Origin of the sequence: Saccharothrix sp. NPDC042600 (genome assembly GCF_040647305.1) — a bacterium.
Classification (GTDB): Bacteria; Actinomycetota; Actinomycetes; order Mycobacteriales; family Pseudonocardiaceae; genus Actinosynnema; species Actinosynnema mutabilis.
The window spans coordinates 1-57671 of record NZ_JBEZBW010000029.1; the positions used below are offsets into that span (position 1 = coordinate 1).

The window sequence follows — 57671 nt, forward strand, 5'->3', positions numbered from 1 at the left end:
CCCGCCCCCGCCAGGCTCCGCATCGTCCCGCCCGGCCTTACCGCCCAGCGCTCCGCTCGCCCCGCTCCCCGCGCCCCGCGCGCCCCGCGCCTCGCCGTGCCCGCCCCGCGCCTCGCGCCCTCCCGACCGCGTCCCGCGCCCTGGCGCGGCCCGAAATCGTCGGTACCCCGTGAGATGATCGACTCGGGGGCCGGAGGCCGCGGACACGCGTAACCGACATCACCCCACCCACCCCGCCACCCCCACTACTGCGGGTCGCCGAAGATTCGTCCGGCCGGAGTCGGAGAATGCAGGGGTGGCGGCACCAGGTGAGCAGCGGGCGGACGGGCGGGTACAGCTCGCCAGCCCGTTCGAGGTCGCCGAAGCGCTCGGCCTGCCCAAGCCCACCCCCGAGCAGGCCGCCGTCATCGCCGCCCCCACCGCCCCCGCCCTGGTCGTCGCGGGCGCGGGCGCCGGCAAGACCGAGACCATGGCCGCCCGCGTCGTCTACCTCGTCGCCAACGGCTTCGTCACCCCCGACCGCGTCCTCGGCCTCACCTTCACCCGCAAGGCCGCCCGCCAGCTCTCCGACCGCGTCCGCGCCCGCCTCCGCCGCCTCGGCGGCTCCCCCCTCCTCGACCGCCTCGACCCCAGCGGCGAGCGCCGGGCCGCCGTCCTCACCGCCGAACCGGTCATCCTCACCTACCACGCCTACGCCGGCCGCCTGGTCGGCGAGCACGGCCTGCGCCTGCCCGTCGAACCCGGCGTCCGCCTGCTCACCGAGACCGCCTCCTGGCAGCTCGCCCACCGGGTCGTCTCCACCTGGGCCGAGGACATCGACACCGACAAGGTCCCGCCCACCGTCACCGGCTACCTGCTCGCCCTCGCCGGCGAACTCGGCGAACACCTCGTCGAGCCGCAGGCCCTCCGCGCGCACGCCGAGAAGTTCACCGCGATCATCGAGAACGCCCCGAAGACCGCCCGCCAGCGCGACGGCCTGCCCGAGAAGCTCAAGGACGTCGTCAACGCCCAACGCCTGCGCGTCAACCTCCTCCCGCTCCTGGACGCCTACCAGGCCCGCAAGCGCCGGGAAGCCGCGATGGACTTCGCCGACCAGATGTCCCTCGCCGCCCGCCTCGCCGACCAGTACCCGGAGGTCGCGCAGGGCGAGCGCGAGCGCTACGGCGCGGTCCTCCTGGACGAGTACCAGGACACCGGTCACGCCCAGCGCGTCCTGCTGCGCGCCCTCTTCGGCCGGGACGAACCCATGGCCGTCACCTCCGTCGGCGACCCCGCGCAGGCGATCTACGGCTGGCGCGGCGCGTCCGCGGCGAACCTGCCCCGGTTCGTCCAGGACTTCCCGCCCGCCCGCAAGTACGGCCTGCTCACCAGCTTCCGCAACCCGCCGGAAGTCCTCGCCCTGGCCAACGCCGTCTCCGCGCCGCTGCGCGCCTCCGGCCTCGACGTGGACGAGCTGCGCGCCCGCCCCGGCGCGGGACCCGGGGACGTCCGCATCGCCCTGTTCGACACCGTCCGCGCCGAGCTGGACTGGATGGCCGACACGGTCGCCGCCCAGTGGGAGGCGCACCTGGACGAGAGCGACGAGCCGCCCACCGCCGCCGTCCTGGTCCGCCGCCGCGCCGACATGGCCCCGATCGCCGCCGCCCTGCGCGACCGCGGCCTGCCGGTCGAGGTCGTCGGCCTCGGCGGCCTGCTGGACGAACCCGAGGTCCGCGACCTGGTCAGCGCCCTGCGCGTGCTGGTCGACCCGCTCGCCGGCACGGCCGCCGCCCGCCTGCTCACCGGGTCGCGCTGGCGGGTCGCCGCCAAGGACCTCGCCGCGCTCTGGTCACGCGCCCGCGACCTCGCCGGGTCCCCCAGCCGCCAGTCCGTCGTGGACGACCCGCTCGCCGTCCTCGCCGACGCCCTGCCCGGTGAGCACGCCGAACAGGCCGGCCTCGCCGACGCGCTGGACGACCCCGGCGACCCCACCACCTACTCCGCCGAGGGCTACCGCCGCATCCGCAGGCTGGGCGCGGAGCTGTCGGCGCTGCGCCGCCGCCTGGACCAGCCGCTGCCCGAACTCGTCGCCGACGTCGAACGCACCCTCCTGCTCGACATCGAGGCGATGGCCCGGCCCGGCGGCGTCGGCCGCGCCCACCTCGACGCGTTCGCCGACGTCGTCTCGGACTTCGCGGCGGCCAGCCCGTCCGCGACGCTGCCCGCCCTGCTGGACTACCTCTACACCGCCGAGCACGCCGAGGACGGCCTGGAACCCGGCGAGGTCGAGGTCGCCGCGAACCGCGTGCAGGTGCTGACCATGCACTCCGCCAAGGGCCTGGAGTGGCACATCGTCGCCCTGCCGCACGTGGTCAAGGACGTCTTCCCCGGCCGCAAGAAGTCGTCGTGCTGGCTCAAGGCCGTCGCGGAGCTGCCCGCCGAGCTGCGCGGCGACGCCCAGGACCTGCCGACGCTGCGCATCCCGCCCGGCGCGAACCGCAAGGAGGTCGAGGAGGCGCTCGACCGGCACGCCGACGACTTCGAGGACCGCCGCCTGGTCGAGGAGCGCCGCCTGCTCTACGTGGCGCTGACCCGCGCCGAGCACAGCCTGCTGGTGTCCGGCCACTGGTGGGCCGAGACGGGCGACAAGCCCAAGGGGCCGTCGGCGTTCCTGGTCGAGCTGCGCGAGGCCGTGCTGGCCGCCGACCACCCGCCCGCCGACATCGCCCACTGGTCCCCGCCGCCCGCCGAGGACGAGCCGAACCCGCTCGCGTCCGAGGTCAAGAGCTCCCGCTGGCCCGCCGACCCGCTGGGCAAGCGCCGCGAAGCCGTGGCCGAGGGCGCGCGGATGGTGTTGGACGCCCTCGAACGGCACCTCGCCGAGCAGGCCCCCGAGCAGACCGAACTGCCGCTGGTCCTGGCGCCGGAAGAACCCCTGCCGCCCGAACCGGACGACTACGACCTCCCGCCCGAACCGGACGACTACGACGAACCACCCGAGCCCGAAGACCTCGACGAACCCGAGCTGCCCGACCCCGAAGCGGACGACCCCGAAGCGGACGACCCCGAAACGGACGACGCCGAAGCGGACGACCCAGAAGCGGACGACCCCGTAGCGGACGACACCGACCCGGAGGGTTGGGCGCGCGACGTGGACGTGCTGCTCGCCGAACGTGCCGCCGCCGCGGACCGGCGCGAACGGGTCGTGCTGCCCGACCACCTGTCGGTCAGCCAGCTGGTCGAACTGGCCGCCGACCCGGACCTGCTCGCCCGCCGCCTGCGCCGCCCGCTGCCGTTCCCACCCAACCCGATGGCCCGCCGCGGCACGGCCTTCCACACCTGGCTGGAACAGCGGTTCGGCGCGAGCCGCCTGCTCGACCTGGACGAGCTGCCCGGCGCGGCCGACGAGGGCGCCGCGCCCGACACCGAGCTGAAGCGCCTCCAGGAGGCGTTCCTGGCCAGCGCGTGGGCCGAGCGCACCCCGTACGACGTCGAGGTGCCGTTCGAGGCCGAGATCGACGGGCTGTCCGTGCGCGGCCGGATGGACGCCGTGTTCGCCGACCCCGACGGCGGCTGGACCGTCGTGGACTGGAAGACCGGCGCGGTGCCCGACGAGGAGCGCCTGCCCGCGCTGTCCGTGCAGCTCGCCGCCTACCGGCTGGCGTGGGCGGCGTTGAAGAAGACGCCGGTGGAGAAGGTGCGGGCCGCGTTCCACTACGTGCGGCACGACCACACCCTGCGCCCGGCGGACCTGCTCGACGCGGACGGCCTGCGCGACCTGATCCGCGAGGTGCCCGTCTAGCTGTTGACCCGAGCGTGCGCGGGCACTTCCTTGAGCACCCGGTCGTAGAGGACCTCCAGCAGCCACCGCCCGAACAGCGACGGCCCGAACTCGGTCGACCGGTCCTCCGGCGGCACCAGCAGCTCCGCCGCGCCCGCCTCGTCCACCGCGACGACGCCGATGCCGTAGTAGTCCAGCTCGATCAGCGGCCACGACTGCGACCCCTGCGGCGCGGGCAGCACCACCGAGCACGGCGCGAGGGTCATCAACGTCCCGCACGACTGCAGCGCGCGGTCCACCGTCGACTCACCCACCAGGACGCCGACCAGCTCCACCGCGGGCACCGGCAGCCGGTCGTGCGCGGCCGGCTCGAACCAGGACCGGAACCACGACGGGTCCGCCTGGGGCGGCCAGCCGTTCGCGGTGCGCCACTCGTGCACGTCGGCACGGACCCGCACGACCGCCGACACCTGGTGTCCCAGCACGGCGACGTCGGGTACGACGATGCCGCGCCAACCGAGTGCCGACGCGGCAGGGTGGAGGAGCGGTTGCACTCGGGCATCCTAGGGCTGGTTGCGGTTTCAATGACAGTCCTCGGGCGCTCAGGGTGTCGAACCCGACGCCGAGAGTGATCAGGACGCGTCGCGGCGCACCCGCAACGCCCAGAGGACGAGCGGGACCTGCAGCGGCAGCCGTCCGTACGCGATCGCCCGCGCCTTGGGCGACTTCGTCCGGTAGTCGTAAGCCATCTTCACGTTGGCCGGGAACACCGCGGCGAAGAAGCCCGCCGCGAGCAGCCCGCCCAGCCGCCGCGTGCGCGGGGCCGCGACCGCCGCCGCCAGCGCCACCTCCGCGACACCGGACGCGTAAGTCCAGGTCCGGGGCTTGCCGGGCAGCGAACGCGGCACGATCGCGTCGTAGGGCTTCGGCTTGGCGAAGTGCGTGACCCCCGCGGCGCCGAGGAGCGCGGCCAGGGCGAGGGCCGACCGCGAACGGGAACGAGTGGGTTCCATGCCGCCCACCCTGTCATGCCTCCCGCCCGCCGGCCCGCCCAGGGTTATCCTCCCGCACCGTGAGCGGTGATCCCGAAAATCCGGAACATCCCGAGCGCGCGGCGGTGGCCGCGCTCGCCGAGGACTTCCTCGCGGACCTGCGCGAGTGGGTCACGATCCCGTCGATCGGCGCGGACCCGGCGCACCACGGCGACGTGGGCAGATCCGCGCACTGGCTCGCCGACACCCTGCGCCGCGACGGCTGGCCCGACGTGCGCGTGTGGGACACCGGCCCGGCGCTGCCGGCCGTGTACGCCTGCCGGCCGGCCGCCGACCCGGACGCGCCGACGGTCCTGGTCTACGGCCACCACGACGTGCAGCCGGTGGACCCGGTCGAGCAGTGGGAGCACCCGCCGTTCGAGGCGACCGTGGTCGGCGAGGAGCTGTTCGGGCGCGGGGCCAGCGACGACAAGGGCCAGGTCGCGATGCACCTGCTCGGCGTCAAGGCGCACCTCGCGGCCCTCGGCGCGGACCACCCGTCGGTGACGCTGAAGCTGTTCGTCGAGGGCGAGGAGGAATCCGGCTCGCCCAACCTGCTGCGCCTGCTCGACGACCACCGCGCGGAACTTGAGTGCGACCTGATCGTGTTCAGCGACACCCCGATCTACGCGCGCGACGCGCCCACCATCTGCACCGGCCAACGCGGCGTGTACGGGGCGGAGGTCGTCATCACCGGCGGCGCGTCCGACGTGCACTCCGGCCGCGCCGGCGGCAGCGTGCCCAACCCGGCGACCGCCGCCGCCCGGCTCGTCGCCGCCCTGCACGACGACAAGGGCCGGGTGGCGCTGCGCGACTTCTACGCCGACGTCGTCGAACCCACCGACGCCGAACGCGCCGACTACGCCGCCCTGCCGTTCGACGAGGACGTGTGGCTCGCCAACTCCGGCGGCGCGCGGGCCCTGGCCGGCGAGGACGGCTGGTCCACCCTCGAACGGGTGTGGGTCCGCCCGACCGCCGAGGTCAACGGCATCCACAGCGGCTACGGCGGACCCGGCCTGAAGACGATCGTGCCCGCCGAGGCGCGGATCAAGCTGTCCTTCCGGCTCGTCCCGGACCAGGACCCGGAACGGGTCGCGGCGGCGCTGCGCGAGTTCGTCGCCGAGCACACCCCCGCCGGCCTGCACGCCCGGGTCCTGCCCGCCGGCGACGGCGCGCCGCCCTACGCCGTCGACGTCACCCACCCGGCGGTCGGCGCGCTGCGCGAAGCGGTCGAGGCCGCGTTCGACCAGCCCGTCCGGTACAGCCGGACCGGCGGCAGCGGCCCCGCGGCGCTGCTGCACCAGCGGATCGGCGTGCCGGTCGTGTACCTCGGGGCGACCTTGCCGGATGATCGGATCCACGCGCCCAACGAGCGCGTCGTCGTGCCCCAGTTGCTCCGGGGCGCGGAGGCCGCGGCCCGCCTGTGGCGGCTGCTCCCGGAGAGGCTGTCATGATCCGCCGGTTCCACGCGAGCCAGCCGCTGGCTGAACGACCCGGCCACTCGCTCGTCGGCGTGATCAGGATGCCCGACGTCGTCCAGAGCCCGGCGCGGGCGATCGTGAAGCGGGTGGTCGGGGCGATGACGGCCCTGCTCGCCGCCGTGCTCATCGTCTACCTCGACCGCGACGGCTACCGCGACGTCAACGAGGACGGCCTGTCCTTCCTCGACGCCTTCTACTACGCCACCGTGTCGCTCTCGACCACCGGCTACGGCGACATCACGCCCGCCAGCTCGTCCGCGCGCCTGGTGAACGTCCTGGTCATCACCCCGCTGCGGGTGCTGTTCCTGATCGTGCTGGTCGGCACGACCCTCGAAGTGCTCACGGAACGCTCGCGGCAGGCGCTGCGCATCCAGAAGTGGAGGACCAAGGTGCGCGACCACGTCGTCGTCATCGGCTACGGGACGAAGGGCCGCTCAGCGGTCAGCGCCCTGCTCGGTGACGGCATCGAGCCCGGGTCGATCGTCGTCGTCGACACGACCCAGGAGGCCTTGGACGCGGCGTCGGCCATCGGCCTGGTGACCGTCCACGGCACCGGCACCAGCAACGATGTGCTGCGCGTCGCCGGCGTCCCCCGCGCCCGGGCGGTGGTCGTGGCGGCGAATCGCGACGACACGGCCGTCCTGGTCACCCTGACCGCCCGCGAACTGGCTCCGAAGGCCCAGATCGTGGCGTCGGTGCGGGAACGCGAGAACGAGCACCTGCTGCGCCAGTCGGGCGCCGACTCGGTGGTGGTGTCCAGCGAGACGGCCGGCCGTCTCCTGGGCATGGCCACCGCGACCCCGTCCGTGGTGGACATGGTGGAGGACCTGCTCACCCCGGACGCGGGCCTCTCGATCGCCGAACGCGACGTGGAACCGTCCGAGATCGGCGGCTCCCCCCGCCACCTGCCGGACATAGTGCTGGGCGTGGTCCGCGCCGGCACCCTCTACCGCGTGGACGCCCCGGAAGCGGACGCGGTGGAAGCCGGCGACCGCCTCCTGTACGTCAAGAAGGTGACCCCACCGAAGGAAACGTGACCACGCCGCCCGGGGCCGCCCCCACCCCGTCGGCCCCGGGACCCCCACCACCCGCGAACGCGGCCCCGTCACCCACGAAGGCCGCCCCGCCACCCGCGAACGCAGCTCCGCCACCCGCGAAGGCCGCCCCGCCACCCAGCCACACGTCCCCGACAACTCCCCACTCCCCGTCACCCACGGCACTGTCGGTCCCCCGTGAGACGATCGACTCGGGGGCCGGAGGCCGCGGCAGCGGCGACCCACCCGGCTCGTGCAACCACCCCGACCAGCACGAACCACCCACCTCCACGGCCACCGCCCGCCGGAACTCCCGCGACGTGATGCCCGCGTACCCGTGCCGCACCACCGACCGGTGCACGTCGTCGCTCACCACGAGCACCAGCGGCGCGGCCGTCTCCCGCAGCGCCCGCTTCACCTCCGGCGCGTCGAGCAGCCGGAACGCCACGTCGAGCGTCTCGCCGAACGTCCCGTGCCGGTCGTGCGCGATCTCGCCCGCGTGCAGCACCGCCCGCAGCCGCACCGCGTCCTCCGGCCGCCGCCGGTTGTGCGCGTCGAGCAACCGCCGCACGGCCGGCACGACCCACCCCAGCAGCACCGTCTTCGGCGCGTGGTCGATCGGGTGCACCAGCACGAGCACGCCGTCACCCCGGTGGACCACCGCGTCGCAGTCCCGCTCGCCGATGCCGCACGCCCGCAGCGCGGTCGTGACGACCTGGAACACCTGTTCCCGCAGAAACGCTTTCCCACGATTGTTCCGCCCGGTGGAACCCTCGACGTCGAAGGCCAGCACCGTGCGGTACACCGGGTGCCGCAGCGGCAAATCAGTCACGCCGGGAACGGTCCACCTCCCGCCGTCCCGGGGACAAGACCCCGTTTTCCCGGGAATCCGGGAATGCCCCTCCCGGGAACGGCTCAGCTTTCCGGCCCGAATCCCGCGTCCCGGGCGATCGCGACCGCCTCGGCCCGGTCCCGCGCCCCGAGTTTGACCCGGATGTCGCTGATGCGGTTGTCCACGGTCTTCGGCTGGAGCCCCAGTTCGCGCGCTATCTGCCGGTTGGACAGCCCGTCGGCGAGCAGCGCCGCCATCTCCTGCTCGCGGTTGGTCAGCCGGTACCTGCGCGCCCCGTTCGGCGCCTGCGGCACCCGCCGCACGAGTGTGTCCAACATGGACGCCTCGATGACCGCCTTGCCCGCGACCGCGAGCCGCACGTGCTGCACCAGGTCCGAAGATTCGTCACTTTTCCGCAGGTAGCTGCGGGCGCCGGCGCGCAACGCGGCCAGCACCGGCTCGTCGTCCTCGTCCATCGTGAGCACGACGACCACGGCGTCCGGCCACTGGTCGCGGATCTCCCGGATCACCTCGGCCCCGCACGAGGTCACCGCGTCACCCTCCCGGCGCGGCATCCGCAGGTCCATCACGATCGCCGCCGGTTTGTGCTCCAACGCCTTTCGCACCGCGTCTTCGCCGTTCCGGCATTCGTCGACGACGCTGAATCCGGACATGGCGAGCAGTGCGCGCAGACCCATTAGCGACGTGGGGTGGTCATCGACGATCAAAACCGGAAGCGCCTCTTCGGCCACGATGCACTCCTAGCCCGCCGATCAGGTGTCGGTACCGCCAGCGTACTCCCGGGCCGTTCGGCGACCGGACCGGCGGGCCGACCCGAATCATTCGCGATCAATGCGGTTGCACCGGGAGCCGGGCCACGATTCGGGTACCCGGAGAAGCCGGTTCGACGGTGAATGTGCCGCCGATTTCCGTGCAGCGCTCGCGCATCGTGGCCAGCCCGCCGGACAGCGCCTGGTCGGGCCGGACGCCCCGCCCGTCGTCGGTGACCACCAGTTCCAGCTCCGGCGTCCGGGAGATCCGGATCCGGCACGACGACGCGTGCGCGTGCCGCGCGACGTTGTTCAACGCCTCGCTGACGATCCAGTAGACGGTCAGCTCGACCCGGTCGGGCAGCCCGTCCACGCCGGGGTCCGCGACCACCTCGACGTCGAACTCGCGGGTGAACCGCTCGGCCTGCCGCCGCACCGCCTCGACGAGCCCGTGGTCGAGGTCGCGCGGCCGGGCGCTGCGCACCACCGCCCGCACCTCCGACTGCAGCGCGTCCAGCCGGTCGAGCACCTGCGAGAGCCGGCCGCTCAACGGCGAACCGCGGTCCACCTCCTGCAACGCCGCTTTCACCAGCAGCCGGATGCCGAACACGCTCGGCCCGATCGCGTCGTGCAGGTCCCGGATGATCCGCTTCAGGTCCTCCTTGCGCTCCTGCTCGAAGTGCTCGTCGGCCTGTCTGAGCTGTCGCGCGAGGCGGGCGGACTCGGCGGCCGGCGCGGCCTGGCGGGCGACGTCGGCGAGCAGCTTGGTGTCCAGCCGGCTCAACCGCTCCTCCGGCGACCGGGCCTCGGCGACCAGCTCCCCGACCCGCCGCCCGCTCACCACCATCGGCAACCGGACCCGCGCCCGCCCCCGCGCCCGCCCGTGCCGCGCCACGACCTCGAAGTCGTCCCCGGTCTCCAGGTGGACCGCGACGTAGGGCAGCTTCAACGCCTCCGCCACCGACCGCGCGACGGTCTGGAACACGGCGTCGGGGTGCAGCGGGTGCTCCAGCCGCCGGCCCAGGTCCGACAGCACCCGGTACGGGTCGGCGCGGTTGCCGTAGAGCAGCCGGTTCAGCCCGCGCAGCAGGGCCCGGTGCAGCGGCGCGACCGCGAGGACGACGGCGACCGTGCCCACGACGTGCGCCGTGCCCGGCATGACCACCGCGGCGGCGGCCAGCACGGTGAGCACGTACCCGCCGATCAGCGACGACGCCAGCAGCCCGTACAGGAAGGTCCGGTGGATGACCAGGTCGATGTCGTACAGGCCGTAGCGCAGGATCGCGACCACCGCGGCGGCCGGGAACGCCGCCGCCATCGCGAGCCACGCCCCGTCCAGCGACGCCACCACCTCCAACACGAACGCCACGACCGCGACGACCCCGCCGACGATCGCGGCGCACAACAGCCGCCGTTCCGCGCCGGTGGCTCTCAGCGCCCGCACGACGAGCGACACGAGCCCGCCCACCAGCCCCACGACGAAGCAGAGGAACCCGACGACCGCCACGACCAACGGCACCCCGCGCCGCGCGGCCCCGTGCACCGCGTCCTGCCAGAAGGAGGCCGGAGCCGACCACGAGGCCCACCCGAACCCGACCGCCGGCAACACCACACCGGCGAACGCGAGCACGAGCGCCGGCCACCACCACCGCGACAGCGGACGCCCGTCGGGGAACAGCAGCAACACCACGGAAAGCAGCGAATAGCCGGGCCACCAGGACCAAGTCCCGACCCAGGCGGCGAACCAGACCCCGGGCCACGCCTCGGCCCCCACCGCCGCCGCGCACGACACACCGGTGGCGAGCATCGTCCATCCGACGGCGTTGCCCCGGGCGTGGGCGACCACCCGGACCCCGACCAACGTGAACACGACCGCGACGAACCAGTTCCGCGGGTGCGACGCGACGCCGTCCACCGCGACAGCCCGGACGACGGCGCCCACCACGAGCACCGCCGCCACCGCCGCGAGCAGCCGGGACACCGCGATCGCCGGATCAGGCCACGACCGACGCGCCGCCGCCGCACCACCGGAATACACTGCCGCCCCCTCTAGGGAAGTAACGGGTGTTTTCTCATTCCCCGTGGATCCAGTGCCAGAAGTTGTGGCAGGGCGACCCTTCATCGGCGACACCGGGCTCACCGCCGCCGTGTGCGCGAACCCGCAATTCGGCGTTCATCTCGGCCAGCGAGGGCAACCCGAGCGCCCCGTCGCCGTAGCGGTCGTGGAACCACTGGATGCCGAGCCAGACCCGGTCGAGGTCGACGGGGGAGCTGACGTGCGGCCCGTGGAAGTAGGGGTTGCGCGGACTGGCGCTGGCGGCGTACACCTCGAACGCGGGGTACCAAAGCCGCAGGTCACCGAGTCGCGGGTGCCAGTGCTCGGTGGTCTCGTGCGGGGCGCGTTCCGGAGTGCGGCGGTCGCGCGGGCGGGGTTGGTGCTGTCCTCGGTCTTCGGTGGGGGCGGACATCATCACATCCTCGGTGAACTCGGGGTGCCCGGTGGTGCAGCATTCCGGTCCCGACTTCCCGGAAACCAGAGGCCGACTTCCCGAAAAACCGGGAACAGGACACCCATTCCAGTGAAAGCGAGCCCAAGCCGCTCCGCACAATTGCGGCCCCTGGCGCTCACACCCCAAGAATCACCAAGACCGACGCCACCGACAAGGTCATATGACCCAAACCCAACAAGCCAAGCCCGTCAATCAGCCAACGGCAACCGCAACAAGAACACCGCTCCCACAACGCCACCGCCAGCCGAACTGACGTCATCCGCCGGCGTCGTGTCACCAGCCGCGCTCGCGTCACCCGCCGGCACCATGCCGCCGCCGGGGCTAGCGCCGCCGCCTTCCGCACTCACGCCGCCCGCCGCCCTCAGGCCGTCCGCCGGCGTCGCGCCACCCGCCGCACCCGCGCTGCCTACCTGTGTCTCGCTGCCCGGGCCCGCGCCCGCCGCACTGTCAGCGGCGAGCGCTCCACCGGGGCTTGCCGGCGCCGCACCGCTCACTGGGGTCGTGTCGTCCGGCGTTGCCGTGTTCGGAGCCGGGGTGGCGGGTGGCGCGCCGTCCAGCGTCGGCGTGGCTGGTGTCGGCGTGGCTGGTGTCGGCGTGGCTGGTGTCGGCGTCGGGGTGGCCGGCGTGGGCGCGGGCGGCGCGGGCGGCGTGGCCGGCGTGGGCGCGGGCGTGGTCGGCGTCGGGGTGGCTGGTGTGGGGGTGGTGGGCGTTGCGGTTGGCTGCTCCGTCGGGTCGGTGGGGTAGTGCGAGGTCGGGTGGGGTGGGATGGGGGTCGTCGGGGTTGTGCAGGAGAGTTCGCCGCCGTGGGCGCGTACGACGCCCCGGGCGATGGGCAGGCCCAGGCCCGAGCCGCCGGAGCGGCGGTCGCGGGCCTCGTCCAGGCGGACCAGGCGGTCGAAGATGCGTTCGCGGTCCTCCGGCGGCACGCCCGGGCCGTCGTCGGTGACCGTCAGCAGCGCGTAACTGCCGGCGGTCGAGACGTGCAGGCGCACGGTGCCCGACGGGCCCGTCGCCTGGCGGGCGTTGTCGGCCAGGTTCGCCAGCACCTGCGCCAACCGCTGCGGGTCGCCCCACACGTGGGCCGACGTGCCGGACGCGGCGATGTCGAAGTCCGGCGCGAGCAGCCTGGTGCGGCCCACCTCGGCCTCCGCCAGGGCGAGCAGGTCCACGCGCTCCCGGTGCAGCTCCAGGCCCGCCTCGATCCGCGCCAGCGCCAGCAGGTCGTCCACGAGCCGGCCGGCTCGGCGGGACTCCCGCACCAGCAACAGGTTCAGCCGCTCCCGGTCCTCGGCGCTGCCGGTCTGCATCATCGCCTCCGACACGGCCTGCACGCCCGCGATCGGCGTCCTCAGCTCGTGCGCGGCGTCCGCGACGAATCTCCTGGTCCGCTCCTCCGATCCCTCCAACGAGTCCAACATGTCGTCGAACGCGGCCGCCGTCCGGCCGAGTTCGTTGTCCGTCCGCGACGGGTTGAGCCGGTGCCCCCGGCCGCCGCTCGCGATCGACCGCGCCAGCGTGGTCATCGCGTCCAACGGGGCCAAGGCCCGCCGGACCACCCAGACCAGCGCCACCGCCGTCACCCCGAGCGCCGCGAACCCGACGAGCAGCAGCAACCGCCGCAGCCGGGCCTGCGCGTCGGTGATCACCGACGACTCGGCCCACAGGGTCAGCTTCGACCCGTCCGGCAGCTCCCGGCTGACCCTGTGCGCCACGTCCTCCGCGGGTGAGTGGCCGAACGCCGTGCCGTCCGGCATCACCACGTACGCCTGCACACCCCGGCCTTCCAGCCGGCTCACCAACTCCTGCCCGCGCATCCGCGGCTGCTTCGCGAACAGGACCTGCGCCGCGCGGTACTTGTCGGTCAACGCGGTCTGGACGTCCCGCCGGGACTGCGCGGCGAACGTTGCGTCCACCACCAGCACCAGGCCGACCAGCACGAGGCCCAGGACGGCGATCGCCGAGATGGTGACCCGGCGGCGCAGGGACACCGTCCGCAGGCTCACGTCTCGTCCGCCCTCAACACGTACCCCAGCCCCCGCACGGTGTGCAGCAGCCGCGGGCCGTGCTCCTCAAGCTTGCGGCGCAGCGCGCTCACGTGGACCTCGACCAGGTTCGGGTCGTAGTCCTCGTAGCCCCACACCGCCGTCAGGATCTGCGTCTTGCCGACCACCCGGCCCCGCTGGGCGGCCAGGTAGCGCAGCAACCGCAGTTCCGTCGCGGTCAGCTCCACCGGCACGTCGCCGCGCAGCACCACCGCCGAGTCCGCGTCCACCAGCAGGTCGCCGATCTGCACGGTCGACGGCGTCCGGCCCAGCCGCCGGAGCACCGCGCTGACCCGCGCGACCAGCTCCGCGAGCACGAACGGCTTCACCACGTAGTCGTCCGCACCGCGGTCCAGCCCGCGCAGCCGGTCCGCCACACCGTCGCGGGCCGTCAGCATGACCACGCCCGCCCCGCTGGTGCGCCGGATGACCTCCAGCAGCATGAACCCGTCCCGGCCCGGCAGCATCACGTCGAGCACCACCAGGTCCGGGCGGAACCGCGCCAGGTCGCCTTCCAGGTCCCGGCCGTCCGGACGGACCTGGACCTGGTAACCGGCCTCGCGCAGGGCCGAACTCACCGCGGCGCCGATGGCCTCGGCGTCTTCGATCACCAGCACCCTGGCTGCAGTCGACACCTCCTCATTCTGCGTGGTCGGCAACGGGGAACGGGTGGTGGACGTCGGGCACCGCCCACCTCTTCAGCCACCGCTCAGCTCCGCCGCGCCTCACGGCCCCCGCGCGCGACGGGAAGGACGTCTGGTCGGGCCGGGACGGGTCGGGCTCGGTCGGGGGACTGGATCGGGTTGGTTCTCCATGGATCCAGTTTCGAACTGGTGTTCGAATGCGTCAAGATCACTTTCGGGTGATCGTGGCCCGCTCGTCGCAGACCCGGGCCCCACGACAACCGGGCATCCCGTCTGCGACCATCCACGCTGTGGCGGTACGGCTGAGCCCAGTGCGCTGGGCGCTGGTCCTGCTGGTCCTGGGACTCGCGGGCATTGCGGCGGCGGTCGCGTTCTGGTGGCCGGCCGGCTCCGCCGCGACCGCGCACCGGACCTCCGCGACCGTCGTCACCCCGGCGCCCTGCGGCGGCGGCGACGCCTACGACCGCGTGGAGCTCAAGGTGGCCGACCAGACCCGCACCGCCCGCCTCGACGGCTGCGGCCACCAGCAGAACGAGGTCGTCGAGGTTGTGGTCCCCACCGACACCAGCGGCGACTTCACCGTGCAGGCGGCGACCAGCACCCCGGTCGGCATGCCGCTGGAAACCCGGCTGGCCGTCCTGCTCACCTGCCTCAGCGGCATGGCCGGCGGCCTCTACGCCCACCTCATCGGCGGACGGCACAGACCTCAGGCCACGGCCTCCGCCGAAGCCGTATAGGTGTTGCACGACGTCGTAGTGCCCGTGTCGAACCCGTAGGACGCCCACATGCCCTGGTTCTTGGGGCTCCCGTGCGCGTTCTTCTCCGCGGGCTCCTCCACGGCGTACTGGAAGTCGTCAGTGGCCTCTTGCGCCAAGTCCTCACCGATGGTCCCGGACACCGCCGTCAGGAACATCCCCGCGAAGCAGTTGGCCTGCAGCTCGATCCGGCGGGACATCTCCAGCCCGGCCGGCGTGTCCTCGCCGGCGTCGGCGATCTTGCTGTCCGCCGCCCGCAGCATCCCGCTCAACGCCTGCACGTGGTGCCCGTACTCGTGCGCCAGCGTCGCCAGGTGCATCCCAGGGCGCTCGCCACCGCCGTTGTCCCGCAGCCTGCTCGTAGGCATGTAGATGGTGCGGTTGCGACCGCAGTAATACGCCACGGCCTCGCTCTCAGCGGGCGCTGCGCCGCACGGACCCTCCTTGAGGTCCGGCGACGCGTCCAGCACGGGCGCCTCGAACGGCAGGTTCACCTGCGCCAACGCGGGCTTCCACGCCTCGTCCAAACACGCCACCCCGGCGGTGTAGTACGCCGACAGCTCAGCGTCGGACACCCCGAACTCGGGCAACGCGCAGCCCGTCGCCGTCAACTTCACGGGCGTGGTCAACAACGGGTGGTCGGCCAACCGGTGCACCGCGCGCGGACGTGGCGCCTCCGTCGTCGTAGGAGTCGACGGAGGCGTGTAAGGACCCGCGACCGCCCTACCGGGAATCTTGCGCGCGTTGTCCCACTGGGTCACCAGACCGAGACCGAGGACCGAAGACACGATCAACGCGAACACGCCGACGAGCACCATCGGGTTGTTTTTGGGCTCCTCAGGCGTGTGCACGGTCCTCCAGTCGGGTCAGCTCACATCCTCCGCGGTCGCGAGCCAAGTGTTGCACGCGCTCGTCTCGTTGTTTTTGAAGCCGTGGTTGACCCACGCGGCGTTCCGCTCCGGAGCGCCGTGGTCACGGTGCGGGTAGATCGGGTAGTCGCCCCGGTTGCCGGCGTCGCTCAGCGCCACGGAGATCACGTCGCCGGGCACCGCGCCGTGCGAGAGCGGGGCCAGCGTCATGCCGCCGAAGCAGGTCGCCTGGAGTTCCTTGCGCCGGTTGAGGTCGAGGCCCGCCGGGGTGTCCCAGCCGCCCTTGTCGTACTGCGCCTGGCCGGACGCGCGCAGGATGCCCGACAGCCACTGGACGTGGTGGCCGTACTCGTGCGCCAACTGCCCGAGGTACTTGCCCGGGTGGTTGGGGTTCGCCGCGCCCTGCTCGTTCGCGTAGTGGTTCGGCGTCCAATAGATGGTGCCTTCGCAGTACATAGCGGTCCGGTCAGGCCCCATGCCGCCGCACGGGTTGGTGATCTGCGAGGTCACCATGACCAGTTCCACCGGCTGGTACGGCAGGTTCGCCTTCTGGAAGGACGGCTTCCACATGGCCTCGATGCACGGCAGCGCCGCCCGTAGGAAGTTGTCCTGACCCGCCGGGGAGTAGTTCATGGCGGGCAGCGGACACCCGTCGATGTTGAACGCGCCCAGGCCCGCGCCGTGGATCGGGTTGTCGCCGAGCGCGATAACGGCTTTGGGGCCGGCCTTGGTGGTGCTTGTGGCCGTTGTCCGCGTTGTAGTGGTCGTTGTGGTGGTCGTTGTCGTCGTAGTGGTCGTCGGGTACGAGTACGTGTAGCTGGAGTAGCCCGAATACGCGGAGTCGTTCACACGTTTCGGTTTGGTGGTCGTGGCGATGATTCCGATGGCCGCGATACCCAGGACGACGACTCCGATGACCACGCCCGCCACAAGCGGTCCGTTGTTCTTCTTGCGCGGCAGCGGCGGATAAGGCTGACCGGGCGGCCCCCAACCCGGCTGCGGGCCCCAATTCGCGGGCGGCGGCTGCGGTGCGGCCATGGGCGGCGGCTGGGGCGGGCCCACCGGCGGCATTGCAGGCGGCGGGTACTGCTGCTGCTGGCCAGGGAACTGCTGACCGGGGAACTGCGGCTGGGGAGCGGGCTGCTGGGGAGCGGGCTGCTGGGCCGGCGGCCAAGGCTGCTGCATGGGCTGGTGCTGGCCGGGCTGCTGCTGACCGGGCTGCTGGGTCGGCCAGGGACGCGTGGGCTGGGGGTTCAGCGGAGCGGGCACGGGTGGTGGCCCAACCGGTCGTGGTGGCGGCCAGCCACCCGGCGGCGGTGGTTGCGTCATCGCTGGTGATCCCCCAAATCGCGGATGCCCGAATCAGCACAGAAGCATAGGGTGGCTCCGCTATTCTCCGCGGCCGTGTTGAAAAACTGGGGAGCGGCGATCTTGTGCGCCGCCGCGCTGTGCACGTTCGTCGGCACGGCGGCGGCGCAGCCGAGCAGTCCCGCGGGGCTGCCCGGCACGGTCGGCACCGACGTGCGCCTCAAGCTGGAGCGCGACGGCAGGTTGACCGTCACCGAGGTCGTCAGCGTCCCCGACGGCAAGAGCGCCAAACGCGTCGTGCCGCTGCGCATCGCGGTCGGAGACGACCGTGACCGCGTGTTCGACGTGACGGACGCCTCTGTAGAGGGCAACGGGTCGGCCACGGTCTCCGAAGGCGAACTGACCATCGCGCTGCAGTCCGGGACCTCCACCGTCAAGTACTCGGTCGTGGGCACCGTCGCGAAGATCGGCGACACGCTGGAATTGCGCTGGCAGCCCGCGAGCGGCTGGGACACCGCCCTGGACTCGGTGAAGGTCTCCGTCATCACGCCGGACGCCCCCAAATCGGTGAACTGCCTGGCCGGACCGCCCGGCACGGCCAAGCCGTGCACGTCCGCCGACCTCGGCGACGGCCGCGGCGTCCGCGCCACCGAAATCGGTCTTCCCGCAGGTGAGCGTATCGACGTGGCGGTCGGGCTGCAGGACGGTGCCGCGCCCGCCAACGCCCGCGTGGAGCAGACGTCGGGCCTGGCGGCGGCGTTCGCGCTGACCCCGGCGACGGCGATCGGCCTGGGCGGGCTGGTCGTGCTGCTGCTGGGCGGCCTGACCCTGCTGTGGTACCTCCGCGGCCGTGACGCCCGTGCGCTCGCCAGCGAGGTCGGACCGGTGAACGTGCTGGTCACCGACCCTTCGGGGCGGGTGGCGTTCGCATCGCCGGACGGCGTCCTGCCCGGTCAGGTCGGCACCGTGGTGGACGAGCACGTGGACGTCGTGGACGTGACCGCGACCGTCGTGGACCTCGCCGTGCGCAACTACGTGTGGATCGAGGAGGTCGGCGAGCGCGACTGGCGGTTCGTGCGCCGCAACGCCGCTGACTCCTCGCTGTCCGGTTACGAGCGAGCGGTGTACGAGGCGGTCCTGCCGGATGGTGTGGACTCCGTGCTGCTATCGGAGCTGCGTGGCCGGCGGATCGACCTGACGCGCGTGCGTGACGAGCTTTATGCGGACGTGGTGGCGCGTAACTGGTTCGTGCGGCGTCCGGACGCCGAGCGCAGCCTGTGGTGGTGGGCCGGGCTCGCCGTGGCGGCGCTGGGCGTCGTGGGCACTGTGGGGCTGGCGCTTGTCTCCGGACCCGCGCTGTTCGGCCTGGTGGTGGCCGTCGCGGGCGTCGGGCTCGCGTTGGGCGCGCGGTGGATGCCCGCGCGGACCAAGCGCGGTACGGCGTTGCTGGAGCACGTCCGCGGGTTGCGCGGGTACCTGCACACGGCTTCGCCCTCGGACATCCCCGAGCAGGACCGGGAGATGGTCTTCTCGCGGTCGTTGCCGTACGCGGTGGTGCTGGGCGAGACCGAGCGCTGGCTGACGACGTTCGCGGGCGGTCGGCCGGGGCTGTACTGGTTCGGGCAGGCCGACCAGTCGGCGGACCTCGGGCGGTTCGCGCAGCGGTTCCCGCACTTCGTCGGCGCGCTGGACGGGGTGCTGGCGCAGGCCGGGCACCTGCGCTCCCTGCGATGATCACCCGATCGTGATCTTGCGCTGAGTCGAACTCCTGTTCGACAATCGACACAGCCGGCCACTCGAACCGACGGGCATCGGGGCGGGTGGGCGGAGTGGTGTGGCGGGTGTCGGCCCAGTTCGCGCAGGGCTTGCGCCGGCCGGCGGTCCGGGCGGGCGACCTGCGGTCCTCGCGGGGGTGGAAACCCGTAGGCTGCGTCCATGGCGCTACCCGAACTGCACAGGTTCACGCTTCCCAACGGCCTGCGGGTGGTGCTCGCCCCAGACCCGAGCGCTCCGGTCGTCGGGGTGAGCGTGCACTACGACGTGGGATTCCGTTCGGAGCCCGAGGGCCGGACAGGGTTCGCGCACCTGTTCGAGCACCTGATGTTCCAGGGCAGCGAGAGCTTGGAGAAGCTCGCGCACTTCCGGCACGTGCAGTCCTCGGGCGGCACGTTCAACGGGTCCACGCACCCCGACTACACCGACTACTACCAGGTGCTGCCGTCCGCCGCGCTGGAGCGGGCGCTGTTCCTGGAGGCGGACCGCATGCGGGCGCCGAAGCTGACCGAGGAGAACCTGCGCAACCAGATCGACGTGGTGAAGGAGGAGATCCGGCTCAACGTGCTCAACCGGCCGTACGGCGGGTTCCCCTGGATCCTGCTGCCGCCGGTCCTGTTCCAGACGTTCCCCAACGCGCACAACGGCTACGGCGATTTCACGGACCTTGAAAACGCAACAGTGGATGATTGCGCCGCATTCTTCGACACCTATTACGCGCCGGGCAACGCGGTCCTGACCGTGGCGGGCGACTTCGCGCCCGAGGCGGCCCGCGCGCTGGTGGAGAAGCACTTCGGCGACGTGCCCGCACGGCCCGTGCCCGTGCGGCCGTCGTTCGCCGAGGCGCCGCCGAAGGGCGAGTTGCGGGCGGAGCACACGGACCAGCACGCCCCGATGCCGGCCATCGCGCTGGGCTACCGCATCCCGGACCCGGTGGCCGACGTCGAGGGGTACCTGACCTACCTGGTGCTCGCCGGCGTGCTCACCGACGGCGACGGCTCGCGGCTCCAGCAACGGCTGGTGCACCGGGACGCGATCGTGGTCGACGTCGGCGCCGGCTGCGGGCTGTTCGGCCCGCTGGAGGCGCGCGACCCGGACACGTTCAGCATCACCGCGATCCACGCGCCGGACGTCCCGTCCGAGCGGGTGATCGCGGCGGTGGACGAGGAGCTGTTGCGGGTGGCGGAGGAAGGACCTTCGGCGCAGGAACTGGCGAAGGTCACCGCGCGGTGGGTGTCCACCATGCACCGCGAGCACGACCGGTTGACCAGCCGCACCCTCGGCCTCGGCTCGGCGGAGCTGCTGTTCGGGCGGGCGGAGCTGCTGTACGAGCTGCCGGAGAAGCTGGCCGCCGTCACCACCGAGGACGTCGCCGCGGCGGCCAAGGCGCTGCGGGCGGACTCGCGGGCGGTCCTGCTGCTCAAGCCGGCGGGTCACGTGGAGAACGACGAGAACAACGGAGGTACCGAGTGAGCGCCCCGACGACGCACCGCAGCGCCGAGGAGATCGGCCGCACGGAGCGGGGGCCGCGTCCGCTGCCCGACCTGGGCGAGCAGCGGGCCGCCGCGGACCTGTCCTCGGTGGACGTCGAGCTGTCCAACGGGCTGCGGGTCATCGCGGTGCGCCGGTCGTCGGTGCCGCTGGTCGAGGTGCGGCTGCGCATCCCGTTCGCGGACCCGGCGGACTCCAGCGCCGGCTCCGCGCACGCCGCGCGGGCCGAGGTGCTGGCGAACACGATCCTGACCGGGACCGCGACGCGGAGCCGGGTGGACGTGGACACCGAGCTGGCGCTGGTCGGCGGCGAGCTGGACGCGGTGGTCGACCCGGAGCGGCTCGCGTTCTCCGGCAACTCGCTGGTGACCGGGCTCGACACGGTCCTCGACGTGCTGCGGGACGTGCTCACCGGCGCGACCTACCCGGCGGAGGAGGTCGAGCGGGAGCGGGCCCGGCTGGTGGAGCGCATCCGGCTCGCGCGGTCGCAGCCCAACGTGATCGCGCGGGAGGCGCTGCAGCGCCACCTGTACGGCGACCACCCGTTCGCCAAGGAGATGCCCGAGGCGGAAGAGGTCGCCGAGGTCGGGCGGGAGGACGTGCTCGCGCTGCACGCGCGGGCCGTGCTGCCGCGCGGGTCCGTGCTGGTGGTGGTCGGCGACGTCGAGCCGGACGCCGCCGTGCGGGCGGTCGAGGCCGCGCTGGGCTCGTGGGTGGGCGAGGGCAGCGCGGTGTCGCTGCGCCCGCTGCCGCCGGTCCAGGGCGGTGACGTGCTGTTCGTGCCGCGCGCGGGCGCGGTCCAGTCGCAGATCCGGCTCGCCGGGCGCGGCCTGGTGCGCACCGACCCGCGCTACCCGGCGCTGCAGATCGCGAACCTGGTCTACGGCGGGTTCTTCTCCTCGCGGCTGGTGGAGAACATCCGCGAGGACAAGGGCTACACCTACAGCGCCCGCTCGCACCCGGAGTTCACGCCGGGCGGGGCGACGCTGCTGGTGGACGCCGACACGGCGAGCGAGGTCACCGCGGCGGCGCTGCTGGAGACGCGGTACGAGCTGGGGCGGCTCGCGCTGGTCCCGCCGACGGAGTCCGAGGTGGACACGGCGCGGCGGTACGCCATCGGGTCGCTGCTGACCGCGACGTCGTCGCAGGGCGGGCTGGCGTCGTTCCTGGTCAACCTCGCCGGCCTCGGGCTGGACATCGAGTGGTTCACCGGGCACCCGGACCGGCTCGCGGCGGTCACCGTCGAGCAGGTCGCCGAGGTGGCGCTGGAGTTCTTCGCGCCCACCGCGTTCACCGGGGTCCTGGTGGGTGACGCCGAGCTGCTCGCGCCGCAGCTGCGCGCGCTGGGTGGTGTCACCCTGCCGTGAGCTTCGAGCTGGTGGAGCTGCCCGCCCTGTCGCGGTTCACCGTCGACCGGCGGGAACCGCTGCGCGGCGACACCGAGCGGATCGCCCAGCTGTGGCCGAAGGCCAGGGCCATCACCGTGGACACGCACGGGCGGACCCTGGTCGCGGACCACGGGACGCGGCTGGTCGACCGGCCCGCCACCGACTTCGGTGACGGGCCGCCCGACACCGCCGTCCTGCTCGGCGAGCAGGACGGCGTGGCCTGGTGGGCGGTGCCCACGGCGGACGAGACCGACGTGGCCGCGCCCGCCGGCCGGGCGTGGTTCGCGCCCGAGCTGACCGCCGAGCCGCAGTGGCTCGACCTGCGGGCGGTCGGCGCGTTGCTCGACGACACCGGCGCGGGCCTGTTCACCTCCGCGGTGGCCCTGTTCCACTGGCACCGGTCGGCGTCCTTCTGCGCGAAGTGCGGCGGGTCCACCGAGTCGGTGAAGTCGGGTTGGGCGCGGGTGTGCTCGCGGTGTGGCCGCGAGGAGTACCCGCGCACCGACGCGGCGGTGATCTGCCTGGTGCACGACGGCGCCGACCGGGTGCTGCTCGCGCGCGGCGAGGGCTGGCCGGCGGGCCGGTACTCCGTGCTGGCCGGGTTCGTCGAGGCCGGCGAGTCGCTGGAGGCGTGCGTGGCCCGGGAGATCGCCGAAGAGGTCGGCGTCGAGGTGACCGGCATCCGGTACCTCGGCAGCCAGCCGTGGCCGTTCCCGCGGTCGTTGATGGTCGGTTTTGAGGCGGTCGGCGACCCGGACGAGCCGCTGCGGCCGGCCGACGGGGAGATCGCGCAGGCGAAGTGGGTCACCCGGGCGGACGTGCGCCAGGCGCTGGCCGAGCCGGGCAGCGTGCCGGACCTGCTGTTGGCGCCGGGCGCGTCGATCGCGTACCGGATGATCCAGTCGTGGGCGGCGGCGGACTAGCCGTACCACCGGACCCGCGCTGAACAACCTCGACCGGAAGGCCCTCGGGGTGGTGTGGAGCGTTTCCACGCCACCGCCGAGAGGTCGCCGTGCGCCTCGCCGGGTCGTGTCGGGTCGGGTCGGGTCGATCGTGCCCGGCCCACGCGGCCCACGCGGCCCACGCGGCCCATGCGGCCCATGCGGCCCACGCGGCCGACCCGACCGATGCGGCCGTCGCGGGTCAGAGCAGGTCCGCCCACGGGACGGTGCGCACGACGTCGGCGTACCGGTGCCAAGTGATCTCGGGCAGTTCGGCGTGCAGGGCGGGCACGTCGATGTCCGTGCCCACCTCGGTGAAGTAGCGGAACATCGCGGCGAGGTCGGCCGAGTGCCGTTCCACCACCTCCAGCGGTGGGCGGTGGTGGCGGATCGGGGTGCCGATCGCCTCGGTGAGCGCCGCCGCCATGCCCGCCGGGCTCAGGGCCTCGCCGGCGAGGTCGAGGCGGCGGCCGGTGAAGCGGTCCGGTTGTTCCAGGGCGAGGACCGCGACGGCGGCGATGTCCGCGACGGCCACCAGGTGCAGTGGCTTGTCCGACGGCAGCGGCAGGCCGAGGATGCCGCGGCGCAGGCCGTCGAGGGTCCAGTCGCCGAACTTGTCGTCGATGAACGCGGCCGGGCCGAGGACGGTCCACGGGACGTGCCCGCGGGCGAGGTGCTCCTCGATGCGCCGCTTGCTGTCGAAGTGCGGGATGCCGGTGCCGCGGTCGGCGTTGGAGGCCGACGTGAACACGATGTGGTCGACCTCGTGGGCGGCGTCGACCAGGGCGATGCCCTGCCGGGTCTCGGTGTCGGTGTCGGTGCCGAACGGGGTGGTGACCGCGAAGACCGAGCCGACGCCGTGCAGGGCGGCCTTGAGCGACGACGGGTCGTCGTAGTCGCCGTGGGCGATCTCCGCGCCGGCCGCGCGGAGTCGTTGTGCGGCTGGGCTTCCCGGGTCGCGGGTGAGGGCGCGGACGGGGTGGCCGCGGTCGAGGAGGAGTCGGGCGACGGCGCCGCCCTGGGCGCCGGTCGCGCCGGTGACCACTGTCATTTCCATGCTCAAAGGTTGACACTGAAAATGTATCGGCGTCAAGCGAGTTGGTAGCATGGTCGGCGTGGACCGGTTCGAGCCGAGCGAGGCGCTGCTGGCGTGGCTGTACGTGCAGCAAGGGGTGGACGCCGTGCGCGTCGCGATGGGTGAGCGCGTGGAGGCGGCGGCCGGGTGTTCGCTGCTGGAGCACGAGGCGCTGTACCGGATCGACATGAACGGGCGGCTGCCGATGTCCGAGCTGTCCGACCTGCTCGCGGTGAGCCCGAGCGGGGTGACGCGCCTGGTGGAGCGGCTCGTCCGGCGCGGGTGGGTGGAGCGGTCGCAACAGCCCGAGAACCGGCGGGTGGTGTACGCGGCGCTGACCGACGAGGGCCGGCGGGTGCTCAAGGCGACCACCGCGCCCGCGTACCGGGCGGCCGTGGCGGAGGAGTTCGCGGGGACGCTCACCGAACGCGACCTCGCCGACCTGCGGCGGGTCGGGCGCAAGCTCCTGGAGGCGCACGGCAAGTGGGACGCCCAGCGGTTCGCCCCCTGACCGCGGGTCCACCCCCGCTCCGGGCCGTTCCGGGCGATCGCCATGACGAACCGTCGCCACTCGGCTTGGATGAGGGGGTGACGGTGCACCGCAAGCTGACCGTGCGCGACCTGCGCGCCGGGAACCGGGCGCGGGTGTTGCGCGCGCTGTACTTCGACCAGCCGCGCAGCCGGCAGGAACTCGCCGGGATCACCGGGTTGAGCCAGGCGTCGGTCAGCAACGTCGTCGGTGAGCTGATCGGCGACGGGGTCGTGGTGGAGGCCGGGCAGGTCGATTCGGACGGCGGTCGGCCCCGGGTGTTGTTGCGGGTCAACCCGTCCTTCGCGGCCGTGGTCGGGGTGGACGTCGGGGAGACGCACGTGCTGGTCGAGGTGTTCGACCTGACGTTGCGGCGGCTGGCGATGGCGACCTTCCCGATGGACCCCGGCGCGTACCCGGCGGACGAGGTCGCGCGCCAGGTGCTCGCCGGGCTGGCCACGTGCCTGGCGGAGGCCGGGGTGGACGACGTGCTCGGGGTCGGTGTGGGGCTCCCGGGGCTGGTCGAGCAGGGCGTCGTCTACACGCAGACGGTCGGGTGGCACGGGGTGCCGTTCGAGCGGATGCTGCGCGAGGGCACCGATCTGCCGCTCTACCTGGACAACGGGGCCAACACGCTCGGGCAGGCCGAGTCCTGGTTCGGCGCCGGCCGGGGGACGGACGACGTGGTCGTCGCGCTGATCGGGTCCGGGGTCGGCGCGAGCGTCATCGCCGGCGGGGTGCCCTACCGCGGGGTGTCCGGTGGCGCGGGGGAGTGGGGGCACACGACCGTCGCGCTGGACGGTCGGGCCTGCCGGTGCGGTGCGGCCGGGTGCCTGGAGGCCTACATCGGGGCGGCGGGGGTCGTGGAGCGGTACCGGTCGCTGGCCGAAGGGGTGCCCGCCGAGCAGGAGGAGGCGTTGCGGGCGTTGGTCGGCAGCGACTCGCCGGCGGCGCGGGAGGTGCTGGCGGAGACCGCGCGGTTCGCCGGGGTGGGGATCGCGAACCTGATCAACCTGTTCAACCCGTCGCTGGTGGTGCTCGGCGGGTGGGCCGGGTTGCTGCTCGGGGAGCGGTTGCTGGACGCGATCCGGGCCGAGGCCGCGACCCACGCGTTGCGGCGGCCGTTCGAGCAGGTGTCGATCACGTTGTGCGAGCTGGGTCCCGAGTCGGTGGCGCTCGGGGCGGCCACGCTGCCGGTCGCCGACCTGCTCGCGTCCGGCGGGGTGAAGCGGGTCGCCAGCCGGGTCGGCTGACACCGGGGAACGGCGCGGGCCGGCCGCTCCCGGGTGCGGCGTACACCGGCCATCTCGGGTGTCGCGGGTACCGGCTTGCGGGTGCGCGGGCACCGGCCGGCTTGCCGGTGTCGCGGGTACCGGCCGGTGCTCGGGGCGGGGGTTGTCCCGCTGCGGTCAGGGGTCGACGCGGTCCAGGGCCGCGCCGTCCCACGTGGTCTGGGTGCAGGCCACGCCGCGGCCGTTCTTGGGGCGCAGCACGTCGTAGATGTGCATCCGGGGGATCTTGTCGGACACGCCCCAGCCGCTGGGCCACGTGATGACCCAGTCCATGTCCAGGTCCACCAGCAGGCCCAGCATGCGCGCGATGGTCGGGTCGTCCAGCCGCTCGAACGCCTCGTCCAGCAGCACCAGCCGCAGGGGCGCGAAGTCGCCGGTCACCGCGTCGTAGAACGACGCCGCCGCCGCGAACAGGGTCACGTACGAGATCAGGCGCGTCTCACCCGACGACAGCTGCCGCAGCCGCCGCTCGCGGGGGCCGCCGTCGGGACCGGTGTCGGCCACGGTCACCGTGAACTGGTGCCACGTCCGGTAGTCCAGCGCGCGGGACAGGATCTCGGCGTAGCTGCCCGAGTGCGAGTCGCGCTCGGCCTCGATCCGCTCGGTGAACACCCGCCGGAGCACCGCGTCCTGCTCCGGGTCGCGGTCCGCGTAGGGCAGGCGGACCAGGGCCAGCGCGTCGCGCGTCTCCTCCTCCAGCGCCGCGGACGGCTTCCACGCCAGCTTCACGTGCACGCCCTGCGACGACCGCGCCCGCCCGAGCACCTCGTTCATCCGCCGGCACAGGTCCTCGGCCACGGCGATCTGCCCGCGCAGCCACTCGGCGAGGTCGCGGATGAGGTAGTCGGCGAAGATGTTCTGGTAGCGCTCGTCCAGGAACCCGCGCTGCTCGGCCAGCTTCGCGGTCACCTGCCGGGCCGCCACCGCGACCGGGCGCGCGCCCTCCTCGCCGGTCACGGTCACCGTCAGCAGGCCCTCGTGCTGCTCGGCCGCGATGTCGTGGCTGCCCGCCAGCGCCGTCTGCAACGCCTGGAGCTTGGTGATCACCGTCGCCTCGCCCGCGCCGCGCCGGTCGGACATGGTCAGCGCCGCCCGCACCGACTCGACGTCCTCCGGCACGTCGGGCAGCGCCGCCACCAGCACGCCGGGCGCGGCGATGGTGGCTTTGAACTGCTCGATCGCCCGCACCCGCGCGTCCTGCGCCGCCGCCAGCTGCTCGGCGGCGGTGTCGAGCTGGGCGGACAGCTTCGCCGCCTGCTCGCGGGCCGACGCCACCCGCTCCCGGACGCCCTTCAGCTCGTCGCGCATCTCCCGGCGCGAGCGCTCCAACGTGGACAGCTGGGTGGCGATCTCCTTGGCCTCGCCGCCGATCGCGTCGGTCAGCTCGGCCAACGTGCTCGCCTGGGTCGCGTAGTCCACGCACCGCGCCTCGGCGTCGGCCTCGGCGGCCACCCGGTCCTCGACGGCCGAGTGGTAGCGGTGGCCGGCGTCGGTGAGGTCGGCGAGGGTCGCGCGGCACTGGCGGCGCAGCACGTCGCCGAGCCGGTCGGCGGTGCGCTGGGCCTCGGCGGCGGCGTCCTGGGCCTGGCGCAGGCCCTCGGTGGTGGCGGGCAGGCCCGCGTCCCCGGCCTGGCGCACGACCTCCGCGTGCGCCGCTTCGCCGCGGACCTGGGCGGACTCCAGTTCGGCGCGCAGTTCCGCGGCGCGCTTGGCGGCGCGGTCGGCGGACTCCTGCGCGGCCTGGAGGCGACCGTGCTTGGCGACCAGGGTGCGGTCGGTGGGGAGGCGGTCCAGGTGCGCTTCCCACCGCTCGACCAGGCCGCGCGCGGCGGCCAGGTCGGCCTCGGCGGTGCCCAGGTCGGTCCGGAGGGCGGACAGCTCGTCCTCCAGTTCGGCGATCCGGCGGCGGCGGGCGGCTTCGCGGGCGCCGGCGCCGATGAACTCGGCCGCGTCCTTGTGCCACGAGCCGGTCAGCACGCCGGCGCTCCACCGGCCGTCGGCCGTCACGGCGAACGGGCCGTCGGCGGGGGACAGGGACACCGACGCCAGCAGGGACGCCACGACCTCCGCGGGCACCGGCGAGCTGGGCTCCACGGCCGGCACGAGCACCGACGCGAGCGACGGACCGGGCACCGGCTCGCGCGGCACGGCGACGAGGTCCCCACCCGACGCGGAGGCGTCGCCCGGGACGGTCCCGGAGGCGGTGACCCAGGCGTTGAGCAGGCCCGACGCCTCCAGGGCCGCCTCCAGACCGGCGCGGTCGGCCTCGGGCACCCCGGGGGCGAAGTCGACCAGGCGGTAGAACGGCGAGCCGGTCGACGGGTCGCGTTCGGCGACCGCGAACCGGTCCCGCTCGGGCACCCGGGCCGTGCCGGAGCGCAGGCCCGCGAGTTCGGCGTCCAGGGCGTCGATGGTGGCGTGCAGCTCGGCACGTCGCGCGGTGCCGGCGTGGGCGGTGTCGCGGGCCGCCGCGACCAGGGGCCCTACCCACTCGCGGGCGGCGGAGGTGACCTTGCGGGCCGCCGAGGGATCGACCGTCGTCGGCAGGGGCAGGTCGTCGGCGGGGCGGGCGGGCCCGGAGTCCTGCCAGGCCCGCACGTCCTCCAGCCAGGTCAGGGCGACCTCGGCCAGCTCCTGGGCCTCCTGGTTGCGCAGCGCCGCCGCCTCGGTCGCGGCCTGCTGGGCGTCGCGGGCGGTCTGGCGGAGGGTGTCCACCTTGCGCTGCCCGGCCTCCAGCTCCTCGGCCTGCCGGTGCAGGGCCAGGGCCAGGGCGCCGCGTTGGCGGGCCAGGGAGGCGATCTCGCCGGTGCGGTCGGCGGCGGACAGGTCGAGGTCGGCCACGGGCGGCGGCACGCGGCGTTCGATGGGCAGCGGCCCGGCCTCCGGGTCCGGCTTGGCCCGCACGGACTCGGTGCGCACCTCCGCCTCCGGCACCGGCGCCCGCGGCACGTCCAGGACCAGCGCCGGGTCCAGGCCGGCCACGCGCAGGTGGTGGCGCAGGGGCTCGACCAGCTCGTCGGCCGCGGACAGGTCGTCGGCCAGGCGGCGCAGCAAGCGGAGCACGCCGTCGACCGCGCCGTCCTCCTGCGACCGCTGCTTGCTCGCCATCTCCAGGGCGGCGATCGCCGAGGACCGCTTCTCCGCCACCAGCTTCTCGCGCGTCTGGAGGTCCTGGAGGTCGCGGAACGCGGGCAGCTCCTTCAGCGCCCCGATGGTCTCCTCGGCCTGCTGCTCACCGGACTCCAGCGCCTCCAGCGACGCCTCGGCGGCGGCCCGCTCGGCCAGGGTCTCGGTCAGCGATGCCGACAGCTTCGCCGACGCCCGCTCCAGCTTGCGCACCGACTCCTCGGCCGCGCCGAGCTTCTCCGCCGACGCCCGCAGCCCGCCGAACGCGTAGTCGGAGTACGTCTTGAGGAACGTCCCGAGCGCCGCGTCCGCCGACGACAGCCGCACGATGTTCTCCCGGATCGACTCCAGGTCGTCGAACGACGTCGCCAACTGCTCCACCATCGCCTGGTCCAGCGGCGGCAGGGCGTCGGACAGGATCTGCTCCAGCTGCCCCTCCAAGACCTTCAACCCGACGTCGGGGTTGCGCAGGGTCCGCTGGAGGTGCAGCAGGTCGCCGTACCGGGCGGCGGGCACGCCGTACACCGTCTCGGCGATCTTCGCCCGGAACGCTGCCTCCTCCAGCACGCAGTCCGCGCCGATCAGGTCCCGCAGCTGCGCCGGTCCCAGCGGCGTCCGCTCCGCGCCCACCAGGGTCAGGTCGTGCCCGACCCGGCGGGCCGTGACGAACCGCCACGAGTCCGTGATCGCCTGGGAGGTCTTGGACGCCTTCACGCCCAACCCGCAGGTCAGGTATTCGTCCTCACCGCGCACCAGCTCGACCCACGCGTAGCCGATCCGGTTGGGGCCGCCGTCGTAGTCGTCGAGCATGAGCCGCCGCAGCGACACCGTGTCGAAGCCCTTGGAACCGACCTGCCGCAGGTCGCCGTCCAGGCACAGCGGCAGCAGCAGCTCCAGCGTGCGCGACTTGCCGGACCCGTTGGTGCCCTGGAAGATCGCGCGGCCACCGGAGAAGTCGAACGTCTGCTCGGTGTACTGCCAGATGTTGACGATGCCGCCGCGGTGCAGCCGCCACCTGTTCACACGCTCTCCTCATCGAACAACGACCAGCTCGGCACCTCGGGAACCGCCACCGGTTGCTCCACTTCACGTTCCGGGTCGCCGTCGGGCTGCGGCAGCCACCGGTGGGCGGCGGCGCCGAGCAGCCAACCGTCCTCTGTGGACACCGCGAGTCCCATGCGCCGCAGCAGTTCCAGCACCTCGTCGGCCAACCGCTCCAGGTCGTCGGTGAACTGCTTGGACCACGCCGCCGGGTAGTCCTCCACCAGCCTGCCGCACACCTCTAGCAGCCGCTCACGCGCCACGGGGTGCCGCCCGTCCGCCCGGGGCTCGTCTTCCAGCAGCGACGGCAGTGCCAGCAGCGCCAACCGCGCCACCGTGGAGGTGCCGGGGAAGTACAGGTCGGTCAGGTAGTCCTCGGGATCGGCCGCCAGCACGCCCTCGGACCGGCTCTCCGTGTAGAGCCCGAACGACGTCTCCAGCAGCACGGACTCCTTGCGCTGGTTGCGCCGCAACCACTCCGCCTGCTCCGGCGGCAGGTCCGCGTACAGCACGACCGGGTTCTCCACGAGCTTGCGCCGCACCGCGTGCTCCACCCCGCGCGGGCCGGGCCGGGCCGCCAGCTCCACCAGCCGCTCCGGCGACGACGCCTCACCCACCGGGCCGGTCAGCAGCTGGCCCAGCAGGTCGGTGTCCACGGTGATCAGCGCCTCGGTCTGCATGTCCACCGTGCCCTCGGTCTCGTGCAGCACGCCCAGCGACACCAGGTGCCGCAGCGCCGCCGTCAGCGCCCGCCGGTCCACGACGTCGTCGACGACCTCCAGACCCGCCTCCACCGCCGCCGCCCGCACGTCCGCGACCAGCCGGGACAGCAGGGTCTGCCGACCGATGCCGATCAGCACGGCCATGGTCAGCGCCACGTAGGCGTACCCGCGCGGGGACAGGCCCAGCACGCCGCGCGAGTCGTCCTCGCCGGGACCGGCCTTGTAGAGCCGGGCGAACCGCCGTTCCACCACCAGCCGGTAGCCCAGCAGCCGCGCGAACAGGTCCTGGAGCACGAACCGGTGCCGGTACACCAGGGCCACCAGCTCGCCGTCCGGCCCGTCGGCGCGCAGCAGGGGCCGCCGCAGCAGGGTCCGCGCGCAGCGGACGACGTTGGCGGCGTCGATGTCGGAGAGGTCGTCGAACATCAGTCGAGCACCAGCGTCGAGTCGTGGAGGGTCAGCGTCCCGCCGTGCGAGCGGACCACGGCCGACTGGCCGGGCGCGTGCGCCACGGTCACGCGCAGGCCGCGCACCGGGTCCGTGGCCGACCCGGAGTCCGAAGCGGTGTCGCGTTGCGCCATCGCCAGGGTCAGCAGCTCGCACAGCACGCCCAGCGCTTCGCCGGACAACGTGGTGGTGGCCAGCCGGGGCGCGGCGGCGGACAGCTCGGCCACCGACGCCGCGCGCCGCTCGTCGGCCTCCCGCGCCTCGGCCAGCAGGGACTGCTCGGTCATCGGGTCGTCCAGGATGCGCGAGGTCTTGCCGCGACCCGCCCGGTCGGCGCGGCTGCGCACGCTCACCGTCACGTCCACCACCGGGCCGTCCCGCCACGGGGTGCGCTCGTTGTCGCTGTCGTGCTCGGGCGCGGGGGACAGGTGCCGCGCGGAGTGCAGGCCGAACGCCGCCGCGTACAGGGTGTGCGCCTGCGACCGGGTGCCCGCGTCGAACCAGGTGGCGAGCTTCAGCAGGTCCGCGCGCCGGGACGGCAGCAGCCCGCCGCCGGACGTGGCCCGCTTCACGCTGGCCAGCAGCGACCCGATGGCCCGCGCGGTCGCCTCCCGCAGCGCGGTGACCTGGCTGGGGCGGCCGGGCCGGTCGACGAACCAGTCGGTCAGCTCCTGCCAGTCCGCGTCGGTGCGCCCGCGCGCCCGCTCCACCCGGTCGCCCAGGTCGGCGCGGCCCAGCAGGCGCAGCAGTTCGCCGCGGGCGCCGGTCAACCGGGACAGGGCGTCGGCGATGGCGGGCGTGTGCCGCAGCACGTCCTCCACGACCATCTGGATGTACTCGACCAGCAGGTTGCGGAAGCCGGAGATCTCCTCGGGCGCCAGGTGGTGGCGGGTCACGACCTGGCCCAGGTAGGCGTAGAAGTCGCGGACGGTGGCGGCCAGCTCGGCGTGCTGGAGGAACAGCGTGGTCACCTGCTCGGCCAGCACCTCGCGCGGGCGGCGGCCCTCGCTCAGCAGCGCCTCGGACAGCGTGTGCCCCAGCGCGCCCAGACCGCGTTCGACGGCCGGCAGCAGCTCCCGGGACACCTCCCGCGCGCCCTCGGGCACCCGCAGCAGCTCGTCCACGTCCCGCTGCACCCGCACGGCCAGCTTGGACACCTGGTAGCGCACGCTGCCGTGCTGGAACTCCGCGATGCTGGAGGCCACCACCTCGCGCCGCCCCTGCACCAGGTTGCCCCACTCGACCAGCTGCTTGAGCCGGTTGATCACGTTCTCGATGCGCGACTCGCCCGGCTCGACCCGACCCTCCCGCTCCGCGCCGGCCAGCGCGCCGGCGACCTCGCCCGCGGACAGGTCGGCCAGCAGCGTGGACGTGAACAGCCGCATGATCGCCAGGTAGGTGCGCTGGTGATCACGGGCGTCCAGGTACGCGTAGAGCTTCAGGCGGGCCGGTTCCACGGGAGGCACCCTAATGCGGGGCACCGACTCTTCGCGGGATACCGTGCCCCCGTGAGTGTGGGACGCGCGGTCGGGTTGGTGCTGGGGGTGGCCGCCGACGCGGTGTTCGGAGACCCCCGCAGATATCACCCGGTAGCGGGATTCGGCCGGGTCGCCGCGGCGCTGGAGCGCAAGGTCTACCGCGACCAGAAGGCCGCCGGCGCCGCCTACACCGCCGCTCTGGTCGGTGGCACCGTGCTGGCCGGCGTCGCCGTGGAACGCCTCGGCAGGCGGCACCCCGTCCTCCAGGCCGTGACCACCGCCGCCGCCACGTGGGCCGTGCTCGGCGGGTCGTCGCTGGCCGACGAGGGCACCGCGATGGGCCGCGAGCTCGACGGCGGCGACCTCGACGCGGCGCGCCGCCGCCTGCCCAACCTGTGCGGCCGGGAACCGAGCCGCCTGGACACCCTCGGCCTGGCCAAGGCGACCGTCGAGTCCGTGGCGGAGAACACGTCCGACGCCGTCGTCGCCCCGCTGTTCTGGGGCGCGGTCGCGGGCGTGCCGGGCCTGCTCGGCTACCGCGCGGCGAACACGCTGGACGCGATGGTGGGCCACCGCAACGCCCGCTACACCCGGTTCGGCTGGGCCTCGGCCCGCCTGGACGACCTGGCCAACCTGCTGCCGTCCCGGCTCGCGGCCCTGCTCACCACGGCGGGCGCGCCCGTCGTCGGCGGCTCCGGCGGCGAGGCGTGGCGCACGTGGCGGCGGGACGCCTCGGCCCACCCGAGCCCCAACGCGGGCCAGGTGGAGGCGGCGTTCGCGGGCGCCCTGGAGATCCGGCTGGGTGGCCGCACGGTCTACGCGCACGGCGCGGAGGACCGCCCGGTGCTGGGCCACGGCCGCAACCCGGACGCGGGCCACGTGACGCGGGCGGTGGAGCTGTCGCGGGTGGTCGGCGCGGGCGCCGCCGCGGTCACCTCGGCGCTGGCGCTCCTGCTTCGTCCTCGGCGAGCATCTCGGCGACGGACTTCCGCTTGGGCCTCGGCTCGCTGAGCGCGCCGCCCGGCCGGGCCTCGCGGACGGTGAAGTAGAGCCACCCCGCCAGGGCCATCGCGCCGAACGCGATCCACTGCAGGGCGTAGGAGAAGAACGGGCCGGCGTCGAGCTTGGGCAGCGGCAGCGCCTCTTCCAGACCCGGCTGCCCCTCGGTGAGCTGGAAGTAGCCGGGCCGGATGTCCAGGCCCGCCGCGCGGCCCACGACGGCGGAGTTGATCGCGTAGACCTCGCGGTGGCCGTCGCGCTCGATGGCGTCGCGGTTGTCGTTCTCGCCGGCCCGCACCCAGGCGACGAGCGTCACGGTGTCCGTGGGCACCGGCTTGAGCTCGGGCACCTTCAGCCCGTTCACCGGCCGCACGTACCCGCGGTCGACCAGCACGGTCTCGCCGCTGTCCAGCCGGAACGGGGTCAGCACCTCGGAGGCCGCCTCGCCCTGCACGGTCCGCAGCCGCGCGATGGCCTGCCCCTCGGGCACGTAGCGGCCGGTCATGGTGACCCGCCGCCACTCGTTGGCCGCGTTCGGCTCGCCCAACACCCGCGCGACGGGCACCGGCTCGTCGCGGATGGACGAGGTCACGGCGTGGTTCTGGGCCTCGCGCTCGGCGTCGCGGCTGAACTGCCACGGGGCGAGCAGCGCGAAGCACGCGCCCGCGAACACCCAGACCGCCAGCGTCAACGCGAGCCAGCCGGGCCGCAACAGGAAGCTCAACCGCACGGTTCCACGGTAAGCCCTAGGCCGTTGTGACCTGCACCCGGTCGAACCGGGCGGCGAAGCCGGGCCCGGTGGGCGCCGCCGCCATCACCCCGGCCAGCACCTCGACCTCGGGCGGGAAGTACGCGAGCCGCAGCATCGTGGTGGGCTCGTCGTCGCCCAGGCCGTACCGGACGGTCACCGTGTCGCCCTCGCGCGCGGCGGAGATCGTGACGCGGGTGATCGGCCCGGCGGGGACGACCGACCAGTCCGAGAAGTCGCGGGTGACGACCGTGCTGACCTGGAACTCGTCGTCCACCAGCTCGACGCCCGCCTTGATCCAGTTCCGCTCGTCCACGCGCAGCGCGATGCCCGCCTGGTCGTACTGGGCGGCGTAGTCGGCGGTGAAGGCGGCCAGCAGGCAGAAGTCGCCGGTCAGGGGGACGCCCAGCACGTGGCCGGTGTCCCGGGTGAACCCGTAGTGGGTGGTGCGCCAGAAGTCCGTGTCCGGGTCGGTGGTGATGGTCAGCCCGCCCTCGTCGGACCAGGAGGCGGGCTCGTTGAGCCACTGCCAGTCGTCGCGGTCGAACGCCGAGATCCCCATGCGGCCATCATGGCAGCGCGCGGGCGGCCGCCAGGGTCCGTTGCACATAGCTGCCGCCGAAGACCACCACGTGGACCAACAGCGGGAAGAGCTGGTGCAACGGCACGCGGTCGCGCCACCCGTCGGCCAGCGGCGCGACCTCCCGGTAGGCGGCCAGGACCCGGTCGAGGTGGGGGCAGCCGAACAGGTCGAGCATGGCGAGGTCGCTCTCCCGGTGCCCGCCGTGGGCGGCCGGGTCGATCAGCCAGGCCCGGCCGTCGGCGGCCCAGTGGACGTTGCCGTTCCACAGGTCGCCGTGCAGCCGCGCCGGCGGTTCCTCCGGCGCTTCGACCCGGACGGCGTCGATCAGCTTCGCCTGGTCCGTGGTCAGCTCGCCCCGGTCGACGGCTTCGCGCAGGTAGCAGTCGATGCGGTCGGCCTTGAACCAGTCCGCCCAGCTGTCGTGGGGGCGGTTGCGCATGGGCGCGAGGCCGATGGAGGCGTGCTCGGGGCCGTCGGGCGGGGGAGCGCCGAACGCGGGCGCCCCGGCGGCGTGCAGGGCGGCGAGCCGGCGGCCGAACTCCTCGGCGGCCCCCGGGGTGGCCCGGCCGCGTTCGACCTGGTCCATGACCAGCCAGTGGCCGCCGTGCCCGCGCACGCCCGGCACCGGCGGCCCCTCGGGCTCGGCCAGCCACTCCAGGGACTTGGCCTCGGCGAGCACGGCGTTGGGGTCGTCGTGCCGCTTGACCACCACCAGGTCGCCGTCTTCGAGGTCCACCTCGAACACCGCGCCACCGAGGGGCCGCACCTCCAGCGCCGGGACGCCGGTCAGCTCGGCGGCGGCCTCGCCGGGGGTCACAGGTTCTCCCGCACCCACGCCAGCAGACCGGGCACCGCCGCCTCGACCTGGCTGATCACCAGGTCGAAGCCGGCCTTGTCGCCGTAGTACGGGTCCGGCACGTCGGTGCCGTCGGCGTCCGGGTCGAACGAGCGCAGCAGCCGGACCCGGTCGTGGTCGGCCACCACCCGCCGCAGCGACCGGGCGTGCCCGGAGTCCAGGGCGACCAGCAGGTCCGCGTCCAAGTGGTGCGCGTCCACCTGGGCGGCCGTGTGCTCGGTCGGATAACCGTTGTCCGCCAACGACTTCGCCGCCCGCGGGTCGGCCGGGTCGCCGACGTGCCAGCCGCCGGTGCCCGCGCTGGTGACCGTCACGTGATCACCCAACCCGGCCCGCCGCAGGTGCTCACGGAATATGATCGCGGCCACGGGAGAGCGGCAGATGTTGCCGGTGCATACAAAGGTCACCGAAAGCGTCACGGCACGGGAGTGTGCCAGGTTGGGCGCTCCGGGTGAGGGTTCTGGACGACACGGTCCGGCGCGCACGACCATCGTCTGGCACCGGCTCGTTGGGGGACTTTTCGATGTCAGGCGTCGTCGGCGTGGTGCTGTTGCTGTGCGCGGGAGCGGCGGTGTTCGTCGCGCTCTCGTGGTGGCAGCGGTCGTGGCCGGAGACGCCCGTGTTCGCCCGGCCTCGCCCGTCGGGCGCGGTGGAGCGCGGGTTGTGGCCCGACGCCAACGCCGGCTTCTTCACCGACCGCGGGTTCCTGTTCCGGAAACGGCATTTCTTCGTCGCCACCGGGTGCCCGCCGACCCGAATCGCGGACTTCTCGTCACTGGACGTGCGCAGGCGTGCGCAGCCCGTGCGGGTGGCACGGGTCGGTATCCGTTCCTGGTGGTGGTTCGAGGATGCTTTCTACCGCGAATCCGCCGGATATTCGGAGGGTGACGTGGTAGCTCTCGTGCGTGAGCGCGAGCACCGTGAGCAGGCCAGACGTGACCGGGCGAAGCTGATCTCCGAACTCGACGCAAACCTCCGCAAACGCGATCAGGAGTAACGCCGAAGGGTATTCGCGCGAAGTGTCGTGTGTAGCGGTAAATCCTCTTGAGAGGACATGAGCGACCCCATGAGGGACTTCGCGGCCCATGACGCACGTCCGCCGATGCGGTGGCATTGGGTGCTGTGCGTCCTACTGGTGCTCATCGCGGTCGCGGCGTCGATTCTGTAGATCATTCGCATCTCAGCGGCCTCTCAGCAGGCCCGCGCGACGATCGACGGCGTGAGCACCACGACCATGCCGACCATCCCCGCGCTCGCCGACGCGCTGCCGGTGGTCGAGGACGAGATCCGGCGGTTGGCGACGTCGTCCACGCTGCCGATCGTCAACACGTTCTCCGGCCGCATCACCGCCGCCGGCGGCAAGCGCCTGCGGTCCATGCTGATCCTGTCCGGCGCGCTGGCCCTGTCCGGCGGGATCGGGCCCAAGGCGGTCACCTCGGCGGCGTGCGTGGAGTTGCTGCACGCCGGTTCGCTCGTGCACGACGACCTGATGGACAACGCCGTCGAGCGGCGCGGCGTCCGCACCGTCAACGCCGAGTGGGGCGCCGGTCCCGCCGTGCTGGTGGGCGACTTCATGCTGGCCCGGGCCAGCCAGGCGGCGTTGGAGCGGATCTCGCCGTTCGCGGCGGGCAAGCTCGCGGCGGCGGTGGCCGACCTGGTCGAGGGCCAGGTGCTGGAGGTCCTCGACCTGTTCGACCCGCACCGGACACCGGAGAACGCGTTGCGCTCCATCGCGTTGAAGACCGGCGCGCTGTTCCGGGTGGGCTGCGTGCTGGCGGCGCACGTCGCCGGCGCGGACGAGGAGACCACCGTGCGGATGTCGGAGTACGGGGCGCACTTCGGCCTGCTGTTCCAGATCCTCGACGACCTGCTCGACCTGGCGTCCACCACCGAACGCCTGGGCAAGCCCGCCGGCAACGACATCCGCCAGGGCGTCTACACGTTCCCGCTGCTGCGCGCGGTGACCGACGGGCAGCGGGAGCTGCTGGCGGCACGCGGGCGTGAGCTGACCGACGCGGAGGTCGCCGGGTTGTTGCACGAGCTGCGCGGGTCGAGCCTGGTGCCGGACACGCTCGCCTACTGCACCAGCCTGGCGGCGCAGACCGTGCACGCGCTGCCCGACCTGCCGGAGTCGGAGGCGTTGGGCATCCTGCGCGAGCTGCCCCGCGCGTACCTCGACTGGGCGGCGTCCCGGATCACCTGAGCGCGGTGCGGGTCGGGGGGTGGGGATCGCCTAGACTTCCCGCGATGACCAGCCAGGATTCCGGCCGGGCGCTGCTGCGCCACCACGGGGACGTCGACGCGGCTCCCGGCCTTGCCGACTTCGCGGTGAACGTGCGGATGCCCGCCCCGCCGGCCTGGTTGAAGGACCGGCTGGCGGCGGTGCTGGACGGCCTCGGGGCCTACCCGAGCGCGGCGGCGGACCGGGCGGCCCGCGAGGTCGTCGCCGCCCGGCACGGCCGGCGGCCCGACGAGGTGCTGATCCTCGCCGGCGCGGCCGAGGGGTTCGCGCTGCTGCCGTCGCTGCACCCGTCCCTGGCGGCCGTGGTGCACCCCTCGTTCACCGAGCCCGAGGTGGCGCTGCGGGACGCGGGTGTGCCGGTGCAGCGGGTGCACCTGTCCGCGGCCGACGGCTACCGGCTGCGGCCCGCGCTGGTGCCCGACGACGCGGACCTGGTGGTCGTGGGCAACCCGACCAACCCGACGTCGGTGCTGCACCCGGCCGAGGTGGTGGCCTCGCTGAGCCGGCCCGGCCGGGTCCTGGTGGTGGACGAGGCGTTCGCGGACACCGTGCCCGGCGAGCCGGAGTCGCTGGCCGGGCGCGGGGACGTGCCCGGGTTGCTGGTGCTGCGCAGCCTGACCAAGACGTGGGGACTGGCGGGGCTGCGGGCCGGGTACGTGCTCGGCGCGCCCGAGCTGCTGGCCAAGCTCGCCCTGCACCGTCCACAGTGGCCGGTGAGCAGCTTCGTGCTGGAGGCGGTCACGGCGTGCTGCGAGCCGGCGGCGGTCGCCGAGGCCGAGGCGCTGGCCGTGGAGTGCCGGGAGCACACCCGGCACGCCGTGCAGGCGCTGGGTGACCTGGTGGTCGTCCCGCCGGACGCGCCGTTCGCGCTGCTGCGCGTGCCGGACGGCGAACGGGTGCGGCTGGCGTTGCGGGACAAGGGGATCGCCGTGCGGCGCGGGGACACGTTCCCCGGCCTGACCCGGGACCACCTGCGGGTCGCCGTGCGGGCGCCCGAGGAGTTCGCCCTGCTGGTGGACGCGCTGCGAGTCGTGCTGGAGGAACGGTGACCACGCTGGCGGACGTCCTCGCCGCCCTGGAACGGGCCTACCCGCCCGCCACCGCCGAGTCGTGGGACGCGGTCGGCCTGGTGTGCGGCGACCGCGCGGAACCGGTGTCCCGGGTGCTGTTCTGCGTCGACGTCGACCGGTCCACTGTGGACGAGGCGGTCGAGGTGGGCGCGCAGCTGCTGGTGGCGCACCACCCGTTGCTGCTGCGCGGGGTGACCGGCGTCCCGGCCGATGACCCGAAGGGCGCGCTGGTGCACCGGCTCATCCGGTCGGGCGTCGCCCTCTACACCGCCCACACCAACGCCGACGCCGCCAACCCGGGCGTGTCCGACGCGCTGGCGCACGCGATCGGGCTGACCGTCACCGGTCCGCTGACCCCGAACCCCGGCCGCGAGCTGGACGTGCTGGCCACGTACGTGCCGGTGGCCGACGCGGCGAAGGTGCTCGACGCCCTGCACGCCGCCGGCGCCGGCTCGATCGGCGACTACCGCGACACCGCGTGGAGCGTGGACGGGACCGGCCAGTTCCGGCCCGTTGAGGGCGCTAACCCGGCCGTCGGCAGCGTCGGCGAGCTGGAACGGGTCGCCGAGACCCGGATCGAGATCGTGCTCGACCGCCGGCTGCGCGCCGAGGTGATCCGCGCCCTGCGTGCCGCGCACCCGTACGAAGAGGTCGCGTTCAACCTGAACGAGGTCCCGGCGCTGCCGTCGGACACCGGCATCGGCCGCGTCGGCGTGCTGCCCGAACCCGAGCCGCTGCGCGTGTTCGCCCAGCGGGTCGCCGACGCCCTGCCCCCGACCGAGTGGGGTGTGCGCGCCGCCGGCGACCCGGAGCGGCCGATCCGGACCGTGGCCGTGTGCGGCGGCGCGGGCGACAGCTACCTGTCCGCCGCGACCCGCGCGGGCGTCGACGCCTACGTCACCTCCGACCTGCGCCACCACCCGGCGGGCGAGCACGTGGCGAAGGGCGGCCCCGCGCTGGTGGACGTGGCGCACTGGGCCGGGGAGTGGCCGTGGTGCGGGCAGGCGGCCGAAGTCGTGCGGGCCGCGTTCGGCGGTACGGTCGAAGTCCTCGTCTCCACCCGCCGGACCGACCCGTGGACCGTCGGCGCGACGAGCCGAACTGGAGGGCGCTGAAAGTGAAAGCCGAACCCGCCGTGCAGCGCAGGCTGCTCGACCTGGCGCAGGTCGACGCCGAGCTGTCGCGCGTGGCCCACCGCCGCCGGACGCTGCCGGAGATCACCGAGATCGCCGAGGCCGAGAAGCAGGTGCGCGCCAAGCAGGACGCCCTGACCACGATCGAGACGACGCTGGGCGACCTCAACCGCGAGGTCAAGCGCCAGGAGACCGAGATCGACCAGGTCCGCGCCCGCGAGGACCGCGACCGCAAGCTGCTCACCTCCGGCACGGTCGGCGCCAAGCAGCTCACCGACCTGGAGCACGAACTGGCGACGCTGGAGCGCCGGCAGGCCGCCCTGGAGGACGACCTGCTGGAGCTGATGGAGCGGCGCGAGGCCGTCGAGGCGGACGTGCAGCACGCGCGCGTCGAGCTGGACAAGGCGCAGGAGGCCCTGACCGACGCCGCGCGGCGGCGGGACAGCGCGCTGGCCGACCTGGAGTCCACCGAGGCCAAGCGCACGGCCGAGCGCGCGACCGTGGTCAAGCAGTTCCCGGAGCCGCTGCTGGCGCTCTACGACCGGGTGCGGGCGCACAAGGGCATCGGGGCGGCGCTGCTGCAGTCGCGGCGGTGCGGCGCGTGCCGCATCGAGCTGGACCGCAGCGCGTTCAACAACGTCAAGGAGTCCGCGCCGGACGAGGTCGTGCAGTGCGAGGAGTGCGGCGCGATCATGGTGCGGACCGCGGAATCGGGCCTGTGAAGGTCGTCGTCGAGGCGGACGGCGGCTCGCGCGGCAACCCGGGCCCGGCGGGCTACGGGGCCGTCGTGCGGACGCCGTCGGGTGACGTGCTGGCCGAGCGGTCGGCCGGCATCGGCGTCGCCACCAACAACGTCGCCGAGTACCGGGGCCTGATCGCGGGCCTGCGCGCGGCGGCGGAGGTGGGCGCCTCGACGGTCGTCGCCCGCATGGACTCGAAGCTGGTCGTCGAACAGATGTCGGGCCGCTGGCAGGTCAAGCACCCGTCGATGCGGCCGCTGGCAGCGGAGGCGCGCGAGGCGGCGCGGGCGTTCGAGTCGGTCACCTACGAATGGGTGCCGCGCAACGAGAACAAGCACGCCGACCGGCTGGCGAACGAGGCGATGGACACCCAGGCCGGCCTCACGCGGGGCGGCGAGGCGCGGCCTCCGGCCCCCGCTTCCATTGTCCCACGGGGTACCGACAACCCGGCCGAAGCGCCCCCGGGGTCCAGTGTCCCAGCCGGCACCGACAAAGCGGCCGGTGCGCGGCGTGGGGCCGGTGCCCAGGCCGGTGTCGGCAGCGCCGACGGCATGCTCGACCTGAACCTGTCGGCCGCCGAGGGGGGTGTCGGTCAGGCCGAGACCGCGCCGCCCTCGTCGTGGACCGGCGCGATCGGCGAGCCCACCCGGCTCTACCTGCTGCGCCACGGCCAGACCGAGCTGTCCGTCGCCCGCCGCTACTCCGGGCGCGGCAACCCGCCGCTCACCGACGTCGGTCGGCGGCAGGCCGAAGCCGCCGCGCGCCGCCTGGCCAAGGTGGACCGCCTGACCGCCGTCGTCTCGTCACCGCTGGACCGCGCGCACCAGACCGCGCAGGCCGTGGCGCAGGCCGTCGGGCTGGAGGCCGCGACGCACGACGGGCTCATCGAGACCGACTTCGGCGACTGGGAGGGCCTGACCTTCGCCGAGGCCGCCGCGCGCGACCCGCAGGTGCACCGGCTGTGGCTGGGCGACCCCGGCGTCCCCGCGCCCGGCGGCGAGAGCTTCGACGAGGTCCACGACCGCGTCCGCCGCGCCCTGCACGAGCTGCTCGACCGCCACGCCGGCGGCAACGTCGTCGTGGTCAGCCACGTCACGCCGATCAAGCAGCTGCTGCGCGTCGCGCTGGACTCCGGCCCGTCGCTGCTGTTCCGGCTGCACCTGGACCTGGCGTCGCTGTCGGTCGTCGAGTTCTACCCCGACGGGCACTGCTCGGTCCGGCTGGTCAACGACACCTCGCACCTGGGCTAGCCGGTCGGGCGCAGCCGGGCCCGCTCGCGGCGGAACCGGACGTCGCGCACGGCCAGCGTGAACCGGTCGACGGCCGTGCGGATGTCGTCGGCCGGGCCGGGCGCGATCACGTCGTCCGCGATGTCCGGGTCCAGCACGAACTCGCCGCGCAACACGGTGTCCGCGCCCTTGCCCGCCAACAGCGGGTTGAGGGCGTAGTCCATCGCGACCAGGAAGCCCTGGCTGCCGCCGGTGGCCAGGGGCAGGACGACCCGGCCGCGCAACGCCTTCTTCGGCAACAGGTCGAGCAGCGCCTTCACCAGCCCGCTGTAGGCCGCCCGGTACACGGGGCTCGCCACGACGATGCCGTCCGCGCGCAGCACGGCGCTCACCGCGTCGCCGATCTCCGGGTCCCGCAGGTCCTCGGTGAGCAGCGACAGCGTCGGGAGCCGCCGCACGTGCAGCACCCGCACGTCGTGGCCGGCCTCCCGGAGCAGGTCGTCGACGTACCGCACGACGACGCCGGTGCGCGACGCGGGAGAAGGGCTTCCGGAAATGACCAAAATGGACGACATGGCTCGCTGACACCTTCCGGGAAAAGGCTCGGACTACGAGATGAAATGTGTCAGCGACAACAGATCGCGGTCGCCGCGCGACCGAAGTCGATGTGCCTGCGGCGGGTGAGTCCCCCGATTCCTGCCATGCTGCGAGTAGAGCAGGACGTTCCACATCACGACAAGGTTTCGGCCGCCCGGTTCCACTGCCTGGGACGTCCTCGCGTACGATGGGGGCCGGATGAGTCGGCAGGGCGGCCGCGTCGACAGATTTCGTGTCTGTCGCCGAGGAAAGTCCGGACTCCGCAGGGCAGGGTGGTTGTTAACGGCAACCAGGGGCGACCCTCGGGACAGTGCCACAGAGAACAGACCGCCCCGGCGACGAGCCGGGGTAAGGGTGAAACGGTGGTGTAAGAGACCACCAGCGCCCCGGGTGACCGGGGCGGCTAGGTAAACCCCACCCGGAGCAAGGCCAAGAGGGTGCCCCAGGGCACCTGCGCAGGCGATCGAGGGCGGCCCGCCCGATGCCTGCGGGTAGGCCGCACGAGCCTGTCGGCGACGGCAGGCCGAGATGGATGGCCGCCGAACGGGACCGCCGCGAGGCGCCCGGGAACAGAATCCGGCTTACATGCCGACTCATCCGACCCACTGCGGTTTTCCGCACGAGCAACGTGTTGCGCCATTCGGCTCCGGCGCAGGTGGTAAACGCGTTTCGGGCGCACTGGTCCGCCTATAAGTCCCTTGCGCCACAACGTCGTTACACATTTGGGGCCGTTCGAGTGGTCCTCGGTATCACTGGATCCGGGACCGAGTCCTCCTGCCGAACCGCGGGGCCCTGCCGCCGCGGTCGTCGAAGAGGAGGGAAAGCCATGTCCAGTACCAAGCGGGCCGCCACGTGGCTCGCACTGACCGGCTTGATCGGCGCGGCGTCGGTCACCAGCACCGTCACCGCCTCGGCCGCGGTCACGGAGCTGCCGGTCTACGAGGTCCGCGGCGTCGGGCTCAGCCCGGACCAGGCCGCGGCCCTGCAGCGGGCGTTCGGGTTGAAGGACGTGCAGCGCGACGACAGCGGTGCGGTCGCGTTCGCCGACGAGGCCACCTACCTGAAGGTGCCGGGCCTGGACCAGGGCGCCGGCCGGGCCGACGAGGACGGTCTGGAGACCCGCCAGACCGCCCTGGACCTCGAAGGCCTCAAGCGGATTCGCGCGCTCCCCGTCGAGGACGCCACCAAGCGCGCGGTCGAGACCCTGCGCGGCGCGGGCCTGCTGCCCGCGAACGCCTTCGCCGCCGCGAAGCACACGACGTTCGAGGTCCTCGACGTCAACGGGCGTCCCCTGTACTCGGCGCCCATCGACACCGCGGTGTCCTTCACGTTCAACCTCGACGGCATCCCGCTGGAAGGCGCCGGAGCCAAGCTGCGCGTCGCGTTCGACGGCCAGGGCGCGGTCGCCGGTCTCACGCACAGCACGCGCGAGTTGGCGCGGGCGGGCACCATCCCGGTGCTCGACCTGACCGCCGGTCGGGAGCGGTGCGCCAAGCAGTTCGGCGGCGCGGCGAAGGTCACCGACGTCTCGTACGTCTACGACGCGCCCGCGTTGTCCGAGCGCATCGACAAGCTGGAGCCCAGCCTCCGCTGCGCCGGCACGACCCCCGACGGCTCGGCCGCGCAGTCGCTGACCGTGCCCGCCGCGGTCGACGGTTCCCTGCCGGAGCCCGGCCCCCAGCAGCCGCCGCGCACGGAGGGTGCGATCGCGCCGCAGTGGACCTGGCGGGTCGATGTCGGCAGCGAGGGCACCGGCGCGTGCTCGGGGTTGCCGTGGACGCACCTGAACCTGGGGGCGTTCAACAACCAGTTCACCAGCCGGGGCATCCCGGTGCAGTTCAGCTGGCTCAACCACAACGCGTGGGAGCGGGACTTCAAGGACCCGGTGTTCCCCGGCGGCTTGGACCACGTGTACGCGGACGACGTGGACATGACGTACTGGCAGGGGCACGGTTCGCCGACCGGCTTCTCGTTCTCGGGGTGCAGCGCGAACTCGGACAGCTTCCTGTCCAACAACGACGCCCGGTGGGGCAACCGGGACGTCGAGTGGATGAGCCTGTTCACGTGCTCGATCCTGCAGCACACGTCGGGTGGGTTGAACTGGGCGCAGCGGTGGGGCAAGGCGTTCCGCGGGCTGCACCAGATCAACAGCTTCGACACGGTGTCGATGCACAGCGCGGTGCACGGTGGGCGGTTCGGCCACTACATGCTGCGGACGCCGTTCTTGTGGTGGAACCAGCCGATGAAGGTCCGCGACGCGTGGGCGCAGGCGTCGATCGACACCCAGCCGGCGTGGGTGGTGTGGGCGACGATGGGGCCGATCGGCAACGCGTGGATCGCGAACTTCAACGACTACTTCTGGACCAAGGGCCCGGTCGGCCCGGACACCCTGCCGACCGTGGGCTTCTGGCGCCTGTCCGGCACGAGCTGAGCCGGCTGGTCCCCTGATCGGGATGTCGGCGTCCTTCCGCGCAAACTGGGGGCGGAAGGACGCCGACTCACGCGCCCCGTGCAAAGGAGCGCGGAACGACGGCCGGCCCCACCCACCCGGCCTCAGCCCACCGCCTCCCGCCAAGCCTGCCCGCGTCGAGTCGTGCCCGCGCGGCTCCAGGGGCATCGGGTCGTGTCGTTCGGGCCGTCCGGGCCTCGTCGTCAGAAGCGCCAGCGGGTTTGGGAGTACGGGGACTTCGCGAAACCGAAGGCCGTCGTCGGTTCCACCCGGAAGACCAGCGCGGTGCCGTGGGGGTTCGCGAAGCCGCCTTCCACGACCTCGAAGCGCCACTCCGGGCCGTACTTCGACTCCCACTCCGCCGCCAGCACGCGCAAGCTCGCCTCATCCGCCACGCGCGCCGCCACCCCCTCCACCACCACGTCCAAGCCGCCGTGCAGGGCGTTGCTGCCCGTCGTCACGACGACCTGCGGGTTGGCGGCCAGGTTCCGGGCCTTGCGTTCGTCCGACCCCGTGCAGAAGTGCAGGGCGTCGGTGTGCCACACGGCGATCAGCGGGGTCACGTGCGGGCGGCCGTCGGGGCGGACCGTCGTCAGCCAGTACAGCTCCGCCGACGACAGCACCTCCTCGGCCACCGGCCACGGGGTGGCGGGGGCGTCCGGGTCGCCGTAGCGCGGGTCTACTTCGGTTCGGGGCATGGTTCCCACCGTGGCACGGGAACCTCAGGAACGGCGGGACGGGCGGCCCGGGGGCATGCGGTGCACCGGGCGGAACGGTTCTCCTTCGTTGAACCGCCGCTCCAGGTCGGCCACGTACGCCTCCACCGCCGGGTTCACGATGTCCGCCAGGCTGCGCACCCCCGCCGCCGGCTCGTACGCCGCCAGGTAGGTCGCCGCCGCCCGGGCGCGCTCCAGCACGTCCTGGTCGAAGTTGACCGTCCGCTGAACCCGCCGCCCCGGGCGGCCGTCCGTCCCGGTAGCCTGATCGGTGCCCGGGACGGCCACGGAGACCGTGATTTCCTTCACTCCGGAGGCTGGTTCGGGTGCGGCTTCAGGCGGCTGGACCATGCTGCGAGCCTCCTCGGCGTCGTCACTCCGGGGTGCGGCCCGATCGGGTCCGCGTCCCGGCCGGACGGGTCATCGCTGCGGTGGGGTGGACAGGGGGACCAGGGTCGTGCACACAGTGCGTGACCAGGGAGTTCGCAGTCGGGTGAACTATCTCAGCAATCGGGAGAATCCAGTGTCGCCGGTTCTCCACCGGCTCCCCTCGAACGATGATGTGCGTGGTCAGATTAGACGTAATCAACATCCAGGGGAACAGCTATTGATCTACCCACCGCTAGCCGACCGATACACCTCGTGACGAAGACGTGTTCTACTCGATAGCGCACGAACCGGACGGGAACCCCTCGACCCGCCCGGCGAAGTCCTGCGTACTCAGGAGTACGAGATGACCGCCCAGACCCTGGTAACACTCGCGCAGCAGCAACCGGTCGCGCCCGGCACAGGCGGCCTGCGCCAGTGGATCCTCGACAACCTGGTTCCGCTGCTCTTGCTGACCGTGGCCCTGCTCCTGCTGTGGCTGGGCGGCGGCAAGGGCGACAACGCCGGGGTCATGCGCCGTCTCGGCGGCGTCATCATCGCGTTGGCGATCATCGGACTGGCGGTGACCACGAACGCCGGGGCGAACATCGGCCAGTGGATCGCCGGCCTGTTCACCGGCGGGTGACCCTTGCGGGTACGCACTGACGACGAGGTCTACCGGGTCGACGCCGTCTGGCTCGGGCCGCCCAAGGCCACCTTCCCGTGGCGGGCCCGCTACGTGGCCTGGGGCGTCGGGATCGTGGTGTTCCTGCTGGTCACCGCGGTCCAGCGGCAGATCGGCTTCGGCTTCGACTTCATCAACACCGGCTGGGGCTTCGTGATCACGATCGCGTTGACCCGGTTCATCACCGCCCGGATCAGCCACGAACGCCCGCTGTCGTCGGTCATGACGATGTGGGTGCGGGAGCTGACCGCGCCGCGGGAGAAGACCTCCGGCCAGGGGGGCGCGGCCAGCGCCGCCCGGATCCGGGTCAACCCGCAGCGCCCCCGGAAGCGTCCCAAGAACAAGGGGGCGAAGCGCTCGGCGACCGCCACCCCGACCCCGCACCGCAGGCAGTCAGACCGCCGTAAGAAGGAGGTTCGCGGTGTTCGGACGCCGGCGTGACCGCAACCGACGCTCCGCCGCGCACGTCGCCCAGCACGCGGCGGCGTCCCGGGACGACCGCAAGGTCTACAGCAAGCGCGGTCGCCGCCTGCCCGGTGAGCAGGCCGTGCCGAGCTACACCCCGTCGATCGCCGCGCGCAGCATCGACGGCCACCTGCTGCGCACCGGCCAGGAGGTCTACGCCTGGTACAAGCTCGCGCCGCAGCGCTGGTCGTTCCGCTCGGACTCGCAGCGCCAGGACCTGATCGCCGCCATCGCGGGCCAGTACGCCGAACTCCAGGGCCGCTGGATGCACCTGCGGGTGACCACCCGGCCCTACCCGATCCGCATGTGGGCCGAGGCGCACGTGCACAACGCGGTGCGCCGCCTGCCCGACACCCCGGGCACGCTGTCCTTCGACGACTACATGGTCGGCGAGCAGCAGCAGCTCATGGGCCGCTCGATGGCGGAGAAAGAGGTCTACCTGGGTGTCCAGGTGCAGACCCGCAACATGATGGACCGCGCCGTCGAACGCGCCGCCCCCGTGCTGCGCAAGGTCTTCCCCGACGCCGTGGACGCCGAGCTGGTCGCCATCGAGTCCGAGATCGACCACCTCGACCAGGTCATCGGGTCCGCCGGGCTCGAAGGCCGCCCGGTGACGGCCGAGGAGATGTCCTGGCTGATGCACCGGTCGTGCTCGCTGGGCCTGCCCGCGCCGCGCAACCTGCCCGCCGTGCCGGGCGCGCCGTGGGAGCCGGAGGACCTGGCGTCGTTCACCGACGCCGCGGACTTCCACCAGGACCCGTACGCGCCGACCGTGACCGTCCGGGGCCGCACCGGCTCGAACGCGGGCATCAAGCGGCACGTCGCCGTGCTCACCGTCGGTCTGATGCACGGCCTGCAGATCCCCGAGGTCGACGACCCGTGGGTGCAGCGGTCCGACCGGCTGCCCGCGGCGGTCGAGTGGTCGGCGCGGATCTACGTGCGGCGGCCGGAGGAGGTGTCCGGCGAGCTGCAGCGGCAGATGTCCAAGGTCCGCTCGCAGGTCCGGCACTACACCGACGAGCACGAGCTGGAGCCGCCGCAGTCGTTGGCGCGGCAGGCGTCGCGGGTGCTGGAGATCGACGACGAGATGACGTCGGGCTTCACCGCCCTGGGCACGCGCGTGCGGTCCTGGTGGCGGCTGGCCGTGTCCGGGCCGACCGAGCGGGAGGCGCTGCGGCTCGCCCAGGCCCTGCTGGACCTCTACAAGCCGAAGGTCGCGATCGAGCACCCCGAGGCGCAGTACGCGATCGCGCGGGAGTTCATCCCGGGTGAGCCGCTGTCGTCGTCGGCGTACCTGCGGCGCGGGTCGGTGCTGTGGGCGGCGTCGGCCGTGCCCACCGCGACCGCCGAGGTCGGCGACCGGCGCGGCATCCTGCTCGGCGAGACGGTCACCGCGACCCGCCGCCCGGTGGCGTGGGACCCGTGGATGGCGCAGGAACTCCGCGACGCGTCCGGCCTGACCGCGATGGTCGCGGGGCTGGGCGCGGGCAAGTCGTTCCTCGGCGGCGGCATCGTCTACAAGACGCTGCGGTCCGGGGCGCACTGGACGCTGCTCGACCCGTCCGGCCCGCTGGCCGCCCTGTGCGACCTGCCCGAACTGCGGCCCTACGCCCGGCCGATCAACCTGCTCAACGCCCAGCCCGGCATCCTCAACCCCTACCGCGTGGTGGCGGAGCCGCAGTTGGAGCACTTCATGGACGAGGAGGACCCGGAACGGGCGTGGCGGCGTGAACGCGCGCTGGCCGCCGCCACCCGGCGCCGCCTGGTCCTGGACGTGCTGACCGGCCTGCTGCCGTTCGAGGTGGCGCGGCTGCCGCAGACCCGGATCGTGCTGCTGCGCGCGGTCCGCACGGTCGGCGGCCGGCCCGACGCGCACCCCGGCATGGTGTTCGAGGCGCTGCGGCGGGACGCGTCGGAGCACCACGAGCACGCCGTGGTCGTGGCGGACTTCCTGGACGAGATGCGCGAGCGCATGTCGCTGCTCATCCCGGAACAGGACGCCGACCCGTACAACGAGCAGCGCGACGACCGCCTGACCGTGCTGACCATGGCGGGTCTGAACCTGCCGAAGGACGGCGTGGGCCGCGAGCACTGGACCGACGCCGAGGCGCTCGGCGTCGAGATGCTCAACCTGGCCGCGTGGCTGACCCAGCGGTCGATCTACGAACGCCCCAAGGACCTCCGCAAGGGCGTGTGGATCGACGAGGCGTTCTTCCTGTCCGAGGTCCCGACGGGCCGCGTGCTGATGAACCGCTTCGCCCGCGACTCCCGCAAGTGGAACGTGCGCGTGCTGCTGTCGTCCCAGATCCCGGCGGACTTCCTGAAGATCCAGGGTTTCGTGACCCTGCTCGACTCGGTCTTCGTGGGCCGCCTGGACGACGACCAGGCCCAGGCGGACGCGTTGCGCCTGCTGAAGGTCCCGGTCGGCGCGGGCTACGAGCAGGTGGTCGCGTCCCTGGGCCGCCGCCCCGGCGGCGCCCGCACCGCCACCGAACGCGACCGCGCCCCCCGCCAGTTCATCTTCGGCGACGGCGCGGGCGGCGTGGAACGCATCCGCATCGACTTCTCCGGCCCGCACCTGGAACACCTCCGCAACGCCCTGGACACCACCCCGGACGCGCTGCGCGACGGCCCGGACCAGGCGGAGATCGAACTGTCGTCCCCGCCGCAGGACCCGTTCGCCTACGCGGACGACCTGACCGACGACATCGACGACGAACTGGCCGCCGACCTCGAAGTGGGCCTGGTCGACGACCTGGTCGACTCGACACACGGTGAGGGAGGAACCCGCCGCCAGGGCCGGGAAGGTGCGGCATGAGCACCCTCCTCCTGGTGGCGGCCATCGCCGCCGCGCTCTACGCGCGGCGGCGCTTCAGACGCGCCCGTGCCGCGACCCCCGCGGCACCGGCGAGTCCCCGTCGCACGCGCTGGGCCGCCATGACGGCCGTGACCGCGATCATGAGCCTCCAGGTGGTCTTCGGCGCACCCGCCGCCCACGCCGCGCCCTGTGGCGAGGCGCCCGCGCCCGAGCGGCCGGGTTCGGGCATGGTCGGCGCGATCGACCCGCCGATCGGCAACGGCGTGAAGGACTCGCCGTACCTGGTCTACGGGTACGCCGGCATGGTCTGGCACACCTACCAGGAGAAGTGCCTGGTGCCCAACGCCACCCCGGTGCTGGACACGTGGATGGGCAACCAGCTGTTCAACGCCGGCAAGAACATCGTCGGCGCGACCAACGCCCTGCACTACACCGTCGTCGGCCAGGGCCTGCTCCAGCCGCTGGACGACGCCGTGAAGGCGGGCGTGCAGAAGGTCTACGACAACGTCTACCTGCGCTGGTTCGGCCTGGTGGCGCTGATCCTGGCGATCCTGATGTTCCGCCAGATCTGGAACGGCGACCTGGCCAACATCAGCAAGCGCGGCCTGTGGGCGCTGGCCGCGATGTGGCTCGCGACCTCCACGCTCGCGCTGCCGCAGTTCTACGACGTGCTCGACAACACCCTCGTCACCAGGACCTCCGAGATCCAGGCCGGGTTCGTGGACGTCGAGGAGAACAAGGACAGCCTCGACGTGCTGCCGTCGCGGCTGCACGACTCGGTGGTCTACCAGAGCTGGCTGCGCGGCGAGTTCGGCTCGCCCGAGGCGCCGCAGGCGACCGAGTTCGGGCCCAAGCTGCTGGCCGCCCAGGCGTGGACGGTGCAGGAGATCGGCGAGCACAAGGACGGCGACCAGACCGCCCTGGAAGCCAAGCGCAACGAGTACAAGAACATCTACGCGCAGCTCGGTCCCGCCAAGGGCTACTTCACCGGCGAGGCGGGCGGCCGGACCGGCGCGGGTTTCCTGTCGCTGTTGCAGGCCATCGCGTTCTCGCTGTTCCAGTTGTTCGCCAAGGCCGCGGTCCTGCTCGCCCAGCTCCTGCTGCGCGTGCTGACCCTCGCCGGGCCGCTGATCGGCCTGGTCGCCCTGGTGCACCACGACCTGCTGCGCAAGGTCGGCCGCGCCGCCGCCGTGACCGTGTTCAACGTGCTGGTCCTGGCGGTGCTGGCGGGCACGCACGCGTTGCTGCTGCAGGCGATCTTCAACGCCTCGGGCCTGTCGCTGCTCACCCGGACGCTGCTCGGCCTGATGCTGACGCTGGTCTGCTTCATGGTCGGCAAGCCCATGCGGCGCATGTGGCAGATGGTCGAGATGTCGGCCGGTTCGGCGGCCAACGCGCTGCCGATGCGCGGCGGGTTGCTGTCCATGTTGCGGCGCAAGAAGGACAGTGGGCCTTCGCCGCAGGAGGAGTTCTGGGACACCGTGCGGGACGCGGATCCGGATGGCGATGTGCCGCAGCGGGCTCGTGGGCGGGTTCGGCCGGAGGCCGCCAACCCCGTGGTCGCGACCGCGCACCGGCTCGACCGGAACGGCGTGGCGGGCGAACTGGGTGGCGGGGTGACCGTCAACGGGCAGAACGCCCTGCCGGGCAACGCGTACGGCGGCCCGGCGGCGTTGCCGTCCGGTAGGTCGCGGGTGGTAGACGCGCCGCCGGTCGCCGATCGGAACTGGGACAGGTTGGACGACGCCGTGCTGGTGCCCTCGCGGGTGCAGCCGGGGTTCTCGCGGCTCTCGGACAGCACCGTCGTCCCGGGGCCGCGGCGGGCGGAGACGGAGGTCGTGGCGGGGCGGCAGGTCCACGTGATCTACCGGCCGTCGCGCGGGCTTGAGGTCAGGGACAGCTGATGCCGATCAGGACCAACCGGGGACGCGCGGCGGTCTACCGCCGCCTGTGGGGGTGGCCGCTCAAGTCGCCCACCCACCTGGTCGCGACGATCGTCGGGGTGGTCGCGGTCGTGGCGACGGTGAGCGTCGTGGTGGACAAGACGTTGGGGGACAAGAAGAACGGCGCGGGCGGCGTGGTCGTGACGACGACGTCCGGCGCGCCCAAGCAGTCCGGCGGCAACCAGATCGGCGTGCTGCCGAGCGCCGGCACCACGTCCCCCCTGCCGACGAAGGCGCCGAGCCCCACCAACGCCGCGCCGTCCGCACCGGTCAGCGCGGACGCGCAGCTGGTCGCGGAGAGTTGGATCGACGCCTGGCTGAACCACCCGCCCGGCATCACCAACGCCAAGTGGCTCCAGGGCATGGAGCGGTGGACGTCGAAGGAGTTGCTGCCGACGCTGCAGTCCGTCGACCCGCAGAACGTGCCCAAGGAGCTCAAGAGCAAGGTCACGCCGAAGAACGCGACCACCGATTCGGTCGATTTCGAAGCCGACCTGGAAACCGGCAAGCTCGTGGTGACCGTGGTGAAGCTGCCTGAGGGCTGGCGCGTGCACAAGTACAGCAGGGTGGGCTGAGATGCTGAAGATCGCGCTGGCGGTCGTGGCGGTCGTCGCCGTGGTCGCCGTGGCCGTGACCAACGGCGTCTCGACCGTCGTCAACGGCACCCAACCGGCGGAGGGCGCGGCGGCCCAGTACCGGACCGTCGGCTGCAACGCCTCCATCGGCCCGTGGGAGGGCGGCGGCGCGGACAAGGGCCGCAACGACGCCAGCCGCCTCAACGACGAGCAGCGGGACACCGTCGCCAAGATCATCTCCATCGGTCAGGAGCGCAAGCTGCCCCCGCTGGCGTGGCAGATCGCCATCCAGGCGGGCATGACCGAGTCCGGCCTGCGCAGCCTGAACTACGGCGACCGGGACTCCCTGGGCATCTTCCAGATGCGCCCGTCGATGGGCTGGGGGTCGCCCGCCGAGGTGACCGACCCGATCTACGCGATCAACAAGTTCTACGACGTGCTGGAGAAGGTCCCGGACTGGGAGAACCGCCGGCCCGGCGACTCGGCGCAGGCCGTGGAGCGCTCGGCCTTCCCCGACCGCTACCACAACTGGGAGGCGATGGCGGCCTTCCTGATCAGCGAGCTCGGCGGCGTCCCCGACCCGGCCGGGTGCGGCGACGGCGTGGGGAACTACCTGCTCGCGTCGTCGGCGGCCGGCACCGCGATCGAGTTCACCAAGCAGCAGCTGGGCGAGCCGTACCTGTGGGGTGGCAACGGTCCGGACCAGTGGGACTGCTCGGGCATCCTGGTCAAGGCGTTCGCGGCGGCGGGCGTGAAGATCCCGCGCGTGGCCAACGACCAGTACATCTCCGGCGGCGCGCACCTGCCGGTCCGCGAGGCGAAGGCGGGCGACCTGATCTTCTGGGCGACCAACCCCGCCAACCCGGTCACCGTGCACCACGTCGCCATGTACCTGGGCAACGACGAGTACATCCACGCCCCGCAGACCGGGGACGTGGTGAAGATCAGCAAGCTCAACTGGGACTACTACGAGCTGATGCCGCTGGCCGTCCGGCCGGGCGTGTGATCGCGTGAGGGAGGCACCACCGATGTTCACCCCCGACCCCATCCAGCGCCACGCCGGTCCGCCCGCGTCCAGCACACCGCTGCGCGACTACCTGAACTCGCAACCGCCCGGGGTGGACGCGGGGTACGCGGTCCTGCCGCGCGGCCTGGTGGAGGCGATGCCGCTGCCGTGGCAGCAGCAGATGACCCACTTGCTGGCCGAGTTCCACCGGTCGGTGGCGCACCTGGGGTGGCCGGTGTACCGGGTGGTCCCGTCGCGCCGGGAGCGCCTGACCGACCTGGACGAGGACCAGCTGGCCGAGGTGGGCGCGATCATGGAGATCGACGCGGACGGCGACGTGGTCTACCGAGACCGCTCGGGCAAGCGGATCGAGGACCCGGAGAACCAGACGGTGCTGGTGTCGGTGCTGGACCCGATCCCGGCGAACTTCGCGAACGCGACCCAGAACACGCCACCGCGCGGCTTCCCGGCACCGCAGTTCCCGCAGCCGCCCCGGCAGCCGTACCCGAACTCCGGGCCGCTGCCGGTACAGGCCCCGCACCAGCGCTGACACACCGCCGGCCTGCTCCGCGGGGCGGGTCGGCGGGCGCGCGGTGGGTGGGGCAGGCCGGCGCGCACGGGGTGGGTGACCGGCTGCGCGGCAGGGGTTGGCGCTCGCGGCGGCCGGGCACGCTGGGCGGTGGCGGTGGCGGTGGCGGTAGCGGTAGCGGTGGCGCTGCGGCCGGGCACGCTGGGCGGCGGCGACTGGGCGCGCGTTGTGGGGCGCGGCCTCCGGCCCCCGGTTCCATTCTCGCACCGGGTACCGACAATCCCGGGCCGCGGCGGGCGGGCCACCCCTCCGCCGGACATGACATGCGCCGTCACGCATGTCAGCCTTGACGCATGGGTGATCCGAATGCCTGGTACTACTGCCTGACCCACCAGAAGGCCGAGAAGGGCGTCGGCTGCCGCGGCGGTGATCGCATGGGGCCCTACCCCGACGAGGCCACCGCGACGCGCGCGCTCGAACTCGCCCGGCAGCGCACCGAGGCCGAGGACGAGAAAGACCGCAAGTGGAAGAACAGTTGACCGCCTCCCGCGGCGCGGCCGACTGAGGCCTCGCCCGCGGGCTAAGGTGCACCTGTGGCCTCGATGGTGATCCGTACCGGCAGGGCGGACCTGGACTTCAGCGGGATCCGGGCCGAGTTCGGGCTGCCCGCCGAGTTCCCCGCCGCCGCGCTCGCGGAGGCCGAGCGGGCGCTGTCCCGCGAGCCCGGGGCCCGCGAGGACGCCACCGCCCTGCCCTTCGTCACGATCGACCCGCCCGGCGCGAAGGACCTCGACCAGGCCCTCTGCCTCGAACGGGTCGGCGACGGCTTCCGCGTCCACTACGCCATCGCGGACCTCGGCCTGTTCGTGGTCCCCGGCGGCGCGCTCGACGCCGAGGTCCGCAGGCGGGGTCAGACGCTCTACCTGCCCGACGGCAACGTCCCGCTGCACCCGACCGTCCTGTCCGAGGGCGCGGCGAGCCTGCTGCCCGGCCAGACGCGACCGGCCGTGCTGTGGACGTTCGACTGCGACCGCACCGGCGAACCCGTGGACGTCCGGGTCCGCCGGGCGGTGGTCCGGTCGACCGCCCAGTTCGACTACGAGACCGTCCAGCACTCCTTCGACGCCGGCGCCCCGCACCCGTCGATCGAGGCCCTGGCCGACTTCGGCCGCCTGCGCCGGGAACGGGCCGCCGAGCGGGGCGCGGTCGAGCTCCAGCTCCCCGAGCAGGAGATCGTCCCCAACGGCGACGGCGACTGGAAGTTGGCCGTCCGCCCCCGCGTCGACGTGGACTCCTGGAACGCCGAGATCTCCCTGCTGACCGGCATGTCGGCGGCGAAGATCATGATCGGGGCCCGGGTCGGCGTCCTGCGCACGCTCCCGGACGCCGACGACGGCGCGGTGGACGCGCTCAAGCGGTCCGCGCACGCCCTGAAGGTGCCGTGGCCGCCCGGCACGACCCCGGCGAAGCTGCTCGCGAGCCTCGACCCGAGCCGCCCCGAGTCGCTGGCCCTGTTCGTGGACGCCACCAGGCTGCTGCGCGGCGCGGGGTACACCGCGTTCGACGGGGAGATCCCGCCGGTCACCACGCACGCCGGCGTCGCCGCCCCGTACACGCACGTCACCGCGCCGCTGCGCCGCCTGGTGGACCGGTTCGCCACCGAGGTCTGCCTCGCGGTCACCGCCGGCGAGGACGTCCCGGACTGGCTGCGCCAGGCCCTCCCGCTGCTGCCCGGCCTGATGGGCGCGAGCGACACCCTCGCGAGCAAGGTGGACCGCGCCTGCCTGGACCAGGTCGAGGCGTGGGTGCTGGCCGACCGCGTGGGCCAGGAGTTCGACGCCGTGGTGCTGCGGGCGGACAACAACGGCGCGGACGTGTTCGTCGCGCACCCGCCGGTCATGGGCCGCTGCACCGGCGACGACCTGCCCGAAGGCGAACGGGTCCGGGTCCGGCTCACCGAGGCCGACCCGGGGGACCGCAAGGTCGTCTTCGCCCGGGTCGCGACCACCGCGCCGGAGGCCTGATGCTGCCCGTGGACGACCTCGGCGAACCGGTGCCCCTGCCGGGCCCGCCGCGCCGCGTGGTCAGCCTCGTCCCGTCGCTGACCGAGGCGGTGGACCCGGCCGTCCTGGTCGGGGCCACCGACTACTGCACCCACCCGGAGGACCTGGAGGTCGATCGGGTCGGCGGCTCCAAGTACCCGAAGGTCGACCAGGTCCTCGCGCTGAAACCGGACCTCGTGTTGGCCAACAGCGAGGAGAACCGCCCCGAGGACGTGGAACGCCTGCGCGCCAACGGTGTCCCGGTCTGGGTGATGGCCGCGCCCGCGTCCGTGCCCGCCGCGCTCGGCTCGCTGCGCCGCCTCTTCGGCACCGCCTGGGACACCGAACCGGACTGGCTGGTCAAGGCCGAGAACCTGTGGCGGCACGTCGAACCGCCCCGCGCGCGGGCGATCATCCCGGTGTGGCGCAAGCCGTGGGTCGTCGTCGGCCGCGACACGTTCGCCGGTGACGTCCTGCGCCGCCTGGGCGTGCTCAACGCCTACGCCGAGCACGCCGAGCGCTACCCCCGCCCCACGCTGGAGGAGCTCCAGGCGCAACCGGCGGACCTGGTCGTGCTCCCGGACGAGCCGTACCTGTTCACCCCGGACGACGGCCCGCAGTTCTTCCCCCGCCAGCGCCCGGTGCACGTCTCCGGCCGCTTCCTGACCTGGTACGGCCCGGCCCTGGTGGAGGCCCGCCCCGCCCTGGAACGGGCGCTCAGCGGAACCGGTCGGTAGCCGCGACCAGCGCCCGCAGGATGCCCGGCTCGTCGTAGGCGTGCCCCGCGTCGGGCACGACCACCAGCTCCGACCCCGGCCACGCCCGGTGCAGCTCCCACGCCGTCACCGCCGGGGTGGCCACGTCGTACCGGCCCTGCACGATCACGCCGGGGATGCCGGCGAGCTTCCCGGCGTCGCGCAGCAACTGCCCCTCCGCCAACCAGCCGCGGTGGAGGAAGTAGTGGTTCTCGATGCGGGCGAACGCCAGCGCGTACCGGGGCTGCGCGAACGCCGCCACCAGCTCGGGCCGTTCCAGCAGGGTGACCGTCGAGGCCTCCCACACGCTCCACGCGACCGCCGCCGCCTCGGCCACCGCCGGGTCCGGGTCGTGCAGCAGCTTCGCGTACCCGCCGATGACGTCGCCGTCGGGCACCAGCTCGACCACCCGCGACCACACCTCGGGGAACAGGGACCCGGCCCCGCCGCCGTAGTACCAGTCCAGTTCGCGCTGCCGCAGGGTGAAGATCCCGCGCAGCACCAGCTCGGTCACCCGGTCGGGGTGGGTCTGCGCGTACGCCAGCGCCAGCGTGCTGCCCCACGACCCGCCGAACACCTGCCAGCGGTCGATCCCGAGGTGCTCGCGCACGGCTTCGAGGTCCGCGACCAGGTGCCACGTCGTGTTCGTCGACATGTCCACACCGGGGGTGCTCGCGTGGGGCGCCGACCGCCCGCAGCCGCGCTGGTCGACCAGCACGATCCGGTACGCGGCGGGGTCGAACAGCCGCCGGTGCGCGGGCGCGCTGCCCCCGCCCGGCCCGCCGT

At 73.2% G+C, this 57671-nt stretch carries 50 protein-coding genes and 1 other RNA gene (1 of these 51 running past the window's edge); 29 read left to right on the top strand and 22 right to left on the bottom strand.

From position 1 onward, the window contains the following. Positions 1-295: 295 nt before the first annotated feature. On the top strand, positions 296-3781 hold the full coding sequence (locus AB0A74_RS19435) for a UvrD-helicase domain-containing protein (RefSeq protein ID WP_358251197.1): 3486 nt from the start codon (positions 296-298) through the stop codon (positions 3779-3781). Here the strand turns inward: AB0A74_RS19435 and AB0A74_RS19440 are convergent. Both AB0A74_RS19440 and AB0A74_RS19445 read right to left on the bottom strand, forming a co-directional pair. After that, the gene (locus AB0A74_RS19440) at positions 3778-4314 is read right to left on the bottom strand and encodes a hypothetical protein (protein WP_343932413.1); all 537 of its coding nucleotides are present in this window, start codon (positions 4312-4314) and stop codon (positions 3778-3780) included. The genes AB0A74_RS19435 and AB0A74_RS19440 overlap by 4 nt on opposite strands. Positions 4315-4392: 78 nt before the next feature. Beyond that, positions 4393-4773 (bottom strand): hypothetical protein, encoded by a 381-nt coding sequence (locus tag AB0A74_RS19445; RefSeq protein ID WP_358251199.1) that lies wholly within the window; start codon positions 4771-4773, stop codon positions 4393-4395. 59 nt (positions 4774-4832) lie between these two features. On the opposite strand from AB0A74_RS19445, the gene AB0A74_RS19450 reads away from it, so the two are divergent. Both AB0A74_RS19450 and AB0A74_RS19455 read left to right on the top strand, forming a co-directional pair. Further along, on the top strand, positions 4833-6245 hold the full coding sequence (locus AB0A74_RS19450; RefSeq protein WP_358251200.1) for a M20/M25/M40 family metallo-hydrolase: 1413 nt from the start codon (positions 4833-4835) through the stop codon (positions 6243-6245). Then, positions 6242-7309, top strand: coding sequence for an NAD-binding protein (locus AB0A74_RS19455; protein WP_358251201.1), 1068 nt, complete (start codon positions 6242-6244; stop codon positions 7307-7309). Before AB0A74_RS19450 ends, AB0A74_RS19455 begins: the two co-directional genes overlap by 4 nt. Here the strand turns inward: AB0A74_RS19455 and AB0A74_RS19460 are convergent. From AB0A74_RS19460 to AB0A74_RS19485, 6 genes are all read right to left on the bottom strand, one after another. Beyond that, entirely contained in the window at positions 7278-8138 is an 861-nt protein-coding gene (locus tag AB0A74_RS19460) for a hypothetical protein (protein ID WP_358251203.1), read from the bottom strand. The two genes, AB0A74_RS19455 and AB0A74_RS19460, sit on opposite strands and share 32 nt — an antisense overlap. Before the next feature lie 83 nt (positions 8139-8221). Next, positions 8222-8890, bottom strand: a complete 669-nt coding sequence (locus AB0A74_RS19465; RefSeq protein ID WP_358251205.1) for a response regulator transcription factor — start codon at positions 8888-8890, stop codon at positions 8222-8224. Positions 8891-8987: 97 nt separating this feature from the next. Further along, positions 8988-10946 (bottom strand): sensor histidine kinase, encoded by a 1959-nt coding sequence (locus AB0A74_RS19470; RefSeq protein WP_358251207.1) that lies wholly within the window; start codon positions 10944-10946, stop codon positions 8988-8990. Between the two features lie 34 nt (positions 10947-10980). Continuing rightward, positions 10981-11376 (bottom strand): hypothetical protein, encoded by a 396-nt coding sequence (locus tag AB0A74_RS19475; protein WP_358251208.1) that lies wholly within the window; start codon positions 11374-11376, stop codon positions 10981-10983. 230 nt (positions 11377-11606) lie between these two features. Next, the gene (locus AB0A74_RS19480) at positions 11607-13421 is read right to left on the bottom strand and encodes a HAMP domain-containing sensor histidine kinase (RefSeq protein WP_358251210.1); all 1815 of its coding nucleotides are present in this window, start codon (positions 13419-13421) and stop codon (positions 11607-11609) included. After that, on the bottom strand, positions 13418-14095 hold the full coding sequence (locus AB0A74_RS19485; RefSeq protein WP_358251212.1) for a response regulator transcription factor: 678 nt from the start codon (positions 14093-14095) through the stop codon (positions 13418-13420). The genes AB0A74_RS19480 and AB0A74_RS19485 overlap by 4 nt, the downstream gene beginning before the upstream one ends. A gap of 299 nt (positions 14096-14394) precedes the next feature. Between AB0A74_RS19485 and AB0A74_RS19490 the strand changes: the two genes are divergently transcribed. Beyond that, positions 14395-14841 (top strand): hypothetical protein, encoded by a 447-nt coding sequence (locus AB0A74_RS19490; RefSeq protein ID WP_358251214.1) that lies wholly within the window; start codon positions 14395-14397, stop codon positions 14839-14841. Here the strand turns inward: AB0A74_RS19490 and AB0A74_RS19495 are convergent. Both AB0A74_RS19495 and AB0A74_RS19500 read right to left on the bottom strand, forming a co-directional pair. Then, positions 14811-15677, bottom strand: coding sequence for a neutral zinc metallopeptidase (locus tag AB0A74_RS19495; RefSeq protein ID WP_358251216.1), 867 nt, complete (start codon positions 15675-15677; stop codon positions 14811-14813). The two genes, AB0A74_RS19490 and AB0A74_RS19495, sit on opposite strands and share 31 nt — an antisense overlap. Before the next feature lie 48 nt (positions 15678-15725). Then, a complete protein-coding gene (locus AB0A74_RS19500; protein ID WP_358251217.1) occupies positions 15726-16577 on the bottom strand; it encodes a neutral zinc metallopeptidase in 852 nt (283 codons plus the stop codon). A 555-nt stretch (positions 16578-17132) separates the two neighbouring features. On the opposite strand from AB0A74_RS19500, the gene AB0A74_RS19505 reads away from it, so the two are divergent. From AB0A74_RS19505 to nudC, 4 genes are all read left to right on the top strand, one after another. Beyond that, positions 17133-18770, top strand: coding sequence for a DUF2207 domain-containing protein (locus tag AB0A74_RS19505; protein ID WP_358251218.1), 1638 nt, complete (start codon positions 17133-17135; stop codon positions 18768-18770). A 201-nt stretch (positions 18771-18971) separates the two neighbouring features. Further along, positions 18972-20282: a pitrilysin family protein gene (locus AB0A74_RS19510; RefSeq protein WP_343932399.1), complete on the top strand. Its 1311-nt coding sequence runs from the start codon at positions 18972-18974 to the stop codon at positions 20280-20282. Next, positions 20279-21667: a pitrilysin family protein gene (locus AB0A74_RS19515; RefSeq protein WP_358251220.1), complete on the top strand. Its 1389-nt coding sequence runs from the start codon at positions 20279-20281 to the stop codon at positions 21665-21667. Before AB0A74_RS19510 ends, AB0A74_RS19515 begins: the two co-directional genes overlap by 4 nt. After that, positions 21664-22611, top strand: a complete 948-nt coding sequence (gene nudC, locus AB0A74_RS19520; protein WP_358251222.1) for an NAD(+) diphosphatase — start codon at positions 21664-21666, stop codon at positions 22609-22611. The genes AB0A74_RS19515 and nudC overlap by 4 nt, the downstream gene beginning before the upstream one ends. Before the next feature lie 220 nt (positions 22612-22831). Here the strand turns inward: nudC and AB0A74_RS19525 are convergent, their stop codons facing one another. Then, complete coding sequence (locus AB0A74_RS19525; protein WP_358251223.1) at positions 22832-23686, bottom strand: NmrA/HSCARG family protein; 855 nt, start codon at positions 23684-23686, stop codon at positions 22832-22834. 58 nt (positions 23687-23744) lie between these two features. Between AB0A74_RS19525 and AB0A74_RS19530 the strand changes: the two genes are divergently transcribed. Together AB0A74_RS19530 and AB0A74_RS19535 are read left to right on the top strand one after the other, a co-directional pair. Next, positions 23745-24215, top strand: coding sequence for a MarR family transcriptional regulator (locus AB0A74_RS19530; protein ID WP_358251225.1), 471 nt, complete (start codon positions 23745-23747; stop codon positions 24213-24215). A gap of 83 nt (positions 24216-24298) precedes the next feature. Beyond that, entirely contained in the window at positions 24299-25486 is a 1188-nt protein-coding gene (locus AB0A74_RS19535) for an ROK family transcriptional regulator (protein WP_358251293.1), read from the top strand. A 156-nt stretch (positions 25487-25642) separates the two neighbouring features. Here the strand turns inward: AB0A74_RS19535 and AB0A74_RS19540 are convergent, their stop codons facing one another. Genes AB0A74_RS19540 through AB0A74_RS19550 form a run of 3 tightly spaced genes read right to left on the bottom strand, consistent with a single transcriptional unit; the run spans position 25643 to position 32318 of the window. Beyond that, positions 25643-29674, bottom strand: a complete 4032-nt coding sequence (locus AB0A74_RS19540; RefSeq protein WP_358251227.1) for a TIGR02680 family protein — start codon at positions 29672-29674, stop codon at positions 25643-25645. Continuing rightward, complete coding sequence (locus tag AB0A74_RS19545; protein WP_358251229.1) at positions 29671-30840, bottom strand: TIGR02678 family protein; 1170 nt, start codon at positions 30838-30840, stop codon at positions 29671-29673. The genes AB0A74_RS19540 and AB0A74_RS19545 overlap by 4 nt, the downstream gene beginning before the upstream one ends. Continuing rightward, positions 30840-32318, bottom strand: coding sequence for a DUF2397 domain-containing protein (locus AB0A74_RS19550; protein ID WP_358251231.1), 1479 nt, complete (start codon positions 32316-32318; stop codon positions 30840-30842). Before AB0A74_RS19550 ends, AB0A74_RS19545 begins: the two co-directional genes overlap by 1 nt. A 51-nt stretch (positions 32319-32369) precedes the next feature. On the opposite strand from AB0A74_RS19550, the gene AB0A74_RS19555 reads away from it, so the two are divergent. Continuing rightward, on the top strand, positions 32370-33350 hold the full coding sequence (locus tag AB0A74_RS19555; RefSeq protein ID WP_358251233.1) for a cobalamin biosynthesis protein: 981 nt from the start codon (positions 32370-32372) through the stop codon (positions 33348-33350). Here AB0A74_RS19555 and AB0A74_RS19560 read toward each other — a convergent pair. From AB0A74_RS19560 to AB0A74_RS19575, 4 genes are read right to left on the bottom strand one after another with little or no spacing between them, the layout of a single operon-like run. Next, the gene (locus tag AB0A74_RS19560) at positions 33271-34068 is read right to left on the bottom strand and encodes an SURF1 family cytochrome oxidase biogenesis protein (RefSeq protein ID WP_358251234.1); all 798 of its coding nucleotides are present in this window, start codon (positions 34066-34068) and stop codon (positions 33271-33273) included. The two genes, AB0A74_RS19555 and AB0A74_RS19560, sit on opposite strands and share 80 nt — an antisense overlap. 16 nt (positions 34069-34084) lie before the next feature. Continuing rightward, positions 34085-34648 carry a DUF1349 domain-containing protein gene (locus AB0A74_RS19565; RefSeq protein WP_343932389.1) on the bottom strand — a complete coding sequence of 188 codons (564 nt, stop codon included), beginning with the start codon at positions 34646-34648 and terminating at the stop codon, positions 34085-34087. Positions 34649-34655: 7 nt separating this feature from the next. Further along, positions 34656-35486, bottom strand: coding sequence for a fructosamine kinase family protein (locus AB0A74_RS19570; RefSeq protein ID WP_358251236.1), 831 nt, complete (start codon positions 35484-35486; stop codon positions 34656-34658). Continuing rightward, on the bottom strand, positions 35483-36016 hold the full coding sequence (locus AB0A74_RS19575; RefSeq protein ID WP_358251238.1) for a low molecular weight protein-tyrosine-phosphatase: 534 nt from the start codon (positions 36014-36016) through the stop codon (positions 35483-35485). The genes AB0A74_RS19570 and AB0A74_RS19575 overlap by 4 nt, the downstream gene beginning before the upstream one ends. Before the next feature lie 50 nt (positions 36017-36066). Here AB0A74_RS19575 and AB0A74_RS19580 point away from each other — a divergent pair, with 50 nt between their 5' ends. The 6 genes from AB0A74_RS19580 (at position 36067) to AB0A74_RS19605 (ending at position 41960) form a co-directional block, all read left to right on the top strand. Then, complete coding sequence (locus tag AB0A74_RS19580; protein WP_358251240.1) at positions 36067-36522, top strand: hypothetical protein; 456 nt, start codon at positions 36067-36069, stop codon at positions 36520-36522. A gap of 222 nt (positions 36523-36744) precedes the next feature. After that, positions 36745-37728 (top strand): polyprenyl synthetase family protein, encoded by a 984-nt coding sequence (locus AB0A74_RS19585; RefSeq protein ID WP_358251241.1) that lies wholly within the window; start codon positions 36745-36747, stop codon positions 37726-37728. Positions 37729-37772: 44 nt separating this feature from the next. Beyond that, positions 37773-38816, top strand: a complete 1044-nt coding sequence (cobC, locus tag AB0A74_RS19590; RefSeq protein ID WP_358251243.1) for an Rv2231c family pyridoxal phosphate-dependent protein CobC — start codon at positions 37773-37775, stop codon at positions 38814-38816. Further along, complete coding sequence (locus AB0A74_RS19595; protein ID WP_358251245.1) at positions 38813-39952, top strand: Nif3-like dinuclear metal center hexameric protein; 1140 nt, start codon at positions 38813-38815, stop codon at positions 39950-39952. The genes cobC and AB0A74_RS19595 overlap by 4 nt, the downstream gene beginning before the upstream one ends. Before the next feature lie 2 nt (positions 39953-39954). Then, on the top strand, positions 39955-40692 hold the full coding sequence (locus tag AB0A74_RS19600) for a C4-type zinc ribbon domain-containing protein (RefSeq protein WP_358251246.1): 738 nt from the start codon (positions 39955-39957) through the stop codon (positions 40690-40692). Then, positions 40689-41960, top strand: coding sequence for a bifunctional RNase H/acid phosphatase (locus tag AB0A74_RS19605; RefSeq protein ID WP_358251248.1), 1272 nt, complete (start codon positions 40689-40691; stop codon positions 41958-41960). Before AB0A74_RS19600 ends, AB0A74_RS19605 begins: the two co-directional genes overlap by 4 nt. Here the strand turns inward: AB0A74_RS19605 and ssuE are convergent. After that, on the bottom strand, positions 41957-42514 hold the full coding sequence (gene ssuE / locus AB0A74_RS19610) for an NADPH-dependent FMN reductase (RefSeq protein ID WP_358251250.1): 558 nt from the start codon (positions 42512-42514) through the stop codon (positions 41957-41959). The genes AB0A74_RS19605 and ssuE overlap by 4 nt on opposite strands. A gap of 221 nt (positions 42515-42735) precedes the next feature. Between ssuE and rnpB the strand changes: the two genes are divergently transcribed. Further along, positions 42736-43136, top strand: an RNA gene (gene rnpB / locus AB0A74_RS19615) — RNase P RNA component class A. 226 nt (positions 43137-43362) lie between these two features. Next, complete coding sequence (locus tag AB0A74_RS19620) at positions 43363-44967, top strand: DUF6345 domain-containing protein (RefSeq protein WP_358251252.1); 1605 nt, start codon at positions 43363-43365, stop codon at positions 44965-44967. 221 nt (positions 44968-45188) lie between these two features. Here the strand turns inward: AB0A74_RS19620 and AB0A74_RS19625 are convergent, their stop codons facing one another. Then, positions 45189-45683, bottom strand: a complete 495-nt coding sequence (locus AB0A74_RS19625) for a pyridoxamine 5'-phosphate oxidase family protein (RefSeq protein ID WP_358251253.1) — start codon at positions 45681-45683, stop codon at positions 45189-45191. Positions 45684-45707: 24 nt separating this feature from the next. Further along, entirely contained in the window at positions 45708-46010 is a 303-nt protein-coding gene (locus AB0A74_RS19630) for a hypothetical protein (RefSeq protein ID WP_358251254.1), read from the bottom strand. Positions 46011-46434: 424 nt separating this feature from the next. Between AB0A74_RS19630 and AB0A74_RS19635 the strand changes: the two genes are divergently transcribed. The 10 genes from AB0A74_RS19635 (at position 46435) to AB0A74_RS19680 (ending at position 56867) form a co-directional block, all read left to right on the top strand. Continuing rightward, positions 46435-46713, top strand: coding sequence for a hypothetical protein (locus AB0A74_RS19635; protein WP_337727298.1), 279 nt, complete (start codon positions 46435-46437; stop codon positions 46711-46713). Between the two features lie 3 nt (positions 46714-46716). Continuing rightward, positions 46717-47193 (top strand): hypothetical protein, encoded by a 477-nt coding sequence (locus AB0A74_RS19640; protein WP_358251255.1) that lies wholly within the window; start codon positions 46717-46719, stop codon positions 47191-47193. Between the two features lie 88 nt (positions 47194-47281). Then, a complete protein-coding gene (locus AB0A74_RS19645; RefSeq protein ID WP_358251295.1) occupies positions 47282-50035 on the top strand; it encodes an ATP-binding protein in 2754 nt (917 codons plus the stop codon). Then, a complete protein-coding gene (locus AB0A74_RS19650) occupies positions 50032-51939 on the top strand; it encodes a hypothetical protein (protein WP_358251257.1) in 1908 nt (635 codons plus the stop codon). Before AB0A74_RS19645 ends, AB0A74_RS19650 begins: the two co-directional genes overlap by 4 nt. Beyond that, positions 51939-52553: a hypothetical protein gene (locus AB0A74_RS19655; RefSeq protein WP_358251259.1), complete on the top strand. Its 615-nt coding sequence runs from the start codon at positions 51939-51941 to the stop codon at positions 52551-52553. The genes AB0A74_RS19650 and AB0A74_RS19655 overlap by 1 nt, the downstream gene beginning before the upstream one ends. 1 nt (position 52554) lies before the next feature. Then, complete coding sequence (locus AB0A74_RS19660; RefSeq protein ID WP_358251260.1) at positions 52555-53559, top strand: C40 family peptidase; 1005 nt, start codon at positions 52555-52557, stop codon at positions 53557-53559. 22 nt (positions 53560-53581) lie between these two features. After that, positions 53582-54109, top strand: coding sequence for a hypothetical protein (locus tag AB0A74_RS19665; RefSeq protein WP_358251262.1), 528 nt, complete (start codon positions 53582-53584; stop codon positions 54107-54109). A gap of 332 nt (positions 54110-54441) precedes the next feature. Then, the gene (locus AB0A74_RS19670) at positions 54442-54627 is read left to right on the top strand and encodes a hypothetical protein (RefSeq protein ID WP_343932372.1); all 186 of its coding nucleotides are present in this window, start codon (positions 54442-54444) and stop codon (positions 54625-54627) included. 63 nt (positions 54628-54690) lie between these two features. Then, the gene (locus tag AB0A74_RS19675; RefSeq protein ID WP_358251264.1) at positions 54691-56112 is read left to right on the top strand and encodes an RNB domain-containing ribonuclease; all 1422 of its coding nucleotides are present in this window, start codon (positions 54691-54693) and stop codon (positions 56110-56112) included. Further along, positions 56112-56867: a helical backbone metal receptor gene (locus AB0A74_RS19680; protein WP_358251266.1), complete on the top strand. Its 756-nt coding sequence runs from the start codon at positions 56112-56114 to the stop codon at positions 56865-56867. Before AB0A74_RS19675 ends, AB0A74_RS19680 begins: the two co-directional genes overlap by 1 nt. On the opposite strand, the gene pip is transcribed toward AB0A74_RS19680, so the two are convergent. Beyond that, positions 56848-57671, bottom strand: partial view of a prolyl aminopeptidase gene (gene pip, locus AB0A74_RS19685; protein ID WP_358251268.1) — the 3' portion only. The gene runs 112 nt beyond the window's last position; the window shows 824 of its 936 coding nt (coding positions 113-936); the start codon falls outside the window, past its right edge — the gene reads right to left on this strand; it ends in the stop codon at positions 56848-56850. The genes AB0A74_RS19680 and pip overlap by 20 nt on opposite strands.

What these genes read in the sequence shown, in the direction of transcription:
- AB0A74_RS19445 (WP_358251199.1), bottom strand. Translation starts at nt 4,773, where the DNA reads ATGGAACCCACTCGTTCCCGTTCGCGGTCGGCCCTCGCCCTGGCCGCG.
- AB0A74_RS19455 (WP_358251201.1), top strand. Translation starts at nt 6,242, where the DNA reads ATGATCCGCCGGTTCCACGCGAGCCAGCCGCTGGCTGAACGACCCGGC.
- AB0A74_RS19475 (WP_358251208.1), bottom strand. Translation starts at nt 11,376, where the DNA reads ATGTCCGCCCCCACCGAAGACCGAGGACAGCACCAACCCCGCCCGCGC.
- AB0A74_RS19495 (WP_358251216.1), bottom strand. Translation starts at nt 15,677, where the DNA reads ATGGTGCTCGTCGGCGTGTTCGCGTTGATCGTGTCTTCGGTCCTCGGT.
- AB0A74_RS19510 (WP_343932399.1), top strand. Translation starts at nt 18,972, where the DNA reads ATGGCGCTACCCGAACTGCACAGGTTCACGCTTCCCAACGGCCTGCGG.
- AB0A74_RS19525 (WP_358251223.1), bottom strand. Translation starts at nt 23,686, where the DNA reads ATGGAAATGACAGTGGTCACCGGCGCGACCGGCGCCCAGGGCGGCGCC.
- AB0A74_RS19545 (WP_358251229.1), bottom strand. Translation starts at nt 30,840, where the DNA reads ATGTTCGACGACCTCTCCGACATCGACGCCGCCAACGTCGTCCGCTGC.
- AB0A74_RS19565 (WP_343932389.1), bottom strand. Translation starts at nt 34,648, where the DNA reads ATGGGGATCTCGGCGTTCGACCGCGACGACTGGCAGTGGCTCAACGAG.
- AB0A74_RS19575 (WP_358251238.1), bottom strand. Translation starts at nt 36,016, where the DNA reads ATGGTCGTGCGCGCCGGACCGTGTCGTCCAGAACCCTCACCCGGAGCG.
- cobC (WP_358251243.1), top strand. Translation starts at nt 37,773, where the DNA reads ATGACCAGCCAGGATTCCGGCCGGGCGCTGCTGCGCCACCACGGGGAC.
- ssuE (WP_358251250.1), bottom strand. Translation starts at nt 42,514, where the DNA reads ATGTCGTCCATTTTGGTCATTTCCGGAAGCCCTTCTCCCGCGTCGCGC.
- AB0A74_RS19620 (WP_358251252.1), top strand. Translation starts at nt 43,363, where the DNA reads ATGTCCAGTACCAAGCGGGCCGCCACGTGGCTCGCACTGACCGGCTTG.
- AB0A74_RS19625 (WP_358251253.1), bottom strand. Translation starts at nt 45,683, where the DNA reads ATGCCCCGAACCGAAGTAGACCCGCGCTACGGCGACCCGGACGCCCCC.
- AB0A74_RS19635 (WP_337727298.1), top strand. Translation starts at nt 46,435, where the DNA reads ATGACCGCCCAGACCCTGGTAACACTCGCGCAGCAGCAACCGGTCGCG.
- AB0A74_RS19650 (WP_358251257.1), top strand. Translation starts at nt 50,032, where the DNA reads ATGAGCACCCTCCTCCTGGTGGCGGCCATCGCCGCCGCGCTCTACGCG.
- AB0A74_RS19655 (WP_358251259.1), top strand. Translation starts at nt 51,939, where the DNA reads ATGCCGATCAGGACCAACCGGGGACGCGCGGCGGTCTACCGCCGCCTG.
- AB0A74_RS19660 (WP_358251260.1), top strand. Translation starts at nt 52,555, where the DNA reads ATGCTGAAGATCGCGCTGGCGGTCGTGGCGGTCGTCGCCGTGGTCGCC.
- AB0A74_RS19665 (WP_358251262.1), top strand. Translation starts at nt 53,582, where the DNA reads ATGTTCACCCCCGACCCCATCCAGCGCCACGCCGGTCCGCCCGCGTCC.
- AB0A74_RS19670 (WP_343932372.1), top strand. Translation starts at nt 54,442, where the DNA reads ATGGGTGATCCGAATGCCTGGTACTACTGCCTGACCCACCAGAAGGCC.
- AB0A74_RS19675 (WP_358251264.1), top strand. Translation starts at nt 54,691, where the DNA reads ATGGTGATCCGTACCGGCAGGGCGGACCTGGACTTCAGCGGGATCCGG.
- AB0A74_RS19680 (WP_358251266.1), top strand. Translation starts at nt 56,112, where the DNA reads ATGCTGCCCGTGGACGACCTCGGCGAACCGGTGCCCCTGCCGGGCCCG.